Raw genomic sequence first — 57671 nt, 5'->3', positions numbered from 1 at the left:
CAAAAATCATAACCATCACTTCTGGACTTAAACCAATGTTTTTAGCTAACGCACCCATTACAGGAATGGAAACGTACGCTAAGCCAGAAGTTGAAGGAATTAGGAAAGATAAACCTAAGTATAAAACAAAGGCACCGATGACAAATAAAACTGGGGAGAGTCCTTGTAATAAGCCTGCCGCTTTATCAAGGATAAATGAATCTAAATACGTTTTAGACATCAAAACAGATGCCCCGCGAGCAACTACGATAATTAAAACAACGGATAACATATCTTTGGCACCGTCGATAAATGCTTCAATGGTTTCTTTTTCAGTAAAGCGACCAATCAAGGCAGCAATGATACCTAAAAGGAAGAACCACATCGCTAAGTCGCCAAAGTACCAGTCACCGAAACTGTTGCCTGTTAAAACAGACGTCCAGCCTTTGAAAATCGTCACTCCAAAGTCGTTCCATGGAATTAAGGAAACAATCATAATGACAAAACAGAAAGCGAATACCATTAAGATTTTTTTATGACGATTCGTAAATGGCATTTCTTTCGACGCTGCTTGTCCATACGTTTTTTCCATATCCTCTTGTTCTTGTAAAGATAAAATTGTTGAACCTTTGTCAGCCTTCACTTTTTTCGCATAACGCATCACAATGAAAATAGAATAGCTAGTAGAGGCCGCCCACAAAATAGCACCGACAATTAAAATAATTCCTGTATTCGGCTGAATGCCAATACCTCGCAACGCATCCATCGCTACCCCTGTGGAGAAAGGGTTAACCGTTGAACCGATAACACCTGATCCTGCACCCAATAGCACAGTACCCACTGCGACAAACGTATCAAAACCAGCGGCGACCATGGTGGCACTCAATAAACCATAAAAAGGAATTGTTTCTTCTGCCATTCCATAAGTCGAACCACCAATAGAAAATAAAATCATTAAAATCGGAATGATTTTCAATTCGTTCCCTTTTAACTTTTTAACGACTGATTGAATCCCTGCTTCAAGAGCCCCAGTTTGTGTCACAATATTTAAAAAGCCACCAAGTACTAAAATAAAAATATTAATTTCAATGGCATCTTTAAACCCATTGAATGGAGCCATGATAATATCCGATAATTTGGCCCCTACCACGTGGTCAACCATTTTGCCATCAATTTCTCTTGGGGTAAATGGCTGGCCATTTAGCAAGACCGTTACGATACCTAAAACAATTAAAATAATAAATAAAATACTAAAAGACGAAAGCTGTTTTTTGTTTTTCTTCTTTTTTTCTGCCATATCCTTTTATACAGGAACCTACTTTCCTGTATCTCCCTTCTCTATGATTAATTACTCAATCGATCAATAAAGAATGGCGTATCTAGAAAAGTTAAGAATTTATGACTGTAGCTAATACGGTTCATTTGGACTAATTTTTTCATAACACTGCTTGCTGTTTCCCGCGTAGTTCCACTCATCCGTGCAATGTCATTAATGGTAATTGGACAAGTAATTGCAACGCGCTCTCTGTTGTCAATTCGTTCTCCTAAATCATTTAATAACATCGCCAGTGATGTCACAATCCGTTCACATGCATCATTGGTTGTTCCTTTTTGGATTTTGATCATACTTTCTTTTAAAAGGACCGATTGTTCTTGAATCCAATGAATCAATTGCTGGGGATTATTTTGGAGAAAACGCTCAAACAGTTTAACTGGCACAAACACAACCTCAATATCCGTATAGGCAATCGCGGAGTCGTAATGAACCTCATCTTGAAACAGTCCGATTCTCGGAAAAAGAGCCTGCTTTTTCATAAAATGCAGATAGGAAAAATTACCACTGCGATCATTTTTTTCAATTTTAATGACACCTGAAACCAATAAAATTAAATGATTTCTCGGATCACCTGGATAAAAAAGGACTTGGCCTTTTTTATAGGAGCGAACGAAACTCTCGTTGCGCAATTCTGTTAGTTCTGATTCAGAAAAGTATTGAAAATCTTGATTATTTTTAGTGATTATTTTCTCTATCATCATCTTAATTCTCCTAAATACTATACTTTATTTTGTCACAACCGTTCCTACGATTTCATCGCCGCTCATACTTCCTAAGTTTTCCAAAGAAGTGATAATTGCTTGTTTATTGGGTTGGCTTTCTACAAACTGAATGGCGGCTTCAATTTTCGGTAACATACTACCTGGTGCAAAATGACCCGCTTGTTTGTATTCTTCCAACTCTGCTACAGTGACATTGGTTAATTGTTTTTCATCTGGTTTGCCATAATTAATGCACACATAATCCACGCCAGTTAAAATAACTAGTGCATCCGCATCCACTAATTCTGCTAGTTTTTCAGAAGCAAAATCTTTATCGATTACTGCTTCGACACCTTTTAATTCTTGTCCTACGACAGGGATGCCGCCACCACCACATGAAATGGTAATTATATCATTTTTTATTAAGGTATTAATAGTCTCAGCCTCGTGGATGTCAATTGGCTTAGGACTTGGAACGACTTTGCGCCAGCCACGTCCTGCATCTTCTTTAAAAATAGCACCTGCTTGCATTGCTTCTTTGGCTTCAGCTTCTGTTAAAAATGGACCGATCGGTTTTGTTGGATTTTTGAATGCCTCATCTGCTGGATCTACGACCACCTGTGTTAAAACAGTAGCCACTTGTTTCTTGATTCCTGCTTTGTTTAATTCTTGATTAAGCGCATTGGACAACCAGTAGCCGATACTTCCTTGTGTCATAGCAACACACGTATCTAGCGGCATTGCTGGATTTTTTTCAGAATCAGCTGCTTGTTGTTGCAATAATAGATTTCCGACTTGTGGACCATTGCCATGTGAAACAATCAACCGATGCCCTTGTTTAATTAAATGAACTAAATAGGCAGATGTTTGAACTAATGCTTGCTGTTGTGCGTGTGCGCTAGCATCATTTGAAAGGATGGCATTTCCGCCTAGTGCAACGACCATTTTTTTCCCCATTACAAATCCTTCTTTCCTATCATAATAAAGAATAGGCCGCCCTTCAAAAGAATCTCTTAAAGGGCGAAACGACTATTCTTTTTTCAATGTTTTTTCAGTTGCTTCCTACACACGAGGAATGAATAAGTTGCCTAAAGTAGCTGCCATGATCGCTTTAATAGAATGCATTCTGTTTTCTGCTTCTTCAAATTGACGACCATATTTACTGCGGAAGACTTCATCCGTGATTTCCATTTCAGTAATGCCGAATTTTTCAGCAACCATTTCTCCGTATTGTGTTTTCGTATCATGAAAGGCTGGCAAACAGTGTAATACGATTAAATCGCCATCCATGTTTTCGGTTTTTTCTAACATAGCCATATTAATTTGATAAGGTTTCAACAGATTGACACGTTCTTCAAATTTATCTTCTTCACCCATGGACACCCAAACGTCTGTATATAACACGTTGGCTCCTTTAACACCTTTAGCAACGTCGTCTGTAATCATTAATTCTGCACCAGATTCTTTCGCAAATTCTTTTGCATAATTAACGACTTCATCAGAAGGGAACAATTCTTTTGGTGCACAAATGCGAACATTTACGCCTAAAATAGCACCTGTCACTAACAAGCTGTTTGCCATGTTGTTACGGCCATCGCCGACATATACTAAAGTGATTCCTTCTAAACGACCAAAGTTTTCTTTCACTGTCATAAAGTCCGCAATCATTTGTGTTGGGTGCCATTGATCCGTTAAACCATTCCAAACAGGAACACCAGAATATTTCGCTAAATCTTCCACTACTTCTTGACTAAACCCACGGAACTCAATCCCGTCAAACATACTACCTAAAACAATCGCTGTATCTTCAACAGATTCTTTTTTACCTAATTGAATATCGTTGGCGCCTAAATACTCAGGATGTGCCCCTAAATCAATCGCTGCTGTAGTAAATGCAGAGCGTGTCCGTGTCGAAGTTTTTTCAAATAAAAGAGCGATATTTTTTCCTTCTAAATAGTGATGTGGAATCCCTTTTTTCTTCAATTCTTTTAAGTGAATACTGAAGTCTACCAAATACTCTAATTCTGCTCTTGTAAAATCTTTTTCTGCTAATAAACTACGTCCTTGAAATACTGAATTCATGATGATTCCTCCTATTTTTGGGTGTTTTTTAAAGATCTTCACGGTAAAGTGGCATACTCATACAACGAGGGCCACCACGGCCACGTACTAGTTCACTTCCTGGAATGTAATTCAATTTCACGCCTGCTTCTTCTAGCGCTTTATTCGTAATCGTATTCCGATCGTAAACAACAACTTCCCCAGGGGCAATTGCTAATGTATTTGAACCGTCGTTCCATTGTTCACGGGCTGCTGCTGTTAAATTTCCAGCGCCGCAACGGATTAGTTGAACATTGTCTAAATGCAAGTATTTGCATAAAATGTTATCTAATGTATCTTTTTCTTTTGTAATTTGGATGTCTCCATCTGCTTTTTCAGTGATCGAGTAAACAACCAAGCCGCCTTCGATTTCTGGATGAATCGTAAATTTATCATAGTCAATCATGGTAAAAACGGTATCTAAATGCATGAATTTACGATGTTCACCGATATCAAAAGCCAAGATATTTTTGAACCCTAATTTTTGTTCAAAAATATTTCTCGCAATTTTTTCAATTGACGCAGCATCCGTTCTTTGAGAAATCCCAATGGCCACTACTTCTTTTGAAAGAATTAATTCATCGCCACCTTCAATTCTGGTTGATTCTGAACGATCATAGACTCTAGGAACCTCTTTTCCAGCAAAACGAGGGTGATAATCAAAAATGTATTGCCCAAAAATGGTTTCCCGTTGTCGAGTTACTGAATACATATGATTTAAAGAAATCCCGTGCCCCATTGTCGCAAAGTTATCACGCGTGAAGTATAAGTTAGGCATTGGATCAATAATGAATGGATAATCCGCTTCAACCATATCTGTTAAAAATTCTTGCTCATATTTAGGTAATTCTTGTTTTTGAATGCCAGCAATCGCTTTTTGAATCAGTTCTTCGTTGTCGTCAATTTCTAACATTAACTCTCTAACTTTTTCTTTTGCTGATTCACTGCGAATATTGGCTTCTTCTAAGAATTGGTCAATAAATTGTCGGCGGACCTCTTCATTAATCAACGCTTCAGCAGCTAAGTCCTCTAAATAGACCACTTCGATATCTTTTGATCGTAACAACTCTGCAAATGCATCATGTTCTGCTTGTGCTTTTTCTAAAAACGGAATATCATCAAACAACAGTCTCTCCAGATAATCTGGCATTAAATTTTCTAATTCCTTACCTGGACGATGTAACATCACTGTTTTCAATTTCCCGATTTCAGAAAATACATTAATTGGATGACTCATGTGAAATAACCTCCTCAACTTAATTACAAACACAGAATAACAGACCTGATTAACCTAGGACGTGAGCCATTTGCCAAACAAAATACCAAATATACAACGGTATTCTTTCTTATGCATATTTCCAGCCTAAAAGAATGCGCTTTCATAGATATTCTAAAAAAATAATGCATAATTAAATAAAAAAAAATGCATTTATTCAAAAAAAATTATTTCTCCATACACTTCATAAAGTTATAATCTTATAGAGGTAAAAGGAAGGGAGCCAGAAGTCAAAACGACTTCTGGCTCCCTTCCTTTTATGCGTTACTTTTTGACAAACGTGTTGGCTGAATAAATTGTTGAAAATACTGCTCTAGTTCTTGTGCTTTTTCCTCGGATGATGAAACAATAATAACAGTGTCGAAGCCAGCGACAGAACATTTCTTTTCACACAAAGACACTTCATCAAGTACAGCTGAAAACAATGTTGCGTTGTCTGGTAATGTATGAACCACTAGTAAAAAGGCGACACGTTCAACTTTGGTCACTACCTCACGAATTGCTTGTATCAACTGTTCTTTTTTTCGTTCTTCTAAAGAAGTGAATTGTTCAAAAATCGTTAACCGCATCTCGCCAGACTCATCTAATGCTTTGACGACTTTTAATTCCCATAAATCCCTTGAAATCGTTGCTTGTGCGACATTTATCTCGCGCTTTTTTAATTCTCTTAACAACTCATTTTGACTATGAATTACAGTTGTTTGAATGATTTCTTTAATCAAACTTTGGCGTGTTTGCTTATTCACAAATAACACCCTTCCTCCAGACATTTACAAAGCAATACTAGCAGAATCTCTCTAATTAGAATAGAAAAAGGGTCGTTTAGCTAAAAGGTTCTCATTGATTTTGTCGGATATTTCGCATTTAAAAAGGTGAGACTTGCACAATTTAGTAAAACGTTGTACAGTGATTTTAGGGAATTACTGGCACCGTTTTAAATAACAGCAATGATGTTTTTTTGCATGATTAACTGAACTGGAGGAAAGTAATGAACCGATTAAAACGCCAAACGATGATTAAGCGATTGGTCACAGAAAATGAAATCCATACACAAAGTGAATTACTAGCATTATTGGAAAAAGAAAATATTCACACCACACAAGCAACTATTTCTCGTGACATTCGTGAGCTGAATTTAAACAAAGTAGACAATGGTCAAGGAGAAGCCTATTATCGTATCTTGAATAATTCTGCCCTTCGTCCAAAATATAAAACAGATGAAGAACGTCTTGTTGACATTATTATTGAAACTGGTGTTTCTTTAACACAAATAGAGTTCACAAATCTTTTAACCGTCTTACCTGGCAACGGGCAAGCCATTGGGGTTTTAATTGATCGCATACGTATCCACAACCCTCATATCTTGGGCTGCATCGCTGGGGATGATACTATCTTAATTCTTTCAAAAAATAAAGAAGATGCCCTTGAAGTTAACAACTATTTCCAGCAGTATTTGTACCACCCATAATTCATCACTTAGTAAAATCGACTATTTTTTGACGACATCATTGCTATTTTTATTAAAGATAAAAATCTCCAGAGGATACTTTCCTCTGGAGATACTATTATTTCATTGAATCTCTTACTACTAATTATTAGATAACTAATTATTAGATAACTATTTACATAAAATTAAACAGTTCAATTCAATATAATTTTCTCATCCACAAAATCTAAAGATTTTTCGTCATGAGCTATATATATCCTTAAACTCTTTGGTAATGTATCTCTGATATATTTTAATATTTTCCTTTTACTGCTCTGATCCAAGTTACTCATGGCCTCATCTAAAATAAGTATTTTTGGCTTCCTTAACAACGCTCTAGCCAAATTTATTTTTTGTTTTTGTCCACTTGATAAATTAATTCCACCCTCTGCTATTACTGTATCTAATCCTAAAGGAAATGAATTTATTACTTCTTCCAATCCTATATTTTTTAAAATATCATAAATATATTCATCATCAAATGAATCAGCTTCTAAGAACAGATTTTCTTTTACTGTTCCAGCCATTATAAACGGTCTGCTCGTTATCTGGATAACGTCTTTTCTATAGGAACTTATATTATTGAAAATATCGTTGTTACCAAGATATATATGTCCTTGGTCTGGTTTATAAAGTGATGCTAAGATATTACTTAAAGTGCTTTTGCCACTGCCATTTTTACCGTAGATACCATATGTTTTTCCAAAATAAAATTCTTCTGAAAAATCTTTCAAAACATAAGAAGTAGCTCCATAAGAAAATCGAAGTTTCTTTACAGATAATTTTTTTGAATTATTAAAGTCTATTTGTTTTGAGATAGATTCAGTTTCTTCTTTTGTCACATGAATGATATCATTTAACTTTCTAACCATAACAACTACGTTTTGTATCTCTTTTTGATATTCAATGATGTTTTTTACTGGTGAAGTAAAATAAGTTATCAGTGATATATAGGCTATTAGTAGCCCAATACTTATACCTCCATTAATTACTAATATCCCCCCCTGCCATAATACACAAAGCGTGCCTACTGATTCGATCAAAATGATGATACTAGATTGTACGTTCTGATAAATTACACTGATTTTTTCTTGAGAAGTCAGTTTTTTTGCATTTTTTAAAAATTTTCTAGTAAAAAAATTTTCTAATTGAAAAACTTTAACTGTCTCATATCCGTTTAAAATTTCATTTAATGAAGTAATTGTTCTCGAATTTATGTCTATAATTTTAGTATTAACTTTATTTAAAGGTTTAATAAACAATATAGTAATTAATAAATAACTAAAAAATATTCCTAAGGTAATACTAAAAAGTTCCTTACTTATAACAAATAAGATAGCTCCACCTGCTAATGCTATAAAAAATTCCAAAAACAGCGATAGTACTAGTCTAGTCAATATTGATTGTACTTGTGTAGCTATATTATATCTTGTCAGCACTTCTCCACTGTTTTTACTTTTTAAGTTAACTATCTCCATATTTATAAGCTTATTCAAAAAAACTGAGAACAAGCTATCATTCATACGCTTTGACATTTTAGCTATAAACAACGTACGTACTATTCCTAAAATCCATTGAAATAGATATAACAAAATGATAGCCATAAATAAATAATTAAAATTATCAAGTATATTTAGATAGATTTTTTCAAAAAAGTTATATGTATGTATTTTCTGCACGCTTTTTTCTGTCTGTATTATAAAAGTATCTATAAATTTTTGGTAAGAGAAGCTTCCTATAAAAGAAATTAATGCCATTATGATTGAAAAAAATAAAACAATGCTCAAAGTTCCTTTTTCTTGCTTTAAGCTCTCATAATAAAAATTGTGATTTTTCATCTTAGGAACAGAATTTTTTATTTTATCTATATCAAAGTTCACTATTCTTCCTGTCCAAGTAGATTGAAAATCTTTTAATTCTTGTTTTAAAATCCCCAGAGCTGGGTCAAAAATTTTGATATGCTTGTTATTTATAGCTTCCACTACTACAAAATGAGCTAAACCTGATTTTGTAATGATATGTGCTATAAAAGGCAGATGTATTTCATTATTTTGTATACCTTCAATTAATTCAGCCCAATTACCTTCAAGCCCTTCAGGATTTAGGTTTAATTTTCTTGAGCCATCCAACATTCCTTGAATCGTAGTCCCAGATTCACTTGTTTTTGTTAATTCTTTAGCTGTCACCAGAGATAGCTTCCCACCAGAAAGGTTTACGATGGTTGCTAAACAAGCTGGTCCACAATCCTTTATTTCTGTTTGTCTTATCCTTTTAAACATATCTTCCCCCTATTTTGAAATATTTAGATATTACTTTTCGATATACAAAAATAAATTGAATTCCACAAAAAATAAGTACTCCTAAAAATAGTTTCAAATCATAGAATAAGAAAAAATTGAAAGGAGTAATAAAAAAAACTTGAGCACGAGTATCGATTAAAAAGTTATACAGATAGAAATATGAAATACTTGTTATAGATATCCCTATACCACTTCCTATCCATGTACCCGTTAATAATTTTAAACAAAACTCTTTAGTCAATTGTAGCGGACTACACCCAAGGGAGATTTTTATTTGTAATTCTTGTTGTGATAACAAGAATCGTCTCTTTAATTGCATAACTATGTAAAAAATAAAAAATAAAAATAATGCAATTATTAATACTAACAAACTCACTTCCAGCATTGCTAACAAGAAAATTAATTCCTCTGAAGTATCATTATTAAACAAATGGAAAATTGGAGAGATGTTTTGAGCATCCTTTTCTTGGCTCTTTTTAAATAAATAGACATAAAAATATAATCGGACAAATACAGTAATCCATAAGTTAATAAACATTGAAAAATAGAAATATTTACTGATTGATTTTATTTTTAATAAGTAATTAGACCTATTTATAGTCAATTCTCCACCTCTATAACTTCATTCAAATTTTTTTCTGTTATTTCGTAAATCTTCTTCTTTATTGATGGAATCTGATCATAGTCATGTGTAACCACGATTAGAGGGATATTATACTTATTACTTACACGGTATAAAATATTCATTATTTTTTTTGATGTATCTGGATCTAAATTTCCTGTAGGTTCATCTGCCAAAATAAGTTCAGGATTTTTTATAATTGCCCTAGCAATAGCAACCCGTTGTTTCTCTCCTCCTGAAAGAAGAGAGATTCTCGTGTATAGTAACTCTGTAATTTTTAACTCCACAGCTAGTTTCTCAACCTGTTTTTTGATAATCTGACTAGGAATTTTTTTGATTTTTAAGGGATAAGCAATATTTTCATACGCACTTAACCATTCAATTAGTTGAAAATCTTGGTGAACATAACCTATGCTCCGCCTATACGATATCAATTTTTTCCTCGTATCTAAACAGACTTTTTTTTCATCTAGAACAAATTCTCCCGTAAAATAAGGATGTTCACCTGCGAGTATGTTTAAAAGCGTTGATTTACCTACGCCGCTTTTTCCTATAATAAAAGAGACTTCTTTGCTAGAGAATTCAACAAAATCAATTTGATAAAGGAAAAATTTTTTTTGAGTCAGTACTTTTACATCTATCAACTTAATATTCATTATCTAACCTGCAATTCATTCTAAAAATACGCTATAATGTTTTTTGATTTGTTCTTTGTATGTGGAAGTAAATTCAAATATTACTTCTTCATCAGATACTAACAGAAATTCAACAACTACTGTGCTCGTTTTTAAAAATTTATCTCCCTCAATTTTAGTGGATAAATTTTTCAAATTAACTTCACCTTGTAAAGCCTTAACTGAAAATATATCTTTTATCTGTGTATTCTGAGGAACTCCATCATTCAATAAATTAAGTGTTAATTTTATACTATTGTTAGCTTCCTTTTTTAATTTACTTACTTCAACTAACTGAACATAATAATAGGGAAAGGCTATTTGTTCTGCTTCTGAATACGTTTCAACCACATCGATAGCCGAGCCATCATCTTGCTTATGTACTAGAGACTCAGGTGCAGCACATCCTGTAATAACTAACAAAGCTAAGATATTGTATAATACCTTCATATTTTTCATTCGTACAATCCTCATATATCTGTGCAACTTCAAAAGACAACATTTTATCTCCAATATGAAACAAAAATATGGTTATATACTTGCACATGTCTTAAGTAACCTGCTTTACTTCCACCACCTGCATTACACAACCAACAATGCCAATGAAAACCAGCTTTAACTTCTCTTGCAACCGTTTCGTTAATCTTTTTCATTTTATCACTCCTTTATAAATTATAAAAAAAATATATTATAATTAGAAAACGATGTCAATTACTTTAATATTAAAAAACATTGCTTGTCCAAAAGCTTGTATATAAAGTTATTTTTTGGTCAACCTTTGCATTTAGTTATTAAAGAATAAAAGCTGTAATGTAATTTTATTCTAATAAAATAATGAGTTTTTCTTTTGAACACCGTCTTTTTTTTGTATAATAATCAAAAAGCAAAGAAAGGGTTTCTTATGACTGAACAATTCATACTCACTTCAAACGATCAACAAACACAGCTCAATGTACGTCATTGGCCCTGTCCTTCACCCAAAGCCGTAGTTCAATTGATTCACGGCATGGCAGAGCATATCCAACGTTATGATGAATTTGCTCGTTTTTTAAATCAATTAGGGTTTGCCGTAATTGGGCATGATCATCTAGGTCATGGCGAATCTGTACAACCAAGCGCACCGATCTATGGTTTTTTTGGAGAACAAGGGCCTGAAAATGTCGTTACAGATATTCATCAAGTGAAACAATGGGCTGTGAATCGCTATCCACAATTGCCCTATTTTATGATGGGTCACAGCATGGGATCTTTCGCCTTGCGCAACTATCTGCAAGACTATCCTGTGACTATGCAAGGAGTCATTTTCATGGGCACTGGAACAAGTCCGTTACCTTTAACCGCAGCATTGCCTTTTATTAAAAAAATGGCCGAGAAACAGCCGAAAAAACCAGCTCCGTTCATTGATAAGCTGGCATTTGGTTCTTTTAGCAAAAAATTTCCTGAAGCAAGTTCCTTTAATTGGCTTTCTAAAAATCAAGCCAATGTGGCTGACTATGAAAATGACCCATTAATGGGCTTCGTATTTACCAATAATGGTTTTGCTACCCTTTTTTCGCTTGTTAAACGAGCCAATCAAAGGAATTGGTACCAAGCGATCCCAAAAGAATTGCCTATTTTAATCATTAGTGGCGCTGAAGACCCAGTTGGTGATTTCAGCAAGGGGCCAGCGAAAATTCAAAAGCAATTAAAGCATGCAGGTTTTCAGCACGTGACGTTACGACTATTTCCCACATTGCGTCATGAAATTTTATTAGAAACGGAAAAAGCAACAGTTTTTCAAGAAATTGGGCATTGGTTAACGGATTTAACGAATTAAAAAAGAAGGTTGATGTTGTGACATCAACCTTCTTTTTTAATCTATTTTCGTTAAACCGCCCATATAAGGACGTAGAACTTCTGGAATCGTTACGGTGCCATCTTCATTTTGATAATTTTCCAAAATGGCCGCCACTGTTCGACCAACAGCAAGTCCTGACCCATTAAGAGTGTGGGCATATTGAACATGACCCGTTTTATCACGATAACGAATCAACGCCCGACGTGCTTGGAAGTCTTCACAGTTTGAACAAGAACTAATTTCTCGATACGTTTTCTGTGCCGGAATCCAAACTTCTAAATCATAGGTTTTCGCTGCCGAGAAGCCCATGTCACCTGTCGAAAGAGTAATCACTCGATAAGGGAGGCCCAATTTTTCTAAAATGTCTCCAGCATTGTTGGTCATTTTTTCTAATTCTTCATAGGAGTGTTCTGCATCACTAAATTTAACCATTTCTACTTTATGGAACTGGTGTAAACGAATTAATCCTCGGGTATCACGGCCTGCGCTACCCGCTTCCGAACGAAAAGAAGGACTTAAAGCAGTGAAATAAATCGGTAACTCTTGCGCCTCTAAAATTTCATTATTATAGTAGTTAGTTAACGGGACTTCCGCTGTGGGGATCAGCGTCAAATCACTTTCTGCAACTTGGAAGACATCTTCTTTGAACTTAGGAAACTGACCGGTGCCAAACATTGCTTTGCTATTGACCAAATAAGGAGGAATCACCTCGGTATACCCATGTTCATTAACATGTTGATCTAACATAAAATTATAGACCGCTCGTTCTAAACGAGCCCCTAAGCCTTTGTAATAAAGAAAACGGCTACCAGATACTTTCGCGCCTCTTTCAAAATCTAAAATTCCTAAGGCTTCACCGATTTCCCAATGTGGTTTCGGTTCAAATGAAAAAGTTTTCGGCGTACTCCACCGCCGAACTTCTACGTTGGCGGCTTCATCTGCGCCAACAGGCACGCTCTCATGAGGTAAGTTAGGCAGACGTTCTGCAATGGCTGTGCATTGTTCTTGCAAATGAACAACTTCTTGGTCTAAAACTTTAATTTGCTCGCTAACTTCTTGCATATTTAGCAACTGTTGTGAAGCATCTTTTTGTGCACGCTTTAATTGTGCAATTTCTCCTGATACCTGATTACGGTGTTTTTTCAGTTCTTCAACTTTAACAAGTAACGCTCTCCGTTCTTCATCTAAAGCCAAAAAGCGTAATAAAACTTCCTCGTCCACACCACGTGTTTTTAACTTTTTCTGTACCACTTCTACATTTTGGCGAATTTTTTTCATATCCAGCATCTTATTTCCCTCTTCATGATTAAATTTTAAACAATGGTGAATTTTACTTTTTCAAAAATTTCATTCTTCATTCGTTGGCCAGTCGCTGTGCCAGCTAAGCCACCTAAACCCGTTTCTCTCAATTCTCGTGGTAATTGACGGCCGACTTTATTCATGGCTTCCACCACTTCATCTGCTGGTATTTTATTTACAATTCCAGCTAAAGCCATATCTGCAGCGATTAACGCATTGCCTGCACCTACTGTATTTCGTTTGACACAAGGAATTTCGACTAACCCAGCCACTGGGTCACAAACTAAACCTAATAAATTCCCTAAAGCCATAGCAAAAGCTTCAGAAGATTGGCGTGGTGTTCCGCCAGCCGCTTCAACAGCTGCAGCGGCGGCCATCGCTGAAGCACTGCCTACTTCGGCTTGACATCCACCAACAGCACCAGCAATCATCGCATTGTTGGCTGTGACCATCCCAAATAAAGAACTGGTAAACAAGAAACGAATTTGTTGATCACGCGTTAAATTCAAGGTATTTTTAATCGCTGTTAAAACCCCTGGTAAGGTGCCACTTGCACCAGCAGTTGGCGTTGCGCAAACAACGCCCATTGCTGCATTGACTTCATTCGTACCTAGTGCGGCTTGAACTGCAGACATCATTAAATCACCTGATAACGTTTTGCCAGCTGCGCGGTATTTTTTTAAACGCGCCGCATCACCGCCCGTTAACCCAGTAGGAGAAAAAACGCCTGCTCCTTCTTGCGAGCGTTTGACAGCAGCATCCATGACATCCAAATTTTGACCCATCTGTGTCCAAATTTCTTCATAGCTTTTTTGGCTACGCTCCATTTCTTGCTCAATCATCAAATCAGAGATTTTTTTTCCTGTTTTTTCAGCTTTATCGATAAATTCTTCAATCGAAAGGTACATATGTCAAACTCCTATCATAATAAGATTATTTTCGATGTGTCATCTAGTGAAAACAGTTGTTCTTTCACCGAGGAAATTGGTGCCGAATCTAAGTCAAAGATGAACAAAATTTGATCCCCTTCCACATAACGAGACACCGCATTCACTTGAATATTATTTTTTTGTAACGTATCTTTAAAAGCTTGCATCGCCTGCTCTTCTTGATTAATGACTAACAAAATAGGTAAAGGACCATGTAGTTGGACATTGAAACCGTCTAATTCAATGTATTTCACCTCGATAGTGCCGCCACCTACAGAAATTCCTGTTAAATGAATTTCGTGCGTTGCATCACTGAGTGTCACACATGCTGTATTAGCATGCTTCACTGGACTTTCTTCACTCATTTCTAAAAATTGAATCTCGATTCCTTGTTCTTCCGCAAGTTCAATGGATTGTGTTACGTTGGCATCATCTGCTGCTAGTCCAAGAATTCCGCCAATAATTGCAAAATCAGTTCCATGTCCTTTATGCGTGTCTGCAAAAGATTCATAGTATTTAATCACAATTTTTTCTGGCGTTCCGCCGAATAACTTTCTTGCCGCTAAGCCAATTGCTAAGGCCCCAGCTGTATGCGAACTAGAAGGACCAATCATAATAGGACCGATAATGTCAAAACAACTTTTGTAGTTCATTACTTTGTTCACTTTTTTAGGTTTATTGATGGCCATAGCTGTGTTCATACGTAACTCCTCCTTTGGTTTTTACTGCTTCTTTTTCTTTTTCACTGGTTACTTCCGTCGTTCCTTCAAATTCTGGTGTATTATCCACCGCTTCAATTCTGTAACGTTTAAAGACCAGCGCACCTAAAAATCCAAACATCAGACTGACCACTGTGATAATCGCTACTGCTAGTAAAGTCGTTTGAATGGCATTGTTACCTAATGTCACAAGTAAACCAGCCCACGGCGTTGCCATTCCTGTCACAGGTACTTTTAAGCCAAAGAAAGTCACTACAATACCACTAACCATTCCTGAAAATAAATTCGTTGCGTAAATAGGAATTGGATTGGAGCTGATGATATCGACTTGTGTTAATGGCTCAATTGCCACAGCTAACGGGGTTGAAGCTGTGCCTAGTTTTAACTTTTTAAATAGCGCCGCATTGACAATGGAACTGCCGTAACAAGTCAACGCACCGACAGCCATTGGTACACCAGTCAAACCAATCAAGGCAGTTAAAACCATTGAACTTAACGGTGTCATACCAACAATCGGGATAATAGCACCTAAAATTGCGCCCATCACATATGGATTGCCATCTACTGCACTTAAAATCGTGCCCCCAATAACTTCTAGGACACCTAATACAACGGGTTGAATAAAACCAGCAACTAACGAAGCAGCGACTGGAATGACTAAAATAACGACTAATAAGTCAATCCCTTCTGGAATACGTTTTTGCATCTGCTCAACAACAAAAGATAAAAGATATGCGGTAATAAAGGCTGGTAACAAGCTGACTTTAATCAATGACAGACCTAAAATAATTGAAAAAACTGGACTAATCCCGAAAGCGAGCGGCACAAGAGCTCCAGCCGCTAAACCACCTAGACTACCCATAGTTTCACCAATTTGCGACACATAATCTAAATGAAAAACGCCGCCTACTGCATACCGCAAAAACGCCTCTGGTAGAAAGGTGGCACAAGCTGCACCAGACAAAGCACTTAAAGATTTTTTCCCTCGCGGTGCTTTAAAAGAGAATAGGGACATGCCACATAAAACTAAGACTAACATCAAGATTCCTGATAACGTTTTCATTTCTTTGCCTCCAACTATATTTTTTTATAACGGATGGTACTCCTGAATAAAATTTTTATTGCTCAACAAGTGAAAGAATGAGCGAGCATTCCGATGAACTAAAGTACAATGAGTAACAAAAATTTTATTCCACATTCAGAGTATACGACTAAACAAAAGTTTAGTCAATGTATTTTTTTAACGTAAAGAATCTTATTGCTTTTCCATTAAAAAAGTATTACACTAAAATTAATTTCAGTGTAGGGGAGGATATCACTTGGAGTCATATTTACGTTTAAGTGAAGTAGATAAACAAATCTTACATTCACATGCCTTAATGCTTGATGGATTAGGGAACTTCTTTGGTAGTACCCATGAAGTCATTCTTCATAGTTTAGAAAATTTGGAAAGTTCAGCTATCAAAGTCATCAATGGCCATTTCAGTAACCGCAAGGAAGGTGCCCCCATTACTGATATGGCATTAAAAATGTTAAGTCAAGTAGAGTCGGAACATGATTACGCTGTGAAACCCTACTACAATAAAAATCAAAAAGGGGTTATTTTAAAATCTTCCACTATTCCAGTTATCGGTGAAAATGATCGTATTATTGGATTAATCTGTATCAATATGCATTTAGAAATGCCATTAATTGATTACTTGCAAGACTTATTACCTTCAGGACAACAAAATGATATGTCCCAAGAGCTTAAAAATTCTGAACATTTTTCTGACAATATTGACGAATTAATCACTACTTCACTGACAAAAGTAAAACAAGCAGTAGAAAGCGATCCAAATGTATCACATTTGAATCAAAATAAAGAAATTGTTATTCGTTTATATGATCAAGGAATTTTTAATCTCAAAGATTCTGTCATAAAGATTGCCGATCGATTAGGTATTTCAAAAAATACCATCTATTTACATATCCGCAATCATAAAAAAGAAGAAGCTTAAACCATCAAAGCCACCAACGCTAACTAGCGTTGGTGGCTTTAATCACTTCTCTTCTATTTTAATTTGGTAAATCAAACAAGTAAGGTGTCCCTATTTCTCCATTTAACGTAACGTCTAAGCGATTTTTTGTGCCGGGAACTAAATTACTGGCTGTGAAATTCCCTTGGGCATCCGCAGTAAAACTTGCTAAAATCACCCGCGCATCATCTGCACGTGACACTAAAATAGTTGCATTCGGTGCTGTTTTACCAGAAATTGTCCCTTGTTTCGGATCAATCGTAATATTGCTAAAAGAAAGCGCTGTTTCTTGTCCTGAACTTGGAATATCAATTTGGACAGGTGCACTATTCCGTTGATCAACGGTTGCGATTAATTGAGTAGTCGCTCCCGCTCTGGGACTAATTACTGTAAAATTGCCATTGGCATCCGCATAAAAAACACCTGCTTGTGCAGAAGCATCACCGACTACCGTTGCTGTAATGGTTGCATTAGATAATGTAGTACCATTAATTTCATTTCTTTCAGGATTGAAAACAACATTGGTAATTGTAATGTTTGTATCAGGTGCTTGGTTTTGAGGGACTTCATTCGTTTCATCAGTTCCTGCAGAAGGCTGCGTGGCATTTTCTGACGGATTTTCCCCTGTCACATTAGAATTTTGACCCGTGACAGACGAATGACTACTTTTCATTTCTTGTTGACTAGAGGATTTCTGCGTGGCTTTCTTTGTTTCTTGCTTTGGCTTAGAATCATTTGTGCTTGCTGTTTTTTTGTTTCCACATCCTGCTAGACTTAAAGACAATACACTGAACGTTAACATACTGAACAAAGCAATTTTTTTCATTTTTCGTTACCTCCAGAAATCTTTTTGTAACATTAATGTAACATTGTTTTAAAAATCTAGCAATAATTTTTCAACCGTTTTCCTTTTTGTTTAAAAAGAAAAAACCTGCACAAAGGCATTTAGCCTTTATGTAGGTTTTTATCTGCTAAATGGATTTAATGTTTGCGATAGCTTAAATAGTAAAAGCCAGAAACAAAAATGGCGCCACCAATGATATTACCTAAATAAACAAAAACAAAATTACGGAAAAAATCCCCCCACTGAACGCCGCCTTCAAAAATTGCGGCTGGAATGATGAATGCATTCGCCACACTATGCTGAAAGCCAATTGCAACAAAAATCATTACTGGAAACCAGATGCCTAATAGTTTCCCCGCTGCATCTTTCGCACCATAACAAAGCCATAAGGCCAGACCTACGAACCAGTTACAGCCAATGCCTGAAATAATTGCTTGAAGCCAAGTTGCTGCAACTTTATGTTCTGCAAGAGAAAGAACCTGATTTAAATAGGCACCGCTACTGGTTAAACCTAAATAATGACCAAAAAAATAGGCAACAAATAGGGCGCCAACCATATTTGCCAATGTAATTGTGACCCAGTTCACGAGTAATTCTCTGAAAGAGACCTTTTTAGCAAACCAAGCCGTACTCACCGCCATCATATTTCCTGTGATTAACTCACCACCAGCCATTAAAATAACAATTAGACCAATTGGGAAAACCGCAGCTCCCACTAAAGCTTGAACACTGGCTAAATCTGCTGGAATAGAGGCGGAAACACGCACATAAGCCAAATAGCCGAGGGAAATCATGGCACCGCCGATAAATCCTAAAATGAGTTTTGCTACCAAAGGCTTTTGAATTTTTTTCTGACCATTTTCAATACTGATACTTAAAATTTCATCTGGTGTATACAAACATTTCACTTCCTTTGTTTTTTGTCCTCCTTTACTTTACCCTTATATCACAGAAATTCAAGTACTTTTGTGTATTTTTTCACTAAAAACTGTAGTTCTTTTAATTTTATATGAAAACATCCTGAAACAAGTCCTATTTCTTGTTTCAAGATGTTTACTTATCCGTTTTTAAAGAGTTATCTTTTCACTTTAAAACAATAGGTTGCTGCAGTTAACGATAACAAACTCAGGCCTAGGAAGCTCCCAACTGCTGAAGATTGTTCCCCTGTTTTGGGGAATTTTTTCTTGGCAATTTTGGTCGTATTATCCGCTTTTTTGACTGTTCCTGACGATTCTTGATTCGTCTGTATCTGTTTAGTTGCTTGGTTTTCTGCTACTGATTCCTTTGTTTGACTAGCCTTGGCAGAGGGCTTTGAATTACTTTGAGCGTCATTAGGATCTTGATTAGACTCTACCGCGTAAATGACAGAATTCTGGCCTTTGCTTTGACTGTTTTCGTTTAAAGTGCTTGGGGTGCTACTCTCACTTGTACTGTTGGTTGCGCTGGTCTTACTTGAAGCACTGCTTTCGCTGGTACTACTGGTTTTACTGGTTGTACTTGGTGTGTTGCTTTCATTTGTATTGCTTGTTTCACTTGTCGTACTTGAGGTACTACTTTCGCTGGTTGTGCTTGGCGTGTTGCTTTCACTCGTACTACTGCTCTCACCTGTCGTGCTTGGCGTGCTGCTTTCACTCGTACTACTGCTTTCACTTGTCGTGCTTGAGGTGCTGCTTTCGCTGGTATTACTGGTTTCGCTAGTTGTGCTTGGCGTGCTGCTTTCGCTGGTATTACTGGTTTCGCTAGTTGTACTTGAGGTGCTGCTTTCACTCGTACTACTGCTCTCACTTGTTGTGCTTGAGGTGCTGCTTTCGCTTGTGTTACTAGTTGTCTCTGTTGATTTTTCAACTAACAGAAGTAACGCCATTTTTATAGTTTGTGTTAATTGATTAATACGCTTTTGTGCATCTGCAGGCGTTTTAAAGCCACCAAGTGTTGGCTCCAATAATTCTTCATCTGACCAAGCAAGCAATTTTTGTAACTGTTTAGGACTTTCTTCGCCAGTTGTTGTATCTATTAAGGCTTCTTGCATGGCTTGCCAAGAGTCTGTGGTATATACAGATTCGTCTAATTTATGGACGATTGCCAGTTCATTTTCTGCTTCTGTACGCTCTAGCGTGATATCGGCTTTTTTGACTAATACTTTCATTGCAGATTGCAAATTACTTGTTAACTGATCCACTTGCTCTTGGGTTTTGTCCTGACTCTCCTGACCTTCTGCTAACAATTGTGTCGCCTGCTGATAATAGGAAGGAACAATTGTTTTAGGCCCAATGGCAGTGAATAGCTGCCAAGAGTAAACCGTATATTGGTTTGCTTCACCAATCGAAGCATAAACGGTTTGTAGCTGGGACAAATCAAGCTTTTTTGCCGGAGCCTCTACCGTCACCGGTACGTTCACTGTTACCAATGAACCTGTTTCATAAGTTAATTGAACAGTCACTTTTTGTTGGCCGATTTCATTTAAGACCTCTGGATTGACGATTTTAGCGGCTGGGACTGCTTCATCCGCGTCATTTGTATTAGCAACCAGTTGCTGCGGATCGATTGATTGTCCTTGCACAATCGTTGTAGCCACAGGGGTTGCTAAAGTATTTCTAACCGGAATTGGCGTATTTTTATATTGCTCATAAAGCGTTGGTGAAATTAATGATTCCCATGTTGCTGGCATTAAGCGATAGTCCGCCTCTGTCCAATTTTCTACCAATAATTGGCCGTTCTTCAGGCCATCATCTCGAGTATTGTCTTTCACAAAACTCGTTTCTGGTCGGAAACCACCGCCACTAGCGATTAACAATTCCCGACGTCGGTTTTGCGGAATATTATGGTAGTTAACAAACTGATTGTTGATAAATACGCCATTGAACACATTGTTATTTCCTGTATGTCGATTGTATTCCATCCCAATTGCATATTGATTGTCCCAATACTTCCAATCAAAAATGTTATTAGCCACTAACCAGTTGGATAATTCTGAAATAGCCCCCTCCGCTTGTGTTTCTGCCAAACCAATCTCTGGTGTTCCATACATAATGAGACCTGTATTTCGCAAATAATTATTCATAATCGTAATATTACGACCTGATTTAAACTTAAATCCGCCAGCTGGACCATTTTGTAGTCCGCGTAAATGATTCCCTACCACCGTGATGTTTTGGGCGCCACGGAAATAAATTGCATGATCTCCCACTAGACCATTCAAGTTTTCATTATCATAGGGTGAATAGAAAAAATTATGTTGGACAGTTACATCCTTCAGCATATTAAAAGAATTAACCCCGGTGGATAGATAATTTTGTTCATTAGGTACTGAAATAGCACCGGCTTCAATGGCTGTTTGCAAACGTGTAATAGTCGCTGCTAAGTCTGAACGACTGGTACTTTTAATCGCATCTAATTCTGTCACTTTTAACCCAAATAAATTGTCCACAATGTCTACATCTGACATATACTGGAAGCGACTTGGTGTTGAATAACCACCAATGTAAATCGCTCGGTTAAAATCACCTCCTGATTGCATGTGTGCCGTGTCTCGCATAAAAATATTACCTGAAATCTTAACGCCAATATCTGCATTTAAATTGACCACAAATCCTTTTAAGGGATTATAAAAGATATTGTTTGCTAGCGTTAATTGATTCGTCAATTTCAAGGTCACATTGATGCCGTCAAAAGCAATATTCTGAAGTCGTACATTGGTTTTCGTTCCGTATGTGGTGTCTGTCAGCTGAATCGGTGTACCTGTAACGTTATGTAAAATAGTGGCTCCTGTTGTATCGCCAATTAATTGATAATTTGAAGAAATCGCAATATCTTTTGACAGAGCATAACTTCCCTGTGGTAAAAATAATGCCCGTCCTTCCTTTGCTGTCTGACTCAGCAACGTCTGTAACTTATCTGTTTGATCCTCTGTGCTATTAGGCACCATCGCTTGCGCACCAAAAATCGTTGTATCTGTTGCGTTAACTGGTTCAACCGCTTCAGTCACCATTGGTAGACCAACCACTGTTAATAAACCAAACAGAAGTATGAGCATTGTTTTCTTCATGGAGTTCCCTCTTTTCATTCCGTTACTTCTAACGGCTTATTTTGTAAAAGTTGATACAGCGTAATAACACGACTGTCTTCGTATGCATAAATTTTTTTGAATTTTGGATTCATATGTAAGATACTTGTTACCTTTAACAAGTTTTGATTTGTGACTTCTAATTCTAAGGCCTCAACCAATTCCTTTAAGCGAACACCGGCACTATTTTCTTCACAACTTAAGATTTCTTCAATTTGTTCCATCCGTTTTTTCATTCTATCCCGCCTTCCTTCCCTTGCTCTTTCTATTATATAGAAAAATTCTTGTGAGAACCCTCAATATTTTTTAACTGCCTGTTAAAAAAAGTAGTAGTTCCTTTGCTATCAATAGCTAACCATCTATTATTTACGATAAAAAAAGCAAAAAAAGTACCTTTTTGACATAATTTTCAGAAGAATTGACGCAGTATTTATTAAAAAACAACGAGAAAACGTCAATAAGTAGGTGTTGATTACCTACTTATTGACGTTTTCTTCTTGTCTTTTTTTACTTTTTAGAAAAATTTTTTTACAATTTATCGGACATATACCTCAAAAAAGCCCATTTTTTTGATTTTTTATTAAAGTGACGTGGTTCTTTTCTCGTTAATTTTTACTATTTTTTGGTTCAAACGATTATATTGCTCAAACGTTAACTCACTTGAAAGTAAAAAGATCTCTGGATGGCCCGTTTCTACATCTGCCAAAGAAGTCACTAATAGTAAATCAATATTTTGCCATTCTTCTTTGCTTGCTTCACTGTATCGTAAGACTTCCAATGCATAAAACCGACGAAAATTATTTTCAATCGAAAGTTTCACCCGTTCTTCTTCCAGTACTGGCAAGCCTGATTTTAACCCTAAAACAATTTTTTGTTCACGATGAATTAAATCATTAGAAAGCGCCAAAACACTAGAATAACGCAGAGCCAAAAATTCTTTATTTGTAAATAATTCATTGCCTGTTTGTTCGTAAAGTTGATTTAAGCCTTGGCTTAATTCTTCTAAAAGAACTGGATATTTTTCTTTAACTTTATTCCAAAAGACATTGTACATTTTTACATTTTGGACATAGTAAAGTTCGGCAAATAAATGTGTAGCAAACAAATAATAAAAAATTTGCGGACGAATTTTCTCCAATTGCGGCGTCATGTGTATTTCTTCTAATAAGAAATGTTGGACTAAATGAGTCAACTAGTAAACAGGTGCTTCAGTCTCATCAAAATGCGCTAAAATTGCTTGTGCAGTGGCTTCGTCTTGATAAAATTGGTCATTGGCTAACAAGAAAAAGTACATAAAAGTTAAATCGTTTTTGTTAAGGAAAAGGGTTGTAGCTGTCATCTCTTCTATAAAGGCTTGGTAATGTTTATTTCCTTCTAAATAAGTTTCTTGCTCAGCTGAAGGTCGATATTCGGCGCCTTGCGCACTACGGACTTTTGAGATAGCGACCATATACTTAACTCGGCGTAACACCGTTTCCGCAACTTCTACGTTGAAAAAAGCCATCATTTTTTGGACAGTTTGTGCGACTTCCGTTTCTTGTATATAGTCAAAAGGCCACGTATCACGGATTAAATCCATAAAAATAGTGTAAGCAAAATGGCGCAAATACGCTTCATTGCCTTCAATTTTCCAGGTGCTTTTATTAATCACTAACCCCAATGGCGCTAAAATTTCTGTAAACCCTTTGAGCAAGCGCCGAATCGTGGCATCACTGGTATGATATTTTGCTGTCGCTGGTACAATTCCATTAAATCGACCCCAGAATAAATCTTCCATTACTTGATAAGTTAAACTATCCCGAAAAATTGCTGTATAAAGTTTCTGGAACGCTTGGCTAGACGCCAAGTTCAAGCGATAGCCATGCCCCTTTTCAAAAGCCAAAGAAGCATCATTATCCACAGCATAATACGTAATGTCATCTTTTAGAAGCTCTACGTATTTTTTGACTGATTTTTTGTTTAATTGTAATTCTTCTGCTAACTCATTGATGTCAATCCAGCCTTCATTAATTGGCAAGTTTCTTAAAATAATAATTTTAGAAACGACATCTGTATCGAATATATCAACATATTCATCCCATTTCACTGTTCACTCAACTGCCTCTCTTCTGTTCTATTGTACACAAAATGAGAAATCTATTCCACGAAAAAATAACAGTTGTTTCTTTTATTCTTTCGTAGATGTGGACGTTTCAGGAACAAACACGTTGAGTCCCCCAGCTTCCACCGTTACTTTAATCGGTAAATCATTGGTAGGGTCGCCATCTGTTCGTGTTTGGACTTTCTTGTCTTTTTCGCCACTAATTTTAAATTGACTCCCAGAGAAATACACGACACCAGGAATTTCATTTAATTGTCCTCTGATAATTTTAGGTAAATAATAGACAAACTTGTAAAAAACTAACTTAGGTAAAATGATAATGTGGACTTCGCCGTCATCTGGCGTAGCATTGGCATCGAAATTGGTAAAGCCGCCAGCAGAATTCGTCATGGTCATCGTTAATAATTGGGCTTTGCCATGCCAACGTCTTTCATCGCCATCAATTTTTAGTTTGTATTTTTTCTTTTTCATTAATAAGCGGAAAAATTGCTTTGTAAAGGCTAAAGGACCATATTTTTGTTTCTCCTGTTGGGTCACATTTGCTGCTGTGTCCGCTAATAGTCCAATTGTTAAGGTCGAAATCATCACATCTTGATTTACCATCCCAAAGTCAACTGGCGTGGTCTGTCCTGCCAAAATGGTCTCAAAGGCGTCTTCTTCTTTCAAAGGAATACTTAACACACGTGCAAAATTATTGACTGTTCCACCGGGAATAATCCCTATTTGATAGTCACGAATGGTGTCTTTAAAATTTTGAACGGCATGATGAATGGTCCCGTCACCACCAATGACGACCAAGACACCCACTTGATTTTCTTTGGCATTTTTCCGCATTTCTTCAGGATCAATGTCTGGATTGGAAGGTTGCAAAATAACCGCTTCCCCTTTCGCTTCTGCAGCTTTTTTAAAGCGTTCTGCAATCTCTTTACTTTCACTACTTCCTGAAGTTTCGTTGTATAAAACCATCATCTTTTTCATCATTCTATCCTCATATCTCTAACTAAATTTCTTGCACATGTAAAGTGTACAATATTTTAGCCAAAATACCTAAAGATAGCATCGAAAAACAAAGGCTGAGGCACAAGCGGTTATCTCCAAGAACCCAGTAAGTTCTGTTCAAAGGCTAAACTGAGATGAAGGCTTACCTGAGAATGTCAATAAGAAAGAGCTGCTTTTGTTCAGTTGATTAGCTTAAGATGAAAAAACAGGCCATCCGTCGAAAGGACGGATGGCCTGTTTTTTTATAGCTTTTGCTTATTTCTTGCTCTTTTTATAAAAGAGCCAACTTGCCAAACCGACCAACAGGAGGCCGATAAAGACAAAGAAGTAATTGACTTGTGTGTTGGTTTTCGGTAAACCAAGCCAACCTGTCTCTCTAGCTGCTTGTTTCGTTGTTGGCTGATTTGGTTCTGTTTTTTTGGATACAGGTTGTTTCTCGTTAACAAACGTGCCCGCATCCACGAGTTCAGGTTTGTCTTTCGCTGTTGCCGCAATAGTGAATGCGACAGCTTGCTTAGACAGTTGGTAACCATCAGGTGCTTTTGTTTCCACAAAGGTATATTTTCCTGGTTGTAAGTGGTTCACTTGAACTAACCCTTGGTTGTCAGAACGTAATGAACGAGCGACAGTTTGCCCTGTCTCTGCATCTGTCACTTTAAATTCAGCACCTGCTAAGGTATTCTTTTGCTGATCAATTTTCACCAGCTTGGCAGCACCTTGGTAATTAATAAAAGGTGCTTTAAGTACCACAGTGGCTGGTTTGCCTTGGTTGTCTTTGGCAATCGTAAAGCTTGCGCTTGGCGTTTCATTAAGAAGATAGCCAGTTGGCGCTTGTGTCTCCACAAAACGATACGTTCCCGGTGCTAAATTTTTCGCAATGACTTTGCCTTGCTTGTCAGACATCAGATTAGTTTGTCCAGCCACGGTTTGCCCTGTTTCATCAATGACCTTAAACACCGCACCTGCCAATGCTTCACCTGTTTCGTTTTCTTTGGTTAATTGAGCAGTTCCTTGATAATTGATAAGATCGCCTAAAGCAATTGGCTGCTCTTTTCCTAATTGGGCGGTTACATCAAATGGATGTGGCGTTGTGTCTAACAGATAGCCTGTTGGTGCTTTCGTTTCCACTAAAACGTAATGCCCTTCATTCAGCCCTTTAGCGTAAATTTCGCCAGTCTTATCCGTTGTTATTTCAGAAACTTTTTCTCCTGCACGATTCAAGAATGTTATCGGTGAACCTTGGGGCTGATTCTGCTCATCGGCATTGTAAATTGCAAAAACTGCACCCGCTAAGGTTTGACCTTGCTCAGTGACTTTACGTCCCGTTACTTCCGCTTGATAATTCACAAATTCTAACTCATCTAGTGGTTGTTTATCATTTGAATTCTTCTTCACTACAAAATAAATGGGTTGTTTATTGACGATATAGCCATCCGTTGCATCCAGTTCATCTAATTCATAGCTACCAGCGCCTAAATCCTCCATAGCCAATGAACCATCTTTTTCAGCAGTTACTTCTCTTTCAAAGATTTTTTCCCCGTTTTCGATTCGATACAATTTAAAAATTGTTCCTGGAAGTGGATTCGCATTGGCATCAATTTTCTTAAAGACGGCGCGTCCTTTGAAATTGGCGAAGGCTCCTAATTGGAAGATCTCCGGATCACCTTTGAAATCACCACGAATTTCTACTTTTACTAATTCAGGATAAATAATATAATCTGCGCCATCTGGTAATTTTGGTGCTTTGATTTCTTTGTAATAATAGGTACCTGGCGCCAAGTCTCTAAAGATAATTTTGCCATCTTTGCCACTCGTTGCTGTAATCCCTAATGATTGTTTATTGTGATCATATAATTCAAAAACAGCACCTGCTAATGGTTGGTCTGTGCTATTCGTTTTCACGATTTGGAAAGCCCCTTTGTAATTCACAAAGTTGTCACTAGCAACCACGACCGCTGGTTTACCAGCATTTTTCTCAGCAATTTCAAATGGGACTGGCGTGGTATTTAACAAATAGCCTGTTGGCGCTTTGGTTTCTACAAAGCGATATTTTCCTGGGGCTAAGTGCTCTGCAACAATTTCCCCTTGATTATTTGTCGTCAAGCCAGCCTGAATCGTTTCTCCCTTCGCATCGAGCACTTTAAATGTCGCACCACTCAACAAGTGTCCCTTCACATCTTTTTTGATTAATTTAGCTGCACCTTGATAGTTAACAAAGTTAGCCGTTGCTATAACTGTTGCTGGTTTGCCCCGATCGCTTGCTGCAATCGTGAAAGCACTTGGTTCAGTGTTCAAAAGGTACCCTGCTGGCGCTTTGGTTTCCACAAATTGATATTTGCCTGGGGCTAAATCCGTCACTGTGACTTTTCCGTCTGCATCCGAAACTAAGTGTTCTCGAACCACTTGTCCTGTGGCATCAAGGACCGAAAATTCAGCATCTGCCAATGGATTCCCTGCTTGATCTTTTTTAATTAGCTCAGCAGAACCTTGGTAATTCAGCATTTTAATGTGAACGTCACGAATTTGCCCACTCATACTTTGTGTCACAATGAATCGTTTTGGCCTAGTATCTAAAAGATAGCCTGTCGGTGCTTCGATTTCTGTAAACTGATAAAGACCTGGTTTTAAACTATCCACCTCTAACTGGCCATTCGCGTTGGTTCGATCCGGCGCAAGGGGAACTTCTTCCCAATGAGTAAACGGCGTGGTTACAGCATGCTCTAATTTAAAGCGAGCATTGACTAACTTTTTACCCTTCTCATCCATTTTTTCTAAAAATACTTTATTGACATCGTTTTTAATAATAGTTGGTTGTGCTCCTTCGGCTGAAGTTTCTTCATCAATAGTAATGACTCGGCCTTTAGCTAATTCGTCCGAAACTGTATAGCCTTCTGGTGCTTTTGTCTCCACCAAAATGTATTGCCCTTGCGGCAACCCACCAAATGTGATAACCCCAGTGGCATCCACTGTACCTTCACGTAGGACTTGTGTTTTGGCTTGGTCCCAAATTTGGAAATGGGCGCCTGCTAAAATAGTCGTCCCATCCATGGCTGTTTTCTTCAGCTGAATTTTGCCTTTGGTCCCTGTAGCATGCCCGCCACTGTGATCGATGTCAACGACCACATCGCCATTGTCATCCCCATGAACGACTTCTGAACCATTTCCAGTAATTGACACTTGGTTGGATACCGTGTCTGTACTCCCCGCCGCTGAAGAAGTCACTAAACTACGATATTCCATATAATAAGGTGCTTCAATATGGGCCATTTTAACGACAATTTTTTGTTGTCCTGTTTCATTATCGGTGGTAACTTCCAGTGTGTAATCTTTTCCTTCTTCTAAAATAACAGATTTATCTGGCGTAATAGTTCCGTCTTCTGTTACATTGGTACCGTAAATCACCAATGACTCGGGATCTAACACTTGGTTTGGTGAGGGTGTATCAGTAATAACCACATCGTCTAAAACCGATTGGGCGCCATTGATCATTACATGCCAGTACACATGATCTGGATCATCTTTGTGGTATTCGCCACCTTTTTTCACTGATTCGCCACCATGTTGAATGGAAACTTTTCCTGTCACATCACGTGAAGAACCTTGGTTTGTATAAGATGCGGTATTGTCATAACTAGCCGAACCTTCGATAACTTTTTCATCAACAGACGTCTTAAATTCAATCACATACGTACGACTATCATTAGGAAAATCAACACGCCAAGTATTTTGGTTTTTCTCGCTTGGTTCTTCCATTTTGATATCCGTCAACGGTTGCGTTGGTTTCACTTTTTCAACCGAACCATCTGGTTTCGTATTGCCTTCATAGACTTTCAAGCTCCCAGCCAAATAGGTTTGATTGGCTAAAATTGGATCCGTCAAAAAGGCGTCGACTAAACGGTTATTACTTAAATTCACCGCAATCGTCCAAGTGATTTCTTTGGTGATGGCATTGTAAACACCGCTTTTTTGCGCATTTAAATCAAAAGCAGGTAAAGGTTTAAACGGTTTATTATCCTCTGAGTGATGATTGTTTCCTGCTTCATCCATCCAATCAATGGCAGCGGTATTTCGGTAATGGTCCAATGCAGGATTGTTAGCATCTAACTCGGTAACATCGAAAAAGGTATTATAGGTTACGTAAAAGGCATCACTTGTTTTGGCATACGCCCCCATGAAACTTAACTTAAAGCCTGTTTCACCTTCTGCATTACGAGTTATTTCTACCATGTAATCTTTACCTAAAGTCAACTGAGCACCAGTGGTTGTATCTTTAACAACCAATGAATTGGGTACCATGGTTAAGCCAGGAACTGGTTCGTATGTGTCCGTAATCACGGCATTTTCCATCAAATAATTATTTTGATTCACAGCTAACGTCCAACCAATCGTTGAATTTTGATAATCCACTGCACCAGTGTTTTTAATAATATTTTGTTGATTGGCTGTGCCATCACCTTCTGAATGCTGACCAGTGCCGACATCCACACGATTATTCACGGCAACATCGCCTTCGACAATTCCATCAACTTTGGTTTTATAATCAATCTTGACTGCGCCAGTCACATCATGCAAAAAGTCAATCACAAAGGAGCCATCATCGTTAATTACCACTTTGTAATCTTTTCCTTCCACAAGTTCTGCGCCAACGACTTCATTTCCTTTGTCATCAAACGTCACTGAATATAAATGTAAAGAATCTGGTTCAAACGTTAAATTATCGCCCATTGTGTCTGTAATGACTGCTTGGTCTTTTGGAATGGTTTGTTCGCCATAGTTGTAGTTAATTTCCCAAGTGAATTCTTGATTGGTTTCATCGTAATCTATATTGCGCTTGTCTAACATTTTTCCATATGTGGCGGTAACGGTTGCTTCAGCATCTAACCCATTTGGATTATTATCACTTGTTAACGTCGCGTGATTTTTAAAAGGCACATCGCCGCCGCCATCTGGAATAACCGCCTCGTCAATCGTCGTTTGGTACTCAAGACGGTACGCTTTGTTGGTGTCACCTTTAATCGTCACATTGCCATTTGCATCATACGTATATTCATCTGGGCTAAGTTCGCGCCCCACTTCTTTAATTGTTCCATCAAGATTCATCACTAACTCATAGACTTTCACGGACTTAAAGGTATTCCCTGTTGGCCATGTTTCCGTCACAGTTGGGTTTGTTTGATCTTTCATCGCTTGATTGATATCTACCGTCCAAGTAATCGCACTAGGATTGGGCGTTCGATCAAAATGGCCTTGTTTATCAATTTGTTGTTCGGTATCTGGGACAATCGGAATCACTACAGGCGGCAAATCTTCTTGTGTAGGAATATCAATCACCCAATCTCCTGGGCCACGCCCATCTGAATCATTCAAATGAGTATCTAAAGAAAAGTCCCCGTGAATGTCACTTTCAGACGTGATTCGCTCATTAAAGGTAAAACGAACCGTACCATCTTCACTAATTGTGTAGGTTCCATAGACATTGCCTTCCGCATCAACTAAATCACCTGAACCTGGTTTATTAGGTTTCAAATTGCCTGGTAATTGAAACTCGAAGTAATCGCCTGCTTTCATTTGTTCCCGCACATCTTCTGGAATCGACCAGTTAAAGTTCCAATGAATGGTCACATCTTCTTTGTACGGCGGTGTTGCTGGTGTGCCATCAGGATTTAAATAAATCGGATCCTCAAAATTATCGATAATCGTTGTTTCATTACCTGTAAAATAGTTACTGATATTTGTTGGTCCTACTACGCGCGGTTTGACAGTCGTAGACTCGGTTGTTTTACTTTCTATCGCTTTTGTCGTGCTGGCGACAGTTTCTTCGGACGAACGAGGAACAGAGGAGTTTGTAGATGCTTCTTCTGTTGAACCTTCATTCGCTGATGCGGCTGGCGAACTCGTGATTGTCGTTGATTCTGTCGGATCAGTACCAGTATTTAACGTCAACGCTCGTTGCTGTTGTCCATAAGAAAACGTCACATCTTCTGTAGTTATTGGGTTCAACGTTAGTACCAGCGTATCTGCTAACGCTTGCTGATTCAATTCAATTTGAATCTGTTTCTTCTGGTCATCCACTTGAATCTTGCGCGTATTATTGGGCGCTGCCCAATGTGCAGCTTTGAGTGACACATTGGCACTATAATGCACTACAACCTCTTGTGTTGCTGGTTGTGCTTTTCCTTGAAGCGCTAAGGTCATTTCTTGCTGGCTGGTTTGCTTCACTTCTCCTAACGTTAACTGGCCATCGCTGTTAACATCTTCCGCCAAAGCCATGAGTGGTGTGCCATAATTTAGAACAAGTAACAAACACATCAACCCGTAGAGCCAACGGTTTACCATTGGACCATTCTTTCTCATTTCTTTCATCCTTCCTCTACTAACGACACATAGAAGAGAACGTTCACTTCGTACCAATTTTTTATTTTAAACCAAATAAGTGAGTGCTCTTCTGTTGTCTTTCTTCCTTGCTAAAACAGACAGCCAACACACCTTTTCTTTTTATCTCCTCAAAACGCAGTCTTACTTCGAATGCGGATTCATTTTTTGCTTTTTCCTATATATTCTTCTATAAGAATAAGAAGAGTATAACGAGATTTTTCAGCAAAAATTATCAACAACTTCTCCTCCAAATAGAAAAAGTTGATGAAATCCCAGAAACCCTTTTCATCTTTATGAAAACACTCCTTTAATCCTTTTTTATTTGTACTAGTCCTTCTTCCACTATACCGTTTTTTTAATTTTTTTTCATAAGAACTAACCAGACAAAAAAGCCTATTTGTATAAGCTATTTAAGCTAAAAAATCAATAGACTCAAATTATCATTTTTGTTATTTAAATGTTTTATATAAACCATTTGTTTTTCTTAATAATTTTTTGCTCTATCATTTTTTATCCGCATTTTCTTCTATTTAACACATTTAGTTCTTCTTGATTTTTAAGAATAGATACAGTAGCATAAGAACAACTAGTTCTTTCACTGGCAATTGTCAATGTCGCTTAGAAAAGAATGCTCTATCTGTATTATCTGAAAAATCAAACAAGCGTAACCAATAGAAAGGTGGTTATTATGCATAACTTATTAACCAAACAGGAAATTCAGTTGCTTTCCCTAATTGAATACTTGTATGACAGTAAAGAAAAAGTCCCCATGCAAGTACTCCGGCGAAAATATGAATTTTCCCATTACAATATCAACAATTTATTGAATCAATTAACTTTATTAATTTCTCGAGTCAATACACATGAAAATGTACATATTCGCATTATTAATAATCAACAGTCCATAGAATTAGTCGCCGATGAAAATATCCCGATTGAGTTAATGAAAGAAGCCGTAGTTCGCGGGTCATTAACTTATATGTTAGCCTTAGATTTACTTTTAAAACGCTATACTTCAGCCAAAGATTTTTGTGAAGAGCATTTCATTAACTTTTCTATTTTTAAACAAGTTAGTGACCGTTTAAACAATTATCTAGCTAGATTTAATTGTTATTTAAACTTAAAAAGGCGAGAAAAAATTTGTGGTGCTGAAAAAGATTTTCGCAGTTTCTTTTACTCTCTATTTTTCATTTCAGGAACGTCTCTCGTTCCTTTTTTATCTAAAATCAATCAAGCGCAATTACAGAATTTTATTGAAATTATCAAAAACCGTTATCCTTACTTTACATATACCGATTTACGCAAATTAAAATTAATTATGTCCATAGGTTTACTCCGTTATCAATCTGATTTTACAATCAGCGATTATCCTGAAATTGCGGCAATCAATTTAGCCATTCCTTATTCAGAATTTCAATTATTAGTGAATGATTGTTTTATTAATGAACAACAAGAACCCGACACTTGGCGGGCTGAAATTCGTTTCTATTATGATTTTTTCAGTACATTAACGATGTACTCGCTTGAACAAATGGAAACCATTAACTTTGCTAACTTAGCAATCATGGGAATGGATAACAGTCCCCACGTCACTTGGATTTTTGAAAAATGTACGCAATTACAGTTGGATTTAAGCGCAATAGAAGTTGTCTTTTTGTTGGTTAATTTATCCAATGCCAGTGAGCGTCTCATCCATTTTCCTGTGGAAGAGGAGTTGAGTTACGAAATTGCTAATGTCTCTTTGTATGAAAAGCAATACCCAAACGTTTCACGAACAACTAACTATTTCTTAAAGCGTTTGCCTTTTGACAAAGAGCACCCACTAGATGCGTTATTTAAAGAAACCATTTTTTTAATTATTCGGAGTGTTTTATTAAACAAACAAATTCCGGTTAAAATTTTGCTTCATTCATCTATTAATCAAATACAAGAAAATTGGTTAGCAAAGGAAATCAATAATTATTGTGATGTTCCTTTGAAATTCGTCAATCATATTCAAGAAGTGCCTGACTTAGTCATTACCGACAAAAACAATCCACTTTTCCATGCCAGTAAAACCTTTTATTGGCATCCTGTTCCTTATTTAGACGAATACCATAACTTAAAACAAGTCGTCCGCAAAATTTATTTTGCCAAATTACGTGGGGAAAATAGTTTGGAGGGAATTGGATGTTAACAGAGTTACTTGATGTACCTTATCGTAAAAGTTTTGCTCTTTTAGAAGAGTTACTCGAACGTCGTGAAGCAGAAGAACAAACATTGGCGATTTCTACTTTAGCCACCCAATTAAAAATGCAACAAACTACCATTCTACAGTCCGTGGCTTTGCTCCAAACAGAAATTGAAGAAAACGGCTGGGAGAACTTATTTTCTTTATCAGCAACTGCCAAAGAAATCACATTTTGGTTTGCACCCTATTTCCAACTGTCGTTTTTGATGCCCTACTTTGTCAAAAAAAGTTTCGCGTATCAAGTGCTGACCTATGCCTTTAACCATAATGCAATTGATAGCAAACATTTTGAAAAAGTCCTAGAAATTTCTTCATCAACCTTTACGCGAAAAATTGGACAATTAAACCAATGGCTCCAAAAATATCAGATTGAAATCAATTTAAAACGTACCAACGTGTTGGTGGGCAAAGAAAAAGATATCCGGATTTTCTTTATGATGCTTTTTTGGAACAATTACTCTGAAGGGGATTGGCCGTTGCAGACGATTACTAAAAAAGAAGTCCATAGTCTCTTTCGACGTTTAAAACATTCTGTTTCCTTCAATACAACACAAGATTTTACAAAAGACTTGATTTTTTCTGCGGTGATTTTAGCGCGTTGGAAAGAGGGCTTTTTTATCAAAGAAACTTTCGTGGAGGAAGAAGCGATTGTTAATCCCTTTGTTAATCTGAGTGAATTTGAATTATTTTTTAAAGAAGAAGCTTTACACCAAGTTCCAACAAAATTTATACAAAAAGAAGGGCTTTTTGCCTTTTTCTTATTAACGATTAGTGTCAGCTACGCCACACAAGAGGTCTTGGAAATTCCAGCAGCTCGGATGCATATGGTCCAGCTGTTAGGCTCGCCCATTAAAGAGATTATTTATCAACTGACGTCTTTTTATCAAATTAAATTGACATTTCACGAGTATCTTTATCTATATACTTCTATCCAAAATTTAAGTGTCTTTTTTAAGACCTTTGTTACGATTGCCAATCCATTTGTGCAAGAAAGCTTTTTAAAAGAAGCACTTCAAAAAAATCCGAGTCTCTACAAAGATGTGAAGCGACTTACAATTGAAATGCTTCCAACATTGATGGGCAATGAAAAATTGTTAGTTGACTGCTTGTTCATTCTTTTCTGTACACTGAAAACGAAATCCTTACCACCGATTCGTGTCTTAGTACGGACGAACCAAAGTAACTTAATTTTAGATACCCTTTATGAAAAGCTAAGTAAAGCCGTGGATAAAAAATTAATTTTTGTCGCTTCACCAGAAAAGCCTTTCGATGTAATTATTACAAATATCTTTTCAGAAATTAGTGTCAAATCAACGGTTCCCACTTATTATGTTGATTTTTCCGCTAGCATTGGTGAACTAGCGCAAAGCTTAGAAAATTTAAATACACAAATTGTCACCAAACAAAGTCCACGCCACTTTTAAAAGTTTTCACGTGAAACATTTTAAGTGATAAAAATTACAAAAAACGCCAAAAGGTAGCAGAAAAACTGCTACCTTTTGGCGTTTTTTACGAAAATTTTCAATGTTCCACTCTAGTGATACCGAAACGTAGAACATTCATTTACTAACTACTCATTTTACATGACGTTGTTATTTTCTGTCACCAATTCTAGCTCTTGCAAGTAATGATCCAAAGTCGCATGATGTTGATCGACATCGGCTAACTCTGTTTCAATTTTAGCTAAACGCGTGTTCATGCGTTGAATTTCCGTTAGTGTTTGTTGTAAAACATTTAAAATCCGTTCATCGTTAGGCATTGAAATCACTCCTTGTCCATTTATAGTTCTGAGCCGTGTTCAATCTCTTCAATCGTTTCAAGAGACAAATCTTTGGCATCATTTTTAGCTTTGTGGAAGACCATATATAAAATGGTACAAACGATTGGGATACAGCCTGCTAAGAAGTACATTTGTTGGAATGACATAAAGTTACGTAATTCACCTAAAACGTACGGACCAACCCCTAATCCAAGGTCTAAACCGATGAAATAAGTCGATAAAGCAATCCCGATACGGTGAGGACTTGGGCTTTCTTGAAGACAAACCGCTTGGCCATTTGACATGAAAGTACCATAACCTAAGCCAATTAACCCACCTGAAACTAATAACATCCAACCAGACGTAGTCATACTTAATAAGAATAAGCCTAGTGTTAAGAAAATGTAGCTCGGATACATGACGTAGCGTTCCCCTTTGACATCGAAAATCCGACCTGTCGATGGACGTGTTAAGGTAATCACGACCGCATAGACGATAAAGAAGAAGGTGCTGACGTCAACTAAATCGATTACTTTGACATAAGAAGATAAGAAAGATAAGACACTTGAATAAGCAAGACCCATTAAAAAGGCGATAAATGTAATAAATAAAACTTTCTTTTCAACAAAACTATCAAAATTCCATTTAGATAAAGCTTCACGATGTTCAGGTGTTAACTCAATATTTTTCACTGGGAAAATGAAGCAAGCAATGGTTGTTAACAAAATTAAAATAATTGAAAAGTTAATAATGACATGGAAGTTGGAAACATTTAACAATAACATCCCAATAAATGGCCCAATGCCGGCTGCCAAACTAGTACTCAAACCATAATAATTGATCCCTTCCCCTTTTTTGTTTTTAGGGATATAGGCGGTAACAATTGCGTTGGTCGCTGTCGAAACGGTTCCGTAACCAAACCCATTTAAAAAACGGACCAGATAAAGAATGCCCATACTTGGCATATACATATACGCAACAGTCGTTAAAAGATAAAACAAAGCCCCATAACGTAAGACTTGTTTGCGCCCAATCAGTTCAAGGAGTTTTCCCATGAAAAGTCGTGCAAGCAATGTCCCGATGATGTAAATTCCTGAGGCCAAACCAGCTTGACCTAAAGTAGCGTGTAAGCTATCTTGCGCAATCACCGCAATAATAACCATTAATAAATAATAAACAAGATAGACAATGAAATTAATCACTGTAATACTGATAAAGCCTTTATTCAAAAGCTTTGTTGGTGTTTGTTCTGTCATAATTCTTTGAATTCCTCTCTCTTTTGTTCTGTTTATTTTGTGTTGCTATTTTTCAATAAAAGACCGCTATCCCCTCACTTTGATGACTTATCAAAAAATTTTCTGAAATTCATTTGCAGTTATTACTATACGAGATATCCGTTACAAAAAAATGTAAATTTGTGAATGATAAACGTTATCTACAAATAACTTCAACAAATGTTGTTGATTTTTGTTGAAAACTCAAAAATGACTAATGATTTTAATTAAAATAAGCTCTTAGCTAATTGCTCAAAATTTACTTTTCATACGAAACTTCCTCATACATAGAAAAAAAAATAGGGCATAAGTCGAAACGACTTATGCCCTATTTTTTTAATCTTTCTCTATTTTCGTCCTAAAATCCATGAAACGATGGCAACTAAAATCACTGCCCCGATAATCGATGGCACAATAGCCATCCCAGCTAAGCTTGGTCCCCATGTGCCTAAAATGGCTTGACCAATTGTTGAACCAACTAACCCTGCAATGATATTGGCAATAATGCCCATCGATGATCCTTTTTTAGTAATTGCTCCAGCGATTGCCCCAATGACACCACCGACAATTAATGCCCAAATAAAGCCCATGATTGTTTCCTCCCTTTAACTGTTTATTCTACACGTGGTTCCATATTTTCTTTGACTTGTTCTGTTCCTTTATTCACAGCTTTTTTTGCTTTTTCTGTTTGTTCAGAAGCAAATTCACCGGTACTTTTGGCAGCGCCTGTGACTTTATCTTGAACCGTTTCGCTATCTTCTTCGTATTCTTCTTTTGATTTGATATCAACTACGTTAACATTCACTTCAATCACATCTAAGTGAGTCATTTTTTTCACTTCACGGCTGATTAATTCTTTCATTTTTTCGTAAATGTCTTGAATATCTTTGCCGTATTCTACCACGATATCCATATCAACAGCGACTTGTTTTTTACCAACTTCGGTATCAATACCCGCTGTGACGTTATCTGTGTTTACTAATTTTTCAGCAATATTTGAGAAAAAGCCGCCATCGACTGTTAATAGACCATCGACATTTTCTAAGGCTAAACCGATAATTTTTTGAACGACTTTATCTTCAAATGTTAATTCACCTTTGATTGCATGGTCTTCTGGTGTGTGTGGTCCGTTTCCTGCTGGTTTTGGTACATTATTGAATTTTTCGTTACTCATGGTTCATTCCTCCTAGTTTCTTCTATTATTGCTTTATTTTTAATAAAATAATAACCAATTATTGAACACGAGGTGCCGTGTTTTCTTTGACTTTTGTCTTGCCTTTAGTTACCGCATGTTTGGCTTTGTTGGTTTGTTTTGACATAAAACTACCTGTCGCTTCAGCGGCGTTGCCAAGTTTATCTTGGACTGTTTCACTTTCTTCTTGGTACTCTGCTTGTGTTTTGATATCTACTACGTTGACATTGACTTCGATTACTTCCAAGTGAGTCATTTGTTGAACTTCACGAGTAATAACCTCTTTCATTTGATCATAAATGGTCTCGATATCTTTCCCATATTCGGCTACAATGTCCATATCCACTGCGACTTGTTTTTTGCCGACCTCGGTGTGAATGCCTGTTGTAACATCTTCACTGTTAATCATTTTATCTCGTAAATTCGAGAAAAAACCACCGTCCACAGTTAACAAACCATCGACTTCTTCCAAAGCAATGCCAATAATTTTTTGGATTACTTTATCCTCAAACGTCAACTCACCTTTAACAATCGATACATTTGCATTTTCCATAGCCAAAACCTCCTATTTATGATGAAAATAATTTTTGACAATGCCTGTCTGTTCCAAATACAAACCTAGCCAAATACCTAGTCCTGTCAGGAGTACCACTAACAATGTTTTAAAGAAGCCGATTGACAGAAACAAGATTGCAAAAACCAAACCGACTAGGCCACCAATTAACGGAACGGCATATTGTTTTATCCATTCAACCATTGTACATCCCTCCTACTCCACACGTGCTTGTGTTTGCTGTTGTTGTGGTCGTTTCATTGATTGAATATCTTCAAAATGAACATCAATCGTAATCTTGTGACCAATTCCCACCAAACGAGCAAGCCGTTCTTCCATTGTTTTTGACCAAGCTTCTGTTTGTCCAATTAAATCCGCCGTTCGTTTCAGTGTGCCTTTGACATTGACCTTAATGCGCCGTTTTGTCGCCTTTACACGAATGGTTGGTGCTTCCAGAAAGTCACTGTCTTGCAAGCTAGAGCGTACAAATCCTTCGATGGCTTTACGGTGTAACACTAACTTTCCTTGCTCTTCTTTTAATTCAAACGTGCCTTTTCTTCTTGGGAATAAAAGAATGAATAAAAATAGAAAGAGCATAATTCCTAGTAAAACCAGCGCTACCCAAAAAATTGCTTGACGTGCGTACTCGTTGTCTTGCAAGAACCATTGGACATTATCTGGTGGTTGCCAAGCTGTATCGGCTGACCAAGTGGTAATGGCCACCGCGCCAAATAATGCCATTAAAATCAGTGAACCTAGAAGCAAAAGTATTTTAACAACTTTATTCACGGAACATCCCTCCTAAAGATTAATTGCTTCTCCACCAGTTACGCCATAAACTTGAGCCGTAACATAACTTGCATCATTGGACGCCAAGAAAACATAAACAGGGGCTAATTCAGCAGGCTGACCCGCACGTTCCAGTAAAGAATGTTGCCCAAATTCTGGCAACTCTTCAATTGGTTGTCCATGATCTAACTGTAACGGTGTCCAGATTGGTCCTGGAGCCACGCCATTTACCCGAATGCCTTTTGGTGCCAGTTGTTTTGCTAAACCAACGGTAAAGTTGGCAATTGATGCCTTCGTTGCTGCATAATCCAACAAATGCTCACTGGGATTAAAGGCTTGGACGGAAGTCGTTGTCACAATACTACTTCCGGCAGGCAAGTGAGGCACTGCTGCTTTGACAATGCCAAACATCGCAATAATATTGACATGGAAAGTGTCTATCACTTGTTCCATTGGTAATTCTTCAATAGCGGCACAGGAAATTTGTTGGGCAGCATTTAAAACAAGGGTATCCAAGCCGCCTAATGCTTCACGAGCTTGTGCAACCAATTCTTCAGGTGCCTGTTTATCTCTTAAATCTGCTGGCAAAAGAAAGACTTTTCGGCCAGCTTCTCGTATATAGTGCGCCACTTCTTCGGCGTCTTTTTCTTCACCTGGGAAAAAATGTAAGGCAATATCTGCACCTTCGCGAGCAAAAGCAATCGCCGCCGCTCGTCCAATCCCAGAATCACCGCCTGTAATTAATACCCGACGATTTTCTAATTTGTGATTTCCGACATAGCTGTCTTCCCCACAATCTGGTTTAGGAACCATTTTGTCCTGTAATGCGGGAGTTTCTTGATCTTGTTGCGGAAATCCATCACTATAAAATAACTTTCTTGGGTCTTTTAAGTTTGGTTCTGTCATGAAATCTCCTCCCTTTCTACTATTACCTTAATACAATTTTTTCTTTTTGAAAAATATTTGAGCACATAAAATAAAAAAAATATTTTTAATACTCATTAAGCGAAATTTTTGGCAAAATTATCTAAAAGCTGATTTTATTTTTCAAAATAGCGTTTAATTGACCTTTTTTATCAACATTTGTTATTGACATATGATGTCCAATTCGCTTAAATAAGAAGGAAGCCCAACAGGCAAAAACAAAAATATTTAGAGATAATTGAGGAGTTACCGCCAATGAGAAATGTTTTACAAGACTACTTAGATGAACATTCTTTTCGAGTCGTTGTAAAAAAGAAGAAAAATTATTTAACTTATGAAGGACTGCAAGATCGTTATGCCTATATTTTAAAAAGTGGCATCATCAAAACTAGCGTTATTTCCAAAGACGGTCGTGAATTTAATTTACGTTATATCAACAATTTGGAAATTGTTTCATTGCTACGTGATGAATATTCAGAATTTATTGATGCACCTTTTAATATTCGCATCGAATCTCCACAAGCAGAACTTTATCAAATCGACCGTGTTCAATTTTGGCGGGATATCAATAATAGTAAAGACTTGCAAATGTATGTCAAAGAATACTATCGGGACCGTTTAATGCATTCCATGAAAAAGATGCAGCAAATGTTAATGAATGGCAAATTTGGGGCCGTTTGTACACAAATCTATGAAATGTACGATTCATTTGGCGTAGAAACAGAGGAAGGTATTTTAATTGATTTCGTGGTGACCAATGAAGAAATTGCGCATTTTTGTGGGATAACTTCTGCTAGTAGCGTTAACCGGATGATGCAGCAACTAAAAGAGTTAGGGGCAATCGAACTACGTAACCGCAAAATTTTGATTAAAGATTTAGATATGATTAGAGATAACATTATTGTTTAACATCAGCACCCCCCGCAAGTTTGACCTTGCGGGGGTACTTTTTCATCCACTTGACAACACGTATTACACGTATTAAAATATATCCTGTCAGGAGGTATTGTGCACATGCCAATGACACAAAAACAAATGGTCAAATTGCTAAAAAAGCACGGTTGGTTACCAACCGATGGTGGAAAAGGCTCCCATATAAAAATGGAGATGTCTGGCAAAAGACCCATCATTATCCCACACGGAGAATTGAAAAAAGGAACCGAAATAGGGATTTTAAAAGAGGCAGGGCTGAAATAGCCTTCCTCAATGATTGATAAGGAGGCATCATTCATGCTAATTAGTTATCCTGCATGTTTCTACAGTGTCGAGAATGGTTACTATGTTTATTTCCCAGATATAGGTGGTTCTGGTACGCAAGGAGATACAATTCCTGATGCAATTGCGATGGCTTCCGATTATTTAGGTATGATGTTATCTGATGATATTGAACATCAAAGAACAATCCACCAGCCATCTCCTATCAATACGTTGTCATTAGAAGATAATAATCCCTTTAGAGATGACGATGACTTCAATTTTAACCTTGCAGACTCGTTTGTTTCTATGGTAAATGTAGAACTAAATGATTATTTAGGAACAAATACGTTAGTCAAAAAAACCGTCACCATTCCCAAGTGGTCTGATGAACTCGGGAAAAAAAATAAATTGAATTTTTCTAAAACCTTGACCGATGCCATCGTTGAAAAGTCGCTACATGTTTTAAAGTAGCCTTGAGAAAGCACCCCCGCAAGTTTGACCTTGCGGGGGGTGCTTTTTATTTTTCAGTGACAATATTCAATGGAAACTGACCTTTTTCTAAATTAAATGTCCGACCAGCCGTCAGCTGAAGCATTTCTTTTTTCATGCCTTCCGCCAAACGTACATCGCCAAAGCTTTCAATCATATCAATAACGGCGATTACTTCTTTATAATATCTCATTTTGCCAGTGTACAGATAATACGTAAGATTTTTTAAGTAACGTAAGTTAAAATGAATATAGTAGATTTCAGCAGGAATCGTGGTAACACTCACTAGCGCTAAATATTCCCGAGCTTTCGCATAATTTTTCTTATAAAGTTCCCCAGTAATGATATTTAGGTAAAAACCATAGGCAACATTTAGTGTTTGGGTATCACGTAATTCAGCATCTTTGACAGGAAACATCTGCTCAAGAATCTGAAGGACTTCATTTTCAGAAAACAAGGCGGCAGGATTAGTCACCATTTGATAATCGTAGTATGTATAGTAGCTTTTGCTAGAGATAAGCGCGAGAATTACCATTCGATCGGTTTCATCAAATTCTGGAATTTCCTCCCAATCATTACTAAACGTTAATTTAATATCTGTGTAAATAGACATTTCCAACGCATTTTTATGAGGATTGCGCTCTAATTGATAAAAATAATGAATCAGATTCTTTTTTTCACTTGTATTGTTCAACCCCATTTGACAACATTCAATTTGATGTTTGACTTCTGAAGAAGCCATGATTCTCGTATCAGATACCATAAAAAAAATTCATTAAAAGTAATCCCCAATGACTGTAACGCCGTCATTAAATCCTCGTAACTTAGCTTGGCTTCACCAATTTCGATTCTTCGATAGGTTTGTTTCCCCTTTTTTGGCAAAACATCTTTCTGAGCAATTTTTTTCTTTTTTCTAAAATATTTTAGAGCACCTAGCACATCCATAATATCCTCCTTTTATAATAAAAATAATATTAAATATTATTTTTTTATTAACTTAAAGATCCAACAACACCTGTACAAATTAAACAAAATCAGAGAAAACATTAATAAACATTTCAAAATATTCATTTTTATTATTTCCGTAATTATAATATTGTAATATTTTGATAATCATAAAAACTTATATACTTAACTTCCCTTGAAAAAATCAAAAGAAATGTTCTATAATAGAAGTCAATATAGCTAACAGAGAAGGAGGTTTTGCATATGTTTGGTTTTGATATCAGCTTATTCCTTATTACACTATTCCGTTAAACCCACTCTTCACTAACCATTGTACAATCAATTCCTTTGAATATCTATTTCATTTTTATTAAATAACATTTTTAATAAAAGTACATATCGTTTATTTTTAGATATTTTATTTAATTATATGTAATATATTTATTTAAACAAATAAATTACATTTAATTAAATCAGAGGGAAACAGATTGTAGCAAGTGAAGAAAAAAATAGCTCTTGAGAGATATTTTCTCAAGAGCTGTTTTTCTATTTTATTTCAAAAGCGGTTTGCGTTGTGGGGTTATTACTTAATAAGGTGTTTTTATACAGTAAATAGTACGCTGCCGCTGACCAACTAAAGTTTTTCGTACTTAGGCCTTTCCCTGTCAGTGGATCATAATTTTCATGAATAGGTCCTTCTCCCATCAATCCTTCGGCATGTAAGAAGAGTTTTTGTGTCATTTCTTTTGCTTCTTTTGTATAGTCATAGTTTTGAAGAGCTTCTACACCAAACAAGGCTTGATCAAGCCAAACTGGTCCCCGCCAATATTTCGTTGCAGCAAATTTTTCATTGTCTTTGGATGCCGTTGGGAATGGCATAAAGGTATTGAACATTTCTTGATTCATCATGTTTTTCTTAACTGCCGCCGCCTGTTCTTTGGTCGCTACTTTTGCCCAGAGCGGCAACCAGCCTTCTGTTCCTTTACCACGATTGACTAACAATTTTGTTTTCGAGCCGTCTTCATTTATTTGTAAGTCATAGAAGAAGCCCGTTTTTTCATCAAACATATTTTCTTGAATATATTTTTTTAGTTTCTTCGCTTCTTTTTGATAGTTCTTATAGTCCTCTTTTTTGCCTAGTTCTTCTGCTATCGAAGCTAAATAGCCCTTTTCAGCGTAGAGATACGCATTCAAATCCACTGATTCTTGATTAATCGAATACCCCACTACTTTTCCTTTATTTTTATTTTCAAAAACTTTAACTCCAACGTCGCCTTTGCCCACACCTTCTTTGTCAAACCGTGTAGCATTATCCATGCCACTTTCCCACGCGGCTGCTTCAATAACAGCATCATCGTCCACTTTAGGTTGGCCATTTTTATCTTTAATGATTTGATCCTTGTCGTCTTTTTGCCAGTGAGCATCACTGACCATGCTTCCATATTCTGCTATCCCATTTTTATTGTGGTCTCGGTTGGTATACCACCAATTGTGATAAGCCACAAGTTTGGGATACATTTCTTTTAAAAATTCCTTATCTTTGGTTTCTTGATAAATATGCCAAACTGCCCATGCAGCCAATGGTGGTTTAGAATTTCGTTCATTCCAGTTGCCACCTTCACCACCACGCGCACTGTCTTGATTGTAAAAGACAGCATCAATGATCGCTCCTGCATCTTGTGGACGTACGGTATCATCTTTTTGAATTTGATAATCAAACAAGGCCCGCATATTATTTTTAGCTAACTCAGGATTAAAATCAGCCGTTGCTACATCCGCTTTCCACGAATCCCAAGCCCACATACCAATAAACCATTTATAAGACATGGACGGAACAATCCCGTCATGCTTAAAGGCACCTGCCGCACTTCGCCAATTGGTATTAATCGTTTCAATCGATTTGACTAGCGCATTTTGATATTCAGGAAATTCTGCTGTTTTCTTTTGATCAAACGTTTTATCTAGATATCCTTGCCATCTTTGCTTGTTCTCTTTGAAATAGCGCGCCGCATTTTTGGTATATTCGGGTGCTTGTTGTTGTTCCTTTGCCTCTTCTTCTTTTGTAAAAGTATAGCTTTCTGTCGTATAGGTGTTGTACGTTTGTTTAGGCTTCAATTCAATTGGTTCAGCGGTCGCTGTATAATTCCGATTATCAATTTTTGTTGAAACTTTATCCGCATGATGAATCGTATATTTTGTGTCTTTCGTAGCAAAATAATTCCACGTTTCTCTGACTTCACCAAAATTCACTTGAATATCATTGTCTTTAGCAGTTAAACGAGTGCCAATATCTAAGGTTTCCGTTCCCTCTTGAATTTTATCAAAGACCGCACCTGTCCAGCTTGCTTCAAGTGACAAGGGCTCTTCACCAGTGTTTTCAAGTGTCGTTTGGATAAGCGCCGTTCGATTGCTGACAAAAATTAAAGCTAAATGAATCGTTACATCGTCTAATTCATAGGTTTGCTCTAGGCGCCCAGGATAATAAGACAGGTCCATGCGGTTGCTTTGGCTTAAATCATAGGTTTCTCCCGTTTTTTTATTTTTGACCGTTAATTTGTTTAAACTTGCCGCCAAGTTTACTGGATATTCTTCCGCAATAATCAATGGCCCCGCAAAACCACCCAGTAGCTCTTTATTACTTTTTTCAGGTAAATAGTAGCCATGCCATGCACCTAAATCAGAAAAATTATTAAAATAATTGGTATCGTATACGCCATTCGTCCGTTCGGTTGGTGATGCACTCACATCTAAAACATTCGCAAATTCATCAACTTTTGTTCTTTCAATACTTGCTTGCACTTCCCCGCTTAACGCAAAACAGCTGACTACGGTGATTCCTAACGCTAACCAAGTAGACACCCGTTTCTTTTTTGATAAACCCTTCATAAAACCCCTCCTATAAAATGATAGCGCTTTATACACTGATTTATTATCAGCAAGGACTATGCCAAATGGAGTGTATCCCTTTTCATTATTGAAAGATTCCACTTTCTCTAGAAAAAAAGCGACCGTATTGAAGTGTATTGATCAAAAAATAACAAGTGTATCGATAGTGTATTTAGTTTATGCTTGATTCTGTTTTATTTTCGTAGCTTCCACAAATTTTTCAGTAATTTTTTGCGGTCGTGTAATAACAGATCCCACCACCACGCTATAAGCACCTAGCTCCAGAACACGTTGGACTTTTGCTGGCGTATCAATCATTCCTTCTGCAATGATTGGTGTAGTAAAATGCTTCTTTGCTTCTCTTAACAGTTCAAAATCATTTTGTTCAATCCGCTGATTTTCACTTTGCGGCGTATAGCCGACTAACGTTGTGCCAATATAATCAAAGCCTAACTCCGCCGCTTCAATCATCTCTTCCAGCGTGGAACAATCCGCCATCCATTCTTGGTTAGGATACTTTTCTTTTATTCTTTTGAAAAATGTGGCTAACGTTTCGCCATTTGGTCGTTTCGAATGGGTTGCATCGAGAGCGATAATTTCTGGCTGAACAGCCATTAATTCATCTACCTCACGCATAGTTGCGGTAATATATACTTCTGCATCAGGATAATCTCGTTTAATAATCCCAATGATTGGTAAATCAACCTCTTTCCGGATTGCTCGAATGTCTACCACAGAATTTGCTCGAATACCTTTAGCCCCTCCTTGTTTAGCGGCCAAAGCCATCTTGGACATGATAAAAGAACTATGCAACGGTTCGTCTGCCAACGCTTGGCAAGAAACAATTAATGCCCCTTTGATTTCTTTATTCAACATTGATCCCTCCAATTTAAAAGCGATTACAAACACAGTATACCTACAACAGCTGAAATATGCCACTCTCCCAAATAAGAACAAACGTTTCACGTGAAACAAAAGAAAGCAAGCGGTTAAGGCTTGCTTTCTTTTGACTTATTTTTAATTTTTACGACCCTCTAAATAATCATACCCAAAATGTGCATACGCAAATGGCGTTGCAATTCGTCCTCGCGGTGTTCGTTTAATGAAACCTTTTTGAATAAGATAGGGTTCATACATATCTTCCACCGTTTCGGTTTCTTCACCGATGTTTACAGACAAGGTACTTAAGCCAACCGGACCGCCGCCGTATAAATCAATCATTGTTTTCAACAATTTTTGATCGACATAATCCAAGCCTTGATGGTCCACTTGCAGCAAGGTTAACGCTTTGTCTGCAATCGCTCGGTCGATTTTGCCATCTGATTGGACTTGGGCAAAATCACGGACACGTTTTAACAAACGGTTAGCAATTCGGGGGGTCCCTCTTGAGCGGCGCGCAATTTCAAAGGCACCTTCCTCAAAAATCTCCGTTTGAAAAATATCTGCGGAACGGAGAACGATTTCTTTTAAATCCTGCTCTTGATAATACTCCATGTGAGAAATAATCCCAAAACGATCTCGTAATGGCGCTGAAAGCATCCCTGCCCGTGTGGTAGCTCCCACTAAAGTAAAAGGCGGTAACGGAAAATGAACGGGATGTGCCGTGGTTCCTTGACCGACCATGATATCAATGTAAAAATCTTCCATTGCGGAATACAGCATTTCTTCCACCACTCGCGGCAAACGATGAATTTCATCGATAAATAACACATCACCAGGCTCTAATTCGTTCAAAATAGCGACTAAATCTCCCGCCCGTTCGATGGCTGGTCCACTTGTGGTACGAATGTTCACATTCATTTCATTGGCGATGACCATCGCCATTGTCGTTTTCCCTAAACCTGGCGGACCATAAAGAAGGGTATGATCCAACGCTTCATTCCGATTTTTCGCCGCTTCAATATAAATCGTTAGTTCTTGTTTTACTTTGTCTTGACCAATATATTGTGCTAAAAATTGTGGACGTAACGATTTTTCAATTGAAGCTTCTGCTTCTTGACTTGCAGCTGAAAGCAACCGTTCTTCTTCTGTCATCGTTATTCCTCCTTAGCGTTTCATCATGAATTTTAACGCATTGCTTAAATAAACATCTGTCGTTGTCTCACCTAACGCTTCCAATTGCTTAGTGATACGCTTAATCTCTCGGTCACTGTAGCCTAGGGCACTTAATGCTTCTAACGCTTCTGCCAATGCTTGATTGCTTGTTGTCACCGCTTCGGTTGCGGTCATGGCCGCAACCGCTGCTTCGGAAGACTCTAATTCGCCTAATTTTCCTTTTAAATCTAAAATCATTTGTTGGGCTGTTTTCTTGCCAACACCTGGGAACTTCGTTAAATATGTAACATCTTCCCCTTCAATTGCATTGATTAAACCACCATGATCAGCCACAGAAGCCATGATAGCTAAGCCACTTTTAGGGCCAATTCCAGAGACACTGATTAATTTTAAGAACAATTGTTTTTCATCTAAACTGCCAAAACCAAATAAAAGTTGTGCATCTTCCCGCACGACTTGGTGAAGATATAGTTTAATATCCGTATCCATTTTTCCTGAATAGCGATACGGGTTATCGACTGAAATCTGATAGCCAATGCCATTTGTTTCAACGACAATATAGTATGGGCTAACAAACGTTACTTTTCCAATAATATATTCGTACATGTTGTCACCTTTCCAATTGCTGATTGCGTACATATGTTCCATTTTAACACAAAGCATCAAAAAGCCATAGTGGAGAATTTTTTATCATCGACCTTGGCTACATCTATTTGTTACTTTTCGCTCACTAGGGAATTAAAAAGTGCGTACTATTTTTTTTGACATGTTTGCGTAATAATAGCGGTAGCTTCAAAAAAACAACCAAAAAGGAGACTACATACATGAAATTAAGTATCTTAGATCAATTAACGGTTCCTAAAAATCAATCAGCAAGCGACACATTACAAGAAGCCAAAGAACTCGCTCAATTAGCGGAAAAACTTGGTTACACAAGAATTTGGTATGCCGAACATCACGGCTCAGACGCCTTTGCCAGTGCAACGCCAGAAATTTTAGTTGCACATATTGCTAGTGCCACCGAAAAAATTCGTGTTGGCGCGGGTGGCATCATGACCATGCATTATGCGCCATTTAAAGTCGCAGAAACGTTTAAAACGTTAGTAGCTTTATATCCTGATCGAATCGATTTAGGCATGGGCCGCTCGCCTGGTGGCAGCCCATTAACTACGTTGGCGTTAAATAATGGTCAGCCACCACAACTAGATCAATTTGATAAATTACCTGAAATTTTACTCTTTTTAAAAGAGGAATTTCCTGAAGATCATTTATATTCTAAAATTTCAGCTGTTCCGCGGGAAGTTCTATTACCACAACCTTGGTTACTAGGTGCTAGTAAAGAAAGCGCACGTTCAGCTGGTGAATATGGCATTAATTTTTCCTTTGCACAGTTTATTCATGGACATTTGCCCAAAGAAGTATTGTCAGCATATTACAAGCATTTCCGACCAGTAACTGAACAACAAGAGCCTCAAGTGAGCGCTGCGTATTTCACTTTTGCCGCCGACACGAAAGAAGAAGCAGAATACCATGCGGCTAGTTTCGAGCATTATATCTTTGCCACCGAACATGGGCTTCCTAATAAATTTTTATCGCCAGAAGAAGCCCTAGCTTTCCCTTACAGTGAAATGGACAAACTGGTTTTAGAACAGAATAAACAACGCTTTGTCATTGGTAGTAGCCAAGAAGTTGCGGAGTTTTTCCACCAACAAGAAGAACTAGGGTTGACAGAAGCAATGCTAATCACCCCAGGCTATGACAAACAAACGCGCTTTCAATCGTTTGAACGCCTAGCAAAAGAATTATTATAGAAAGGAAATGAGAAATGTTAGAGGTTTTAAAAAGAATTAATACGCTTGCACAAAAAGAGCGTGAACAAGGTTTAACATCTGAAGAACAAGCTCTTCGTGTCGATTTGCGACAAGAATATTTGCGAACCATTCGTGAACAATTCAATAAAACATTAATGGGCGTCACTATTTATGATCCTACTGGTGAAGATGTAACCCCAGAAAAATTAAAAGAAGAACAGCAGAAATATTTTGATTAAAAGAGACACAGAACAGTCGATTTGACTTGTTCTGTGTCTCTTTTTTAACTACTCTTCTGTTACATATGTCCACTTATAATCATATTGTGCACCAGCACCATGGGCAACGACACCTTTTACTTCTTTACTGCGTAGATGGGCAGTCGCCTTTTGATAAAGTGGTGCTAAAGCGGTCTCTTCACCAATCAATAACTTCTCAGCCTTAACCATGTCTTCCCAACGTTTTTCAGGATCTGAAGCATCTCTTGTGGCTGAAGCCTCGATCAACTCATCGTAGGCTTTACTTGAAAAACGCCCGCGATTATAGTTATTACCAGTAACAAAAAGGTCTAAGAAACTACTTGGATCTGCGTAATCCGCAGCCCAACCACCTAAGATTGTCTCAAAATCGCCGCGACTACCTCGATCAATTCGAACTGAAAACGGCACTGGGCTCACTGTTACATCAATGCCCTCTAAAGTATCCTTTAACGTACCTTGAATATATTCCGCTAACTTTTTCGTAGAATCGACATCATCGGCAACAATATCCATTTTGAGTGTTGTTATGCCCAATTCTTTCTTCGCTTTTGCCCAATATTCTTTTGCTTTTTCTGGGCTATATTCAACAATTTTTTTATTTTCATCAGCAAAATCTTTGTCATCTGTCGGCGAATACGACATCCCTTCTGGAATTAAGCCGGTAGCGACTACTGAGCCGTCGCCTAAAATTTTATCTACTAATGCGTTGCGATCAATCGCTGCTGAAATTGCTTTGCGTAAATTCACATTATTATACGGTGAATTTTTATCTCGCTGATTAAATTCCAAATAGCTGGTTCGTGCTTCTTTTTCGATAACCAATTCTGGATCCTTCGCCATTTGCTGGGCCAATTCGCCACTTAAAATAACATCGTCTGCTTGACCATCTTGGAATAAGTTCAAGGCAGTTGGCGCCTCCTTGACAACATCAAAATTGATTTTATCTAATTTGACATTGTCTTTATCCCAATAGTTTTCATTTTTTTCCAAAGTCCAATTGGTATCTGAACCAGCCCCTTCAAAGTTAGCTAAGACAAACGGACCATTATAGACTGCTTTTTCACTGGAAGCGGCGTAATCTTTGCCATATTTCTCTACGGTTGCTTGATGTTGCGGGAAAAATAGTGGAAAAGCTAGTAAATAATCAAAATATGGTGTTGGTTTTGCCAGTTTAATTTCTAGCTCGTAATCCCCGTTTGCTTTAATGCCTAATTCAGAAACTGGTTTCTTACCAGCTACAATATCTGCACCGTTTTCAATCATTTCTAGAAAATAAGCATACTCAGCGCCAGTCTGAGGATCTGCTGTACGTTGCCAACTAAAAACATAATCGGCAGCTGTGACAGGATCACCATTGGACCATTTTGCTTCTTCTCTTAGTTTCACTGTGTACGTCAGACCATCATCACTGACTTGCACTTTTTCTTTAGCTCCTGCTGGTTGCGGCTTGCTTTTATCATCTAAACGATAAATTCCTTCATACGCATTATTCAGTGCCGTAAAACTAATTGTATCTGTTCCTAAAGATAAATCTGCAGAAGGCATTTCTTGTTGAACCACTACTTTAAATTCTTGTTTAGCGGCGGTTTTCTCTGATCCGCCCTTTGCTTTTTCGGCGCCAGCTCCCCCATCACCACCACAAGCAGCTAAAACTAATAGCGTTGTTAAACTTAACCCGATAAGTCCTTTTATACGTTTACTTTTCATGCCTTTCTCCCTTCACAGAAAAAACTCTTCATTTTTTAATTTTTAGAATATTCTTATAATACTAAAATTAAAAACAAATGGCAAGCATTAAAATAAAAAAAGAACCAATCCCGAAGGACGGTTCTTAAAAAATGACTAACTAGCTTTGTTACGTCGTTTATAAATATACCAGCCAGAAGAAGAAAGTCCAACGAACAGTAAACCATATAATGCAAGCGTTTCTGTTTCTGTACCCGTTTTAGGTAAAAAGCCGCCATACTTTTTCTTCTCTGTTACGGATGGATTGCTCTGTCTTGCTCCCGCTTGGTTTTGTTTATTGGTTGCTACTGGTGTTTCTGGTGTTGGTTTTGGGTCTGGTTTTGGATCTGGTTTCGGATCTGGTTTTGGGTCTGGTTTTGGATCTGGTTTTGGCGTCTCTCCTCCACCGATTAACTCTTTGTAAGCTTCTTCCGAAATAGAAACAATTCGTTCGCCTGGGAATGGTTCTTTATATTGTGCTAAATCAATCGTCGTTGCTGCACGATACAACCGCAAGCTGGTGGCACTTTTCAAGTATTCAATTAAGACAGCATCTAGTGAAATCCCTTCTTCTCGTTCACCACCTAGCATATCGTAACCATCACCACCAGCAGCTAAGAAATCATTGGTAGCCATCCGGTATTGTTTCTTCTCATCCAATGGTTCAAACTTTTGTGTTTGCCGATTTTTAATTTCTATTCCTAATACGCGACTACCGACAATCGTTTGTCCTGTTTCATTGCCTTCGTCACTAGCCAAGCGAGTACCTGGTTTTGTGGAATCATAGTGGATACGAATGGAGCTTGAAACATGTAGGAAACCACCATTTGCGCCAAGTTTTGGTTGGCCAGCATCATCTAGTAAAATTGTGCCATTCTCATCTTTTTGTGGAATCGAACGAACAGACATTTCAAACATTTCTTTAACTTGAGCACCGGTTACTTGAATTTGCGCAATGCTATTGCCAAAAGGTAACACAGCAATGACATCCCCAACTTTAATCGGTCCTTGCTTAATATCAGCGCGAATGCCGCCACCATTAGTTACTGCAAAATCAGCAGGTTGACTAAACGCGTCTTGGCCATATGACATAATCGCATCACCAATCAAATTCCCTAAGTTGGTCTCTCGTGTGCGCACATTTTCTCGTTGTCCATCCAATGTGAATGGAATATAATCGACAATTACTTTTTCATTTTCAGCGTTAAAATTCGTTCGTGCTTCATCAACGATGGCTTTAACTGCCGGGTTTTCTGGCAATCCTAGCAATTCTTCTGCTGGAATCAATTTTGCTGTTTTCTTAGTTGGTTCACTCTCTGGTGCTGTGACGATCCCAACATTATTTAAATAATTACCTGTTTGAGCATAGATCACTTTGCCATAACGTTTGCCACTTTCGACGGCTGTATGCGAATGTCCATCAATCACAGTGATATCTAACTCAGGATATGTTTGACTAAGGGTTTCTGCTAGCGTATCACCACGCCAGATATGCGGCGTCGTTTCATCTACGCCTAAATGCCCAGTAACCACGAAAGCTTGAATATCCGCGTACTTCTCTTTAATTTCATTAATCACTGCTTCTACTTCTGGAATCGGGTCTTTAAATGTCACCTTCTCTACGTTTTTCGGGTGTGTTTTCGTTGCTGTTTCTGGGGTCGTCACACCTACAATGGCAAACTTTTTCCCGGCTTTTTCTACGATAGTATACGGATCAAAAACCCGTCCACTGCCATCTTTGTAATACGTATTACTAGATAAAATCGGAAAATTCAGTTGGTCTTTATAACCTAGTGCAATCTCTAAACCAAAATCAAACTCGTGATTTCCCACCGCCATGGCATCATAACCAACTTCATTCATTGCTTTGGCCATATCCGCGCCTTTGGAGAAATTGGAGATTGGTAATCCTTGGAAAACATCTCCTGCATCCACCATCAAGGTTGGGTTTTCTTGGTCTTTAAAGGTTTTTAGACGCGCCATACCTAATTCGCCTTTCCCTGCTTCTAGTCGGCCATGAACGTCATTTGTGTGCATAATGGTATATGCATTATCTAAATCAAAGCCCGCATTACGGACATCTTGTTTCGTAATAGCAGCGGCGTTTGGTGTACGTCCATCAGGAGAAGTCGGAATTTGAAGAGTGCTGTCATTCACTAATTCGATTGCTTTGGTACGCCATTTTTCATCAAAATTTGTCCCAATAATTGACCAATTTCGTTCGATTTCTTGTTCTGGATCAAGCGTTCCTTTTTTCTTAATATAATCAACAATCATTCCTCGTAAGGTTTCTGGATCAGAATTTTTAATAGGTTCCCCTACTTGAATCCCTTGGCTAGCTAAACCGCCGTAACGATAATTATTCATAGCAATCGTATATTCTTTGGCAGGATCCAGCGGTTGGCCGTCAATTTTCGCATCTACAATTCGTTCACCCACTGGTTTTGAAATGTCAATCTTGTAGTCCACTCCAGAAATCATGTCATAGTTATATACACGAATGTTTGGATTAAAACTAATGGTCAAATCATCTGGCTGTGTTTGGTTATAGTACGCCCCTTGTTTTTCTAAATACTTCAGTAAGTTTTCACCGTTAATGGGAACACTCACTAAGGTATTCGGGTATTTGTAGATATCAAAAATCGTGGCATAGGAAATCTTCCCCGCAGGTAATTTACTGTCGTATTTAAACAGCGCTGCCGCACTTAATTGTGCACCTGTCACTTCTTTTTGAACGTTATTAATTAAAGAAATCATCGCTGTTGGTTGTAATTGTGCTTCGGGAATTCCTTTAATTTCTTGTTTTGGTAAAAAATCAGCTGTTGCTGTGCCGATCTCCTCCTGAATAAACGCTCGCGTTTGCTCATGGTATTCTTTTGTCGCTGCCTTAACTGCTTCATCTGCTGGAACATTCGTTGTTGGTACAATCGTTGCTGTACCTTCTTGCACTTCCCACTTATCGGCATTTTTAGCAACTGAAAGATCAATTTTGACAACCTCTGTCCCCGTATCTTTCGGTCCCCCTACCGGTACAGTTTTTCCATTCGGCGCTGCTCCTTGCTTGGTAAAAGAAAGGTGGTCATGACCCAGAATATACGCATCAATCCCCGCGACATTTTCAATTACTTGGTCGGCACTGGCAGCCGGATCACTATTTTGTTGTCCCGCATGAATCGAAGCAACAATAATGTCAGCCTGATCGTTAGTTTTCAACTCAGCAACTGCTTTTTCTGCATCTTCTTTCAAAGGTAAAAAATTAAGCGAAGTAACACGAGGGCCATCCCACAAAGGAATGTGCGGGATTGTTAAGCCGATAATCCCAACTTTTAAATCTGGCTGCCCATCTTGATTAAAATCAAGTTCCTTCGTGGTAGTCCCTTTAACAAAACGACGACCATTTTCCTTATTGTAGGTATTCGCAGACAAAATTGGAAAAGTGGCTTCTTGTTGAATTTTTTGGATTAACGGTAAACCAAAATTAAACTCATGATTCCCCAAAACCATTGCATCATACTTCATCACATTCATGGCGGTAATCATTGGATGGGTCTTTTCATTCACTAAAGGCGCTTTATTATACAAGTCATCTGTTAAAATAGTGCCTTGAATATTGTCGCCATTATCAATTAAAACGGTGCCTGCTGGGTTTTGTGCCCGGACTTGGTTGACGACTGTACTTACTTGGGACAAACCAACTGGTAATTCTTTATCATCTTCATAAGACCAATTCCATAATTGACCATGAACATCTGACGTACCTAAAATTGTTATTTTTTGCGGCGTGCTCGTTTCTTCTTTTTCAGCGGTTGACGTTTCTAAATTCGTCGTCTCTGTTGGTGCCGTAGCTTCTTGTGACTGCTTGACACTGTCACTCGTAGCCTGATTTGGTGCTTCTTGTTTGATGTCTGTTGTTTCCTGTGTAATGACTGGTTCTTGTTTTCTACTTGAATCGGTGGTACTTGTTACTGCTTCTGAACTTTGTTGACTCGTTGTTTCTACTGCATATGCCGTACTAGTAACGCTTGGCGCTATCAACGCAACAGCCATTAAAAAATGCATGCCCCACTTCACTTTTTTAAAGCTCAACTTTTTCACAAATTTCCTCCTTGTGTTTCAACCCATTTGCAACAAACAATTGTCAAAGTAACAAACAACAAAAAGAGCCTTCCCCCATCACGCTGCTCTTCTTTTCCTATCATAATATATCCGTTAAATAAAAAACAGTAAATTCCGTTAAAATAAGATGTTTTTCCTGTAAATTGTTTTTATTTTTGGACAATATAGCGGATTTGTTTGTGAAAAAAATAGTAATTTTGACCAAAACACGAACTTTATAAAAAAGAAAGTCTTTTTATATTGGAAAAGCGGAACAAAAACTATTTTTTTGAAAAAAATAACTAAAAATACCGAATAAACAGCATTGGTCTAGTCCTTGAATACCTCTAAACAAATATTAGCAGCAATTGGTCTAGTCTTTAAGGAGGAAAAAGAACGCTCTTTTGCTTAAGCAAAAGAGCGTTCTTTTTTATTTGAGGTTAATCCTTCATATAAGGTAACTTTTTAGCATAGCCTTCTTTATTCACTTGACGTGCCCGGGCAATCGCCAAATCTTCTGAAGGGACATCTTCTGTGATGGTTGAACCAGCAGCAGTCACCGCATGATCACCAATCGTGACTGGTGCAACAATGTTCGTTGCAGAGCCAATAAACGCGTGATCACCCACGATTGTTTGGTGTTTATTTTTGCCATCATAATTAACAAAAACAACGCCGCAACCGACATTAATATCTTTGCCTAATGTTGCATCACCAACGTATGTTAAATGGCCCACTTTTGTGCCTTCATCGATTGTTGCATTTTTTACTTCCACGAAGTTACCAATGTGTACGTTTGCCCCCACATCTGCTTTAGGACGTAAATGTGCATACGGACCCACATCGGCCCCCTCGCGAACCACACTTTCTTCAATCACAGACTGTTTAACAACCACTTGATTGCCGATGTGACTATCAACGATTTCTGAATGTGCGCCAATCAAGCAATCTTCGCCAATCACTGTTTTTCCTTTGATAGTGACTCCCGCTTCAATGACTGTGTCTGAACCAATTACCACGCCTTCATCAATATACGTTGTGTCTGGATCAATAAATGTAACACCATTTCGCATATGCATCTCATTTAACCGACGATGCATAATTTTATTAGCAGTGGATAAAGCAACACGATCATTTACACCCATTGCTTCGTCAAAGTCTGCCATTTGGTAAGCTGCGACAGCTTTGCCTTCTTTTTTCAAAATTTCAATGATATCTGTTAAATAGTATTCCCCTTGTGTATTGTTTGTATCTGTTTTCGCTAACGCTTCAAACAATGATTCATTATCAAAACAGAAGGTTCCTGTATTAATTTCTTGAACACGTGCTTCTTCTTCACTGGCATCTTTTTGTTCCACGATTCGTTCAACAATGCCCACATGGTCACGAATAATTCGACCATAGCCTGTTGGGTCTTCCGCATGCGCTGTTAAAATAGTCGCACTTGCATTCTTACCTTGATGGTAATCGAATAAATTTTTCAAGGTTTCCGCAGTTAATAACGGCGTATCCCCTGTAATAACTAATGTTGTTCCTTGTTTGCCACCTAATAACTCTTGTGCTTGCATGACTGCATGCCCAGTTCCCAATTGTTCAGCTTGTAAGGCATATTGACTACGTTCGCCTAAATGGCTTTTAATCATTTCCGCCCCGTGTCCAACGATCGTCACGATTTCTGTTGGTTCTGTTTGTTCTACTTGATCTAAAATATGTTCGACCATTGGTTTACCAGCAACTGGATGTAATACTTTATAAAGTTTAGATTTCATGCGTGTTCCTTTACCAGCTGCTAAAATAATTGCGTATCTATTTTCCACGTTTGCCACCTC

The 57671-nt window shown here is 37.6% G+C and carries 48 protein-coding genes and 1 pseudogene (1 of these 49 only partly in view); 10 read left to right on the top strand and 39 right to left on the bottom strand.

The genetic code is table 11. From position 1 onward, the window contains the following. The 6 genes from IGJ90_RS00500 to IGJ90_RS00475 form a co-directional block, all read right to left on the bottom strand. Positions 1–1276, bottom strand: the 5' portion of a protein-coding gene (locus IGJ90_RS00500) for a YfcC family protein (protein WP_002356134.1). It extends 176 nt beyond the left edge of the window; the window shows 1276 of its 1452 coding nt (coding positions 1–1276); its start codon is at positions 1274–1276; its stop codon lies off the left edge, out of view. A gap of 47 nt (positions 1277–1323) precedes the next feature. Beyond that, the gene (locus IGJ90_RS00495) at positions 1324–2016 is read right to left on the bottom strand and encodes a Crp/Fnr family transcriptional regulator (protein WP_002356133.1); all 693 of its coding nucleotides are present in this window, start codon (positions 2014–2016) and stop codon (positions 1324–1326) included. A 24-nt stretch (positions 2017–2040) separates the two neighbouring features. Further along, on the bottom strand, positions 2041–2973 hold the full coding sequence (arcC, locus tag IGJ90_RS00490) for a carbamate kinase (protein WP_002356132.1): 933 nt from the start codon (positions 2971–2973) through the stop codon (positions 2041–2043). A 105-nt stretch (positions 2974–3078) separates the two neighbouring features. Next, the gene (gene argF / locus IGJ90_RS00485; protein ID WP_160747730.1) at positions 3079–4101 is read right to left on the bottom strand and encodes an ornithine carbamoyltransferase; all 1023 of its coding nucleotides are present in this window, start codon (positions 4099–4101) and stop codon (positions 3079–3081) included. 25 nt (positions 4102–4126) lie between these two features. After that, entirely contained in the window at positions 4127–5353 is a 1227-nt protein-coding gene (gene arcA / locus IGJ90_RS00480) for an arginine deiminase (RefSeq protein WP_002356129.1), read from the bottom strand. 296 nt (positions 5354–5649) lie between these two features. Then, complete coding sequence (locus IGJ90_RS00475; protein WP_156238814.1) at positions 5650–6162, bottom strand: arginine repressor; 513 nt, start codon at positions 6160–6162, stop codon at positions 5650–5652. 218 nt (positions 6163–6380) lie between these two features. Between IGJ90_RS00475 and IGJ90_RS00470 the strand changes: the two genes are divergently transcribed. Then, the gene (locus tag IGJ90_RS00470) at positions 6381–6860 is read left to right on the top strand and encodes an arginine repressor (RefSeq protein WP_002356125.1); all 480 of its coding nucleotides are present in this window, start codon (positions 6381–6383) and stop codon (positions 6858–6860) included. A gap of 173 nt (positions 6861–7033) precedes the next feature. On the opposite strand, the gene IGJ90_RS00465 is transcribed toward IGJ90_RS00470, so the two are convergent. The 5 genes from IGJ90_RS00465 to IGJ90_RS00445 form a co-directional block, all read right to left on the bottom strand. Continuing rightward, positions 7034–9157: a peptidase domain-containing ABC transporter gene (locus IGJ90_RS00465; RefSeq protein ID WP_002367609.1), complete on the bottom strand. Its 2124-nt coding sequence runs from the start codon at positions 9155–9157 to the stop codon at positions 7034–7036. Beyond that, positions 9150–9716, bottom strand: a complete 567-nt coding sequence (locus IGJ90_RS00460; RefSeq protein ID WP_025186730.1) for a hypothetical protein — start codon at positions 9714–9716, stop codon at positions 9150–9152. The genes IGJ90_RS00465 and IGJ90_RS00460 overlap by 8 nt, the downstream gene beginning before the upstream one ends. A 62-nt stretch (positions 9717–9778) precedes the next feature. Further along, on the bottom strand, positions 9779–10456 hold the full coding sequence (locus IGJ90_RS00455; RefSeq protein WP_002367607.1) for an ABC transporter ATP-binding protein: 678 nt from the start codon (positions 10454–10456) through the stop codon (positions 9779–9781). Between the two features lie 15 nt (positions 10457–10471). Beyond that, positions 10472–10933: a hypothetical protein gene (locus IGJ90_RS00450; RefSeq protein ID WP_010822431.1), complete on the bottom strand. Its 462-nt coding sequence runs from the start codon at positions 10931–10933 to the stop codon at positions 10472–10474. Positions 10934–10977: 44 nt separating this feature from the next. Further along, entirely contained in the window at positions 10978–11127 is a 150-nt protein-coding gene (locus IGJ90_RS00445; RefSeq protein WP_002367605.1) for a hypothetical protein, read from the bottom strand. Between the two features lie 212 nt (positions 11128–11339). Here IGJ90_RS00445 and IGJ90_RS00440 point away from each other — a divergent pair, with 212 nt between their 5' ends. Then, on the top strand, positions 11340–12290 hold the full coding sequence (locus tag IGJ90_RS00440; protein WP_002396728.1) for an alpha/beta hydrolase: 951 nt from the start codon (positions 11340–11342) through the stop codon (positions 12288–12290). Positions 12291–12326: 36 nt separating this feature from the next. Here IGJ90_RS00440 and serS read toward each other — a convergent pair whose 3' ends face one another. The 4 genes from serS to IGJ90_RS00420 are packed head-to-tail and all read right to left on the bottom strand — an operon-like array spanning position 12327 to position 16321. Beyond that, positions 12327–13598, bottom strand: coding sequence for a serine--tRNA ligase (gene serS, locus IGJ90_RS00435; protein WP_002361511.1), 1272 nt, complete (start codon positions 13596–13598; stop codon positions 12327–12329). Between the two features lie 26 nt (positions 13599–13624). Further along, positions 13625–14518 carry an L-serine ammonia-lyase, iron-sulfur-dependent, subunit alpha gene (gene sdaAA / locus IGJ90_RS00430; RefSeq protein WP_002356122.1) on the bottom strand — a complete coding sequence of 298 codons (894 nt, stop codon included), beginning with the start codon at positions 14516–14518 and terminating at the stop codon, positions 13625–13627. A gap of 14 nt (positions 14519–14532) precedes the next feature. Then, complete coding sequence (gene sdaAB, locus IGJ90_RS00425; RefSeq protein WP_002392236.1) at positions 14533–15228, bottom strand: L-serine ammonia-lyase, iron-sulfur-dependent subunit beta; 696 nt, start codon at positions 15226–15228, stop codon at positions 14533–14535. Then, positions 15215–16321 (bottom strand): PTS sugar transporter subunit IIC, encoded by a 1107-nt coding sequence (locus tag IGJ90_RS00420; RefSeq protein WP_002383466.1) that lies wholly within the window; start codon positions 16319–16321, stop codon positions 15215–15217. Before IGJ90_RS00420 ends, sdaAB begins: the two co-directional genes overlap by 14 nt. Positions 16322–16637: 316 nt before the next feature. Here IGJ90_RS00420 and IGJ90_RS00415 point away from each other — a divergent pair, with 316 nt between their 5' ends. Then, on the top strand, positions 16638–17258 hold the full coding sequence (locus IGJ90_RS00415; RefSeq protein ID WP_002383467.1) for a helix-turn-helix transcriptional regulator: 621 nt from the start codon (positions 16638–16640) through the stop codon (positions 17256–17258). A gap of 58 nt (positions 17259–17316) precedes the next feature. Here the strand turns inward: IGJ90_RS00415 and IGJ90_RS00410 are convergent, their stop codons facing one another. From IGJ90_RS00410 to fss1, 7 genes and pseudogenes are all read right to left on the bottom strand, one after another. Continuing rightward, on the bottom strand, positions 17317–18102 hold the full coding sequence (locus tag IGJ90_RS00410) for a hypothetical protein (protein ID WP_002367596.1): 786 nt from the start codon (positions 18100–18102) through the stop codon (positions 17317–17319). A gap of 155 nt (positions 18103–18257) precedes the next feature. Then, positions 18258–19019, bottom strand: coding sequence for a formate/nitrite transporter family protein (locus IGJ90_RS00405; RefSeq protein WP_010707950.1), 762 nt, complete (start codon positions 19017–19019; stop codon positions 18258–18260). Positions 19020–19195: 176 nt separating this feature from the next. Next, positions 19196–22183, bottom strand: coding sequence for an LPXTG cell wall anchor domain-containing protein (locus IGJ90_RS00400; RefSeq protein WP_438767411.1), 2988 nt, complete (start codon positions 22181–22183; stop codon positions 19196–19198). After that, a complete protein-coding gene (locus IGJ90_RS00395) occupies positions 22180–22419 on the bottom strand; it encodes a hypothetical protein (RefSeq protein ID WP_002356115.1) in 240 nt (79 codons plus the stop codon). The genes IGJ90_RS00400 and IGJ90_RS00395 overlap by 4 nt, the downstream gene beginning before the upstream one ends. A gap of 344 nt (positions 22420–22763) precedes the next feature. Then, positions 22764–24269: pseudogene (locus IGJ90_RS00390) on the bottom strand (helix-turn-helix domain-containing protein). An 81-nt stretch (positions 24270–24350) separates the two neighbouring features. Continuing rightward, positions 24351–25265, bottom strand: coding sequence for a diacylglycerol/lipid kinase family protein (locus IGJ90_RS00385; protein ID WP_025186729.1), 915 nt, complete (start codon positions 25263–25265; stop codon positions 24351–24353). A gap of 273 nt (positions 25266–25538) precedes the next feature. Next, entirely contained in the window at positions 25539–31637 is a 6099-nt protein-coding gene (gene fss1 / locus IGJ90_RS00380) for a fibrinogen-binding MSCRAMM adhesin Fss1 (protein ID WP_438767409.1), read from the bottom strand. A 709-nt stretch (positions 31638–32346) separates the two neighbouring features. Here fss1 and IGJ90_RS00375 point away from each other — a divergent pair. Further along, a complete protein-coding gene (locus tag IGJ90_RS00375; protein ID WP_025186727.1) occupies positions 32347–33834 on the top strand; it encodes a helix-turn-helix domain-containing protein in 1488 nt (495 codons plus the stop codon). After that, on the top strand, positions 33828–35312 hold the full coding sequence (locus IGJ90_RS00370; protein ID WP_002367588.1) for a helix-turn-helix domain-containing protein: 1485 nt from the start codon (positions 33828–33830) through the stop codon (positions 35310–35312). The genes IGJ90_RS00375 and IGJ90_RS00370 overlap by 7 nt, the downstream gene beginning before the upstream one ends. Before the next feature lie 155 nt (positions 35313–35467). Here the strand turns inward: IGJ90_RS00370 and IGJ90_RS00365 are convergent, their stop codons facing one another. The 8 genes from IGJ90_RS00365 to IGJ90_RS00330 all read right to left on the bottom strand — a co-directional run bounded on the left by IGJ90_RS00365 (position 35468) and on the right by IGJ90_RS00330 (position 40361). After that, positions 35468–35647: a hypothetical protein gene (locus IGJ90_RS00365; RefSeq protein ID WP_002381345.1), complete on the bottom strand. Its 180-nt coding sequence runs from the start codon at positions 35645–35647 to the stop codon at positions 35468–35470. 20 nt (positions 35648–35667) lie between these two features. After that, positions 35668–36903 carry an MFS transporter gene (locus tag IGJ90_RS00360; protein ID WP_002356101.1) on the bottom strand — a complete coding sequence of 412 codons (1236 nt, stop codon included), beginning with the start codon at positions 36901–36903 and terminating at the stop codon, positions 35668–35670. 365 nt (positions 36904–37268) lie between these two features. Next, entirely contained in the window at positions 37269–37511 is a 243-nt protein-coding gene (locus IGJ90_RS00355; protein ID WP_002356092.1) for a GlsB/YeaQ/YmgE family stress response membrane protein, read from the bottom strand. Between the two features lie 23 nt (positions 37512–37534). Next, on the bottom strand, positions 37535–38095 hold the full coding sequence (locus IGJ90_RS00350) for an Asp23/Gls24 family envelope stress response protein (RefSeq protein ID WP_002356090.1): 561 nt from the start codon (positions 38093–38095) through the stop codon (positions 37535–37537). 58 nt (positions 38096–38153) lie between these two features. Further along, a complete protein-coding gene (locus IGJ90_RS00345) occupies positions 38154–38666 on the bottom strand; it encodes an Asp23/Gls24 family envelope stress response protein (RefSeq protein WP_002383483.1) in 513 nt (170 codons plus the stop codon). 12 nt (positions 38667–38678) lie between these two features. Then, positions 38679–38870: a DUF2273 domain-containing protein gene (locus IGJ90_RS00340; protein ID WP_002356087.1), complete on the bottom strand. Its 192-nt coding sequence runs from the start codon at positions 38868–38870 to the stop codon at positions 38679–38681. A 12-nt stretch (positions 38871–38882) separates the two neighbouring features. Continuing rightward, on the bottom strand, positions 38883–39455 hold the full coding sequence (gene amaP / locus IGJ90_RS00335; RefSeq protein ID WP_025186726.1) for an alkaline shock response membrane anchor protein AmaP: 573 nt from the start codon (positions 39453–39455) through the stop codon (positions 38883–38885). Between the two features lie 12 nt (positions 39456–39467). After that, positions 39468–40361, bottom strand: a complete 894-nt coding sequence (locus IGJ90_RS00330) for an SDR family oxidoreductase (protein ID WP_002367586.1) — start codon at positions 40359–40361, stop codon at positions 39468–39470. 273 nt (positions 40362–40634) lie between these two features. Here IGJ90_RS00330 and IGJ90_RS00325 point away from each other — a divergent pair, with 273 nt between their 5' ends. The 3 genes from IGJ90_RS00325 to IGJ90_RS00315 all read left to right on the top strand — a co-directional run bounded on the left by IGJ90_RS00325 (position 40635) and on the right by IGJ90_RS00315 (position 42047). Beyond that, positions 40635–41288: a Crp/Fnr family transcriptional regulator gene (locus tag IGJ90_RS00325; RefSeq protein ID WP_002356081.1), complete on the top strand. Its 654-nt coding sequence runs from the start codon at positions 40635–40637 to the stop codon at positions 41286–41288. Positions 41289–41393: 105 nt separating this feature from the next. Further along, positions 41394–41576 carry a type II toxin-antitoxin system HicA family toxin gene (locus IGJ90_RS00320; RefSeq protein WP_002367585.1) on the top strand — a complete coding sequence of 61 codons (183 nt, stop codon included), beginning with the start codon at positions 41394–41396 and terminating at the stop codon, positions 41574–41576. A gap of 33 nt (positions 41577–41609) precedes the next feature. Then, entirely contained in the window at positions 41610–42047 is a 438-nt protein-coding gene (locus IGJ90_RS00315) for a type II toxin-antitoxin system HicB family antitoxin (protein WP_010707936.1), read from the top strand. 46 nt (positions 42048–42093) lie between these two features. Here the strand turns inward: IGJ90_RS00315 and IGJ90_RS00310 are convergent, their stop codons facing one another. From IGJ90_RS00310 to ruvA, 6 genes are all read right to left on the bottom strand, one after another. Continuing rightward, a complete protein-coding gene (locus IGJ90_RS00310; RefSeq protein WP_002413974.1) occupies positions 42094–42765 on the bottom strand; it encodes a hypothetical protein in 672 nt (223 codons plus the stop codon). Then, positions 42756–43010 carry a helix-turn-helix domain-containing protein gene (locus tag IGJ90_RS00305; protein ID WP_002387458.1) on the bottom strand — a complete coding sequence of 85 codons (255 nt, stop codon included), beginning with the start codon at positions 43008–43010 and terminating at the stop codon, positions 42756–42758. The genes IGJ90_RS00310 and IGJ90_RS00305 overlap by 10 nt, the downstream gene beginning before the upstream one ends. A 546-nt stretch (positions 43011–43556) precedes the next feature. Then, entirely contained in the window at positions 43557–45896 is a 2340-nt protein-coding gene (gene ygjK / locus IGJ90_RS00300) for an alpha-glucosidase (protein ID WP_438767405.1), read from the bottom strand. A gap of 177 nt (positions 45897–46073) precedes the next feature. Continuing rightward, entirely contained in the window at positions 46074–46772 is a 699-nt protein-coding gene (locus tag IGJ90_RS00295) for an N-acetylmannosamine-6-phosphate 2-epimerase (RefSeq protein WP_002370615.1), read from the bottom strand. A gap of 141 nt (positions 46773–46913) precedes the next feature. After that, complete coding sequence (ruvB, locus tag IGJ90_RS00290) at positions 46914–47930, bottom strand: Holliday junction branch migration DNA helicase RuvB (RefSeq protein ID WP_002381340.1); 1017 nt, start codon at positions 47928–47930, stop codon at positions 46914–46916. A gap of 12 nt (positions 47931–47942) precedes the next feature. Next, positions 47943–48557: a Holliday junction branch migration protein RuvA gene (gene ruvA / locus IGJ90_RS00285; RefSeq protein ID WP_002367580.1), complete on the bottom strand. Its 615-nt coding sequence runs from the start codon at positions 48555–48557 to the stop codon at positions 47943–47945. Positions 48558–48775: 218 nt separating this feature from the next. Here ruvA and IGJ90_RS00280 point away from each other — a divergent pair, with 218 nt between their 5' ends. Together IGJ90_RS00280 and IGJ90_RS00275 are read left to right on the top strand one after the other, a co-directional pair. Beyond that, complete coding sequence (locus tag IGJ90_RS00280; RefSeq protein ID WP_002383490.1) at positions 48776–49762, top strand: LLM class flavin-dependent oxidoreductase; 987 nt, start codon at positions 48776–48778, stop codon at positions 49760–49762. Between the two features lie 14 nt (positions 49763–49776). Then, a complete protein-coding gene (locus IGJ90_RS00275; protein ID WP_002356070.1) occupies positions 49777–50001 on the top strand; it encodes a DUF896 domain-containing protein in 225 nt (74 codons plus the stop codon). Positions 50002–50049: 48 nt separating this feature from the next. Here the strand turns inward: IGJ90_RS00275 and IGJ90_RS00270 are convergent, their stop codons facing one another. The 3 genes from IGJ90_RS00270 to glmU form a co-directional block, all read right to left on the bottom strand. After that, a complete protein-coding gene (locus IGJ90_RS00270) occupies positions 50050–51729 on the bottom strand; it encodes a peptide ABC transporter substrate-binding protein (protein ID WP_002361487.1) in 1680 nt (559 codons plus the stop codon). 135 nt (positions 51730–51864) lie between these two features. Beyond that, entirely contained in the window at positions 51865–55842 is a 3978-nt protein-coding gene (locus tag IGJ90_RS00265; RefSeq protein ID WP_438767402.1) for a 5'-nucleotidase C-terminal domain-containing protein, read from the bottom strand. Between the two features lie 440 nt (positions 55843–56282). Then, on the bottom strand, positions 56283–57668 hold the full coding sequence (gene glmU, locus IGJ90_RS00260) for a bifunctional UDP-N-acetylglucosamine diphosphorylase/glucosamine-1-phosphate N-acetyltransferase GlmU (protein WP_025189794.1): 1386 nt from the start codon (positions 57666–57668) through the stop codon (positions 56283–56285). Between the last annotated feature and the right edge of the window lie 3 nt (positions 57669–57671).

This window comes from Enterococcus sp. AZ129 (genome assembly GCF_051714505.1).
GTDB lineage: Bacteria > Bacillota > Bacilli > Lactobacillales > Enterococcaceae > Enterococcus > Enterococcus faecalis.
Note: the sequence above shows the minus strand (reverse complement) of the source record. Positions and strands in the feature narration are given on the sequence as shown.

What these genes read in the sequence shown, in the direction of transcription:
- IGJ90_RS00495 (WP_002356133.1), bottom strand. Translation starts at nt 2,016, where the DNA reads ATGATGATAGAGAAAATAATCACTAAAAATAATCAAGATTTTCAATAC.
- arcC (WP_002356132.1), bottom strand. Translation starts at nt 2,973, where the DNA reads ATGGGGAAAAAAATGGTCGTTGCACTAGGCGGAAATGCCATCCTTTCA.
- arcA (WP_002356129.1), bottom strand. Translation starts at nt 5,353, where the DNA reads ATGAGTCATCCAATTAATGTATTTTCTGAAATCGGGAAATTGAAAACA.
- IGJ90_RS00475 (WP_156238814.1), bottom strand. Translation starts at nt 6,162, where the DNA reads ATGTCTGGAGGAAGGGTGTTATTTGTGAATAAGCAAACACGCCAAAGT.
- IGJ90_RS00470 (WP_002356125.1), top strand. Translation starts at nt 6,381, where the DNA reads ATGAACCGATTAAAACGCCAAACGATGATTAAGCGATTGGTCACAGAA.
- IGJ90_RS00465 (WP_002367609.1), bottom strand. Translation starts at nt 9,157, where the DNA reads ATGTTTAAAAGGATAAGACAAACAGAAATAAAGGATTGTGGACCAGCT.
- IGJ90_RS00460 (WP_025186730.1), bottom strand. Translation starts at nt 9,716, where the DNA reads ATGTTTATTAACTTATGGATTACTGTATTTGTCCGATTATATTTTTAT.
- IGJ90_RS00455 (WP_002367607.1), bottom strand. Translation starts at nt 10,456, where the DNA reads ATGAATATTAAGTTGATAGATGTAAAAGTACTGACTCAAAAAAAATTT.
- IGJ90_RS00450 (WP_010822431.1), bottom strand. Translation starts at nt 10,933, where the DNA reads ATGAAAAATATGAAGGTATTATACAATATCTTAGCTTTGTTAGTTATT.
- IGJ90_RS00445 (WP_002367605.1), bottom strand. Translation starts at nt 11,127, where the DNA reads ATGAAAAAGATTAACGAAACGGTTGCAAGAGAAGTTAAAGCTGGTTTT.
- serS (WP_002361511.1), bottom strand. Translation starts at nt 13,598, where the DNA reads ATGCTGGATATGAAAAAAATTCGCCAAAATGTAGAAGTGGTACAGAAA.
- sdaAA (WP_002356122.1), bottom strand. Translation starts at nt 14,518, where the DNA reads ATGTACCTTTCGATTGAAGAATTTATCGATAAAGCTGAAAAAACAGGA.
- sdaAB (WP_002392236.1), bottom strand. Translation starts at nt 15,228, where the DNA reads ATGGCCATCAATAAACCTAAAAAAGTGAACAAAGTAATGAACTACAAA.
- IGJ90_RS00420 (WP_002383466.1), bottom strand. Translation starts at nt 16,321, where the DNA reads ATGAAAACGTTATCAGGAATCTTGATGTTAGTCTTAGTTTTATGTGGC.
- IGJ90_RS00415 (WP_002383467.1), top strand. Translation starts at nt 16,638, where the DNA reads ATGCTTGATGGATTAGGGAACTTCTTTGGTAGTACCCATGAAGTCATT.
- IGJ90_RS00410 (WP_002367596.1), bottom strand. Translation starts at nt 18,102, where the DNA reads ATGAAAAAAATTGCTTTGTTCAGTATGTTAACGTTCAGTGTATTGTCT.
- IGJ90_RS00400 (WP_438767411.1), bottom strand. Translation starts at nt 22,183, where the DNA reads ATGAAAAGAGGGAACTCCATGAAGAAAACAATGCTCATACTTCTGTTT.
- IGJ90_RS00395 (WP_002356115.1), bottom strand. Translation starts at nt 22,419, where the DNA reads ATGAAAAAACGGATGGAACAAATTGAAGAAATCTTAAGTTGTGAAGAA.
- IGJ90_RS00385 (WP_025186729.1), bottom strand. Translation starts at nt 25,265, where the DNA reads ATGATGAAAAAGATGATGGTTTTATACAACGAAACTTCAGGAAGTAGT.
- fss1 (WP_438767409.1), bottom strand. Translation starts at nt 31,637, where the DNA reads ATGAGAAAGAATGGTCCAATGGTAAACCGTTGGCTCTACGGGTTGATG.
- IGJ90_RS00375 (WP_025186727.1), top strand. Translation starts at nt 32,347, where the DNA reads ATGCATAACTTATTAACCAAACAGGAAATTCAGTTGCTTTCCCTAATT.
- IGJ90_RS00370 (WP_002367588.1), top strand. Translation starts at nt 33,828, where the DNA reads ATGTTAACAGAGTTACTTGATGTACCTTATCGTAAAAGTTTTGCTCTT.
- IGJ90_RS00365 (WP_002381345.1), bottom strand. Translation starts at nt 35,647, where the DNA reads ATGCCTAACGATGAACGGATTTTAAATGTTTTACAACAAACACTAACG.
- IGJ90_RS00360 (WP_002356101.1), bottom strand. Translation starts at nt 36,903, where the DNA reads ATGACAGAACAAACACCAACAAAGCTTTTGAATAAAGGCTTTATCAGT.
- IGJ90_RS00355 (WP_002356092.1), bottom strand. Translation starts at nt 37,511, where the DNA reads ATGGGCTTTATTTGGGCATTAATTGTCGGTGGTGTCATTGGGGCAATC.
- IGJ90_RS00350 (WP_002356090.1), bottom strand. Translation starts at nt 38,095, where the DNA reads ATGAGTAACGAAAAATTCAATAATGTACCAAAACCAGCAGGAAACGGA.
- IGJ90_RS00345 (WP_002383483.1), bottom strand. Translation starts at nt 38,666, where the DNA reads ATGGAAAATGCAAATGTATCGATTGTTAAAGGTGAGTTGACGTTTGAG.
- IGJ90_RS00340 (WP_002356087.1), bottom strand. Translation starts at nt 38,870, where the DNA reads ATGGTTGAATGGATAAAACAATATGCCGTTCCGTTAATTGGTGGCCTA.
- IGJ90_RS00330 (WP_002367586.1), bottom strand. Translation starts at nt 40,361, where the DNA reads ATGACAGAACCAAACTTAAAAGACCCAAGAAAGTTATTTTATAGTGAT.
- IGJ90_RS00325 (WP_002356081.1), top strand. Translation starts at nt 40,635, where the DNA reads ATGAGAAATGTTTTACAAGACTACTTAGATGAACATTCTTTTCGAGTC.
- IGJ90_RS00320 (WP_002367585.1), top strand. Translation starts at nt 41,394, where the DNA reads ATGCCAATGACACAAAAACAAATGGTCAAATTGCTAAAAAAGCACGGT.
- IGJ90_RS00315 (WP_010707936.1), top strand. Translation starts at nt 41,610, where the DNA reads ATGCTAATTAGTTATCCTGCATGTTTCTACAGTGTCGAGAATGGTTAC.
- IGJ90_RS00310 (WP_002413974.1), bottom strand. Translation starts at nt 42,765, where the DNA reads ATGGGGTTGAACAATACAAGTGAAAAAAAGAATCTGATTCATTATTTT.
- IGJ90_RS00305 (WP_002387458.1), bottom strand. Translation starts at nt 43,010, where the DNA reads ATGGATGTGCTAGGTGCTCTAAAATATTTTAGAAAAAAGAAAAAAATT.
- ygjK (WP_438767405.1), bottom strand. Translation starts at nt 45,896, where the DNA reads ATGAAGGGTTTATCAAAAAAGAAACGGGTGTCTACTTGGTTAGCGTTA.
- IGJ90_RS00295 (WP_002370615.1), bottom strand. Translation starts at nt 46,772, where the DNA reads ATGTTGAATAAAGAAATCAAAGGGGCATTAATTGTTTCTTGCCAAGCG.
- ruvB (WP_002381340.1), bottom strand. Translation starts at nt 47,930, where the DNA reads ATGACAGAAGAAGAACGGTTGCTTTCAGCTGCAAGTCAAGAAGCAGAA.
- ruvA (WP_002367580.1), bottom strand. Translation starts at nt 48,557, where the DNA reads ATGTACGAATATATTATTGGAAAAGTAACGTTTGTTAGCCCATACTAT.
- IGJ90_RS00280 (WP_002383490.1), top strand. Translation starts at nt 48,776, where the DNA reads ATGAAATTAAGTATCTTAGATCAATTAACGGTTCCTAAAAATCAATCA.
- IGJ90_RS00275 (WP_002356070.1), top strand. Translation starts at nt 49,777, where the DNA reads ATGTTAGAGGTTTTAAAAAGAATTAATACGCTTGCACAAAAAGAGCGT.
- IGJ90_RS00270 (WP_002361487.1), bottom strand. Translation starts at nt 51,729, where the DNA reads ATGAAAAGTAAACGTATAAAAGGACTTATCGGGTTAAGTTTAACAACG.